This window comes from Nonomuraea antimicrobica (assembly GCF_039536965.1).
Lineage (GTDB): Bacteria > Actinomycetota > Actinomycetes > Streptosporangiales > Streptosporangiaceae > Nonomuraea > Nonomuraea antimicrobica.
Window position 1 is genome coordinate 13,268 of sequence record NZ_BAAAZP010000040.1, and the last position, 45,446, is coordinate 58,713.

Here is a 45,446-nt window from a genome sequence, read left to right on the forward strand (position 1 = left end):
GCCGAGCAGCGGCGCGCGGCAGCCGGGTCGCGCGCAGGGCCGCGCCCGACCCGATCACGCCCATCATGAGACCGACCGTGGAGGCCAGCTCGAACCCCAGCAGGTACGCGGGGCTCTCGCCGTCGTGCAGCCGGAACACGGTGCTGACCAGCACGAGCGCGCCGCCCACCGCGCAGGCCACGAGGAGCTTGCCCGCCTCGGCCGCCGAGTAGAGCGCCGCCGCCACCGGCAGGGCCAGCCCGATCGCCGGGTAGCCGGCCGCGTAGTAGGCGAGCAGGCCGACGGCCGTGGCCATCAGCGCCAGCACGGGGAAGCGCCGCCGTACGAGCATGAGCGCGCCCAGCCCGACCGCGAACACGTAGGCCACGAAGTCGGGGCTGCGGGCGCCGCCGAGGTCCATCGTGACGGCCACGGCGACGACGACCGACACGGCCACGCCCAGAGCCGCGTCGACGAGCACCCGGCGGTTCCCCACGGGGCAGAGGATAACCAGTGCGGCGGGCTGTTCACCATCGTCCGATGTTGATGACAGGTGTCGCTTTCAGCCGGTTAGCGTCCGCGGTCGCGGTGACTAGCGTGGCGCGCATGAGAACGCTTGGGGTCGCCATCCTGGGTCTCTTCGCCGGGCTGGCGGTGGGATTCCTGCTCTTCAACGATCTCGTGGCCAGGCTGTTCGTGTCCGACGGCACGGTACGGCCGCCGTGGACGTTCGTCCTGGGGTTCGGGCCGATGATCCTGGCTGTCATCGGAGCCGCGGTCGCGGTCGCGATCGACAACCGGCGAAGGGGGAGATCATGACGCTGTCCAGACGCCAGATGCTGCGCGCGGCGGCGGGCGGTCTGGTGCTGGCTCCGCTGGCCGGCTGCTCCGACGGCAGCCCCGTCGGCAGCGGCAACGGCGGCACGCCCGGGGGCATCCTCGACGGCCTGGCCGTCGGCGGCGGCGCCAACGTGGAGGCCGAGTCCAGCGCGGGCGCCCTGGTACGCAGCACCGCCCGCCTGCCACAGCCGTTCACCGTGCCGCTGCCGATCCCGCCGGTGCTGCGCCCCGCGGGCGGCGGCGGCGCCGACGACCGCTACGAGATCACCCAGCGGGCCGCCGAGGTGGAGATCCTGCCCGGCCTGCGTACGCAGGTGTGGGGCTACAACGGCATCTTCCCCGGCCCCACGATCGTCTCCAGGAGCGGCCGCCAGACCGTGGTCCGCCACCGCAACGAGCTGCCCGAGCCGGTCGTGGTGCACCTGCACGGCGGACGGACCCCGGCGGAGCACGACGGCTATCCCACCGACCTCATCGACCCGGGCGGCTCGTTCGACTACGTCTATCCGCTCGACCAGGCCGCGGCCACCCTCTGGTACCACGACCACCGCATGCAGTTCACCGGTCCGCAGGTGTACAAGGGGCTCGCCGGGTTCCACCTGGTGCAGGACGCCCAGGAGGACGCCCTGCCCCTGCCGAAGGGCGAGCGCGACGTCCCGCTGATGATCGTCGACCGGGCGTTCGCGGAGGACGGCTCGATGATCTACCCCGACGTGCACAGCGACTACATCAGCGGCGTGCTGGGTGACGTCGTCCTGGTCAACGGGGCGCCCTGGCCGCTCATGGAGGTGGACGCCGCCCGCTACCGCTTCCGGCTGCTCAACGCCTCGAACGCGCGCCGTTACCGGCTCGCCCTCGACCCAGCGCCGCCGAGCGGACCCGCGTTCGTACAGGTCGGCAGCGACCTGGGGCTGCTCAGCGCGCCGCTGCCGCACGACGAGCTGCAGATCGCCTCGGCCGAGCGGTTCGACGTGATCGTGGACTTCTCCCAGTATCCGGTCGGGCAGGAAGTGACGATGGTCAACCGGCTGGGCGACGGCGGCAGCGCGAACGTGATGCGGTTCAAGGTCGCGCGCCGGGCCGCCGACGACAGCAGCATCCCGGCCAGGCTGGTGGAGGTGCGGCCGCTGTCGCCGTCAGACGCCGTGGTGGAGCGCACGTTCACGTTCCAGCGGGGCAGCGTGCAGCACGAGGGCATGCCGATGTGGACGGTCAACGGCCAGGCGTTCACCCCCGACACCATCGCCGCCGACCCGGCGCTCGGCACGGTCGAACGCTGGCGGCTGCACGCGCTCAACGTCTACCACCCCATCCACATCCACCTCGCCCCCTTCCAGGTGCTCGAGCCCTCCCCGTACGCCACCGGCTGGAAGGACACCGTCGACCTGGCCAGCGGCGACCAGGTGGAGGTGCTGCTCAGGTTCGAGGGCTACCGCGGCAAGTACGTCTTCCACTGCCACAACCTGGAGCACGAGGACATGATGATGATGGCCAACTTCCAGGTCCGCTGACCCTTCTCCCGGCTCATCAATCGGTTCCCTCCCTCCGACAAAGACTTCGTGCAGACTCGGCCGACACGCCGGTAGATAACAGTCGTTCCGTTCCTTTGTGGGCACTTGTCCTGCATAGCTCGACATAACACGTGCGTGTGGGTTCGAGTCAGATTGCATGGGCCCAGTTCGGGGGAGGAACATGGACCGCTCGATCGGCGTCGTCGCCACCGCCACCCTGGCCGTGGTGGCCGTCCTGGCCGTCACGGTCAGACCCGCGTCCGCCGCGCCACGCCACTTGGACGACCTCACTCACCGGGGCACCCCGGTGGTCGAGTCCGCGCCCGCCGCGCCCCGACTGGACAACATCGCCCATCGGGGCGGCGCGGCCCACGCTCCTGAGAACACGATCGCGGCCTGCGCCCTGTCCAGGGAGCAGGGGGCCGACACGTGCGAGTTCGACGTCCAGCAGACCAAGGACCACCGTCTCGTCCTGATGCATGACGAGACGCTGGCCCGTACCACCGATGTGGAGCAGGTCTTCCCCAAGCGGTCGCCGTGGCGGGTCGCGGACTTCACGCTCGCGGAGATCCAGAGGCTGGACGCGGGCTCGTGGTTCTCCCCGCGCTTCCGCGGTGAGGGGGTGCCCACGCTCAAGCAGGTGCTGCAGGCGGTGCGCGGCTCCGGCACCGGGCTGCTGCTGGAGATCAAGCACCCGCCGCACAGCCCCGACATCGACCGCCGCGTGGCCACCGAGCTACGGGAGGAACGCGACCTGTGGCGGGGGCAGCGGCTGACCCTGCAGGCGTTCGGCTGGCAGTCGATGCGCGTCCTGCACAGCGTGCTGCCCGACGTGCCCGTCGCGCTGCTCGGCAAGCCCGAGGAGGGACGGCTGGCCGAACTCGCCCGCTACGCCGACGGCATCACGACCCCGCACGGCGGTCTCACCCCGGCGTACGTCAGGAAGATCCACGAGCACGGCATGCGGGTCTACACCTGGACGGCGGACAAGCCGGGCGTGATGCGCCGCCTGATGTCGTACGGGGTGGATGGCATCATGACCAACCGGCCCGACGTCCTCGACTCCGTCAGGTCGGCCTGACGGCGGATCGCGGCTCTCCCAGGGCGGCGAGGGGGCCGCGCGCGAGATCTCGGCGGCGCGAGCATTCGTGGAACTCGGGACGTGCGCGTGGGCTCTCGGTACGATCGGGCCGTTCCCCTGTGTGCCCATCTCCTGGAGTCCGGCGTGAGCGAGTTGATGCGCGTGCCGTTGAGCGACGGCGGTTGCTTCCTGGTGGAGGTGGCGGACGACGAGCCGGGGGTGCGGCGGGCGTCCCGGGCGGGCGACGTGGTGGACGCCGCGGTCGACTCGCTGAAGACGGCGCTGGAGCCGATCCGGCAGGCCGCCGAGTGCGCGCTGGAGACGTTCAGGAAGGCCGGGCCTCGCGCGGTCGAGATCGAGTTCGGCGTACGGCTGAACGCCGAGGCCGGGGCGGTCATCGCCAAGACCGGCACAGAGGGTCACCTGACCGTCAAGCTGAGCTGGGGCGAGAAGGACTGAGCGGGAAGTGAGGCCGTGGTCGGTCCGCGTCTTCCGCGACGGGAGGGTCCGCGGCGCGGGCGTGCTGCTCGACGACCGGCACGTTCTGACCTGCGCCCACGTGGTCGGCCCGGCACCGCGCCCGTTCGAGGTGGACTTCCCCGCCCTGGGCGGCGAGCGGCTGCGTGCCGAGGTGGTGCCGGACGGCTGGTTCCCCGTCGAGCCCGGCGGGGGCGGTGACCTCGCGGTCGCGCGCCTGTCCGGCCCCCTCCCGCCGGGCGCCGTTCCCGCGCCGCTGGTCAGGAAGACCGCCCCGGGCACCCCGGTACGGGTGTACGGCTACCCGCCCGGCGTCGACACGGGAATGTGGGCGAGCGCCCGCCTCGACGAGCCCGCCGGCCCGCGGGCGGAGTGGGTCCAGCTCGAAGCCGCGCAGGTCACCGGGCACCGGATCGAGCAGGGCTTCAGCGGCGCCGGGGTGGAGGCCGACGGCAGGGTCACCGGCATCGTGGTGGCCGAGGACCGCGACGCGGCGGCCAAGGTGGCGTGGATGTTGCCGCTGGCCACGGTGGCGGCGCGCTGGCCCCGGCTGGAGCCGCTGCTGCCCGGCCCGCTGGACCTCGACCCGGCCTTCGAGCAGCACTTCGAGCCGCGCAGCCGGGGCGTGCAGCGGGCCGGCCAGCCCGGCAGGTACTTCACCGGCCGCGTGACGGCGCTGAGCGAACTGTCCCGATGGCTCGCGGACGGCGGCGACACCACCTCCCGGGTGGTCACGGGCAGCCCGGGGTCGGGCAAGTCCGCGGTGTTGTCGCGGCTGGTCGTGTGCGCCGACCCGGCCCGCCGCGCCCTCCTCCCGGCCGCGGAACGGGGCAGGATCACGCCGGGCACCCTGCCGCCGCCCGGCTCGATCGACGCGGCGGTGCACGCGGCGGGCAGGACCACCGAGCAGGTGGCGGCGCGGATCGCCACGGCTCTCGACCTGACGGCACCGGCCGCCGGGCTGCCCGCCGCGCTGGCGGTGCTCGGCAGGGCGCTCGGCAGGCCGGTCACGATCGTCATCGACGCCCTGGACGAGGCGGCCTTCCGCGAGGATCTCGTGCTGACCCTGGTGCAGCCGCTGGTCGCCGAGAGGGTACGGCTGCTGCTCGGCTCGCGCCTGGATCTGCTGCCGCTGCTGCGCACCGGGATCGAGGCCCTCGACCTGGACGCGGCACCGTACTTCGAGGCCGGCGACGTCGCCGCGTACGTGGCCGCCTACCTGAGGGGTGCCGGGCCGTACCGGGACGACGGCCTGCCCGAGCTGATCGGCGCGCGGGTCGCTGCGACCGCCGCGGGCAACTTCCTCATCGCCCAGCTCATCGCCCTGGACCTGGCCTCGCGGCCCCGGCCGGTCGATCCGCGGCAGCGCGACTGGGACGCCTTCCCCTCCCGGGTGGGCGACGCCATGCGGGCCCACCTGCACCGTGTGGGAGCGTCGGCGCCCGGCGGACACCGATGGGTGACGGACCTGCTGGCGCCGCTGGCGTACGCGGAGGGCACCGACCTGGGCGACGAGCTGTGGGCCGAGCTCGCGACCGAGCTGGGCGGCGCCGACTACCGCAAGGGAGACCTGCGAAGGCTGCGCGCCGACACGGGCGCCGCCGCGCTGCTGACCGCCGCGGGGACGGGCTGGCGGCTCTTCCACCACGCGCTCGCCGAGCACCTGCGCGAGGAACTGGATCGCTCCGGCCTGCGCGCGGAGGAGGCGCATCGGGCCATCGCCGGCCGACTGCTCGCGCGGGTGCCGGGGGAGGGCGGGGAGCGGCGCTGGTGGGAGGCGCCGCCGTACGTGCTGCGGCACCTGGCGGGGCACGCGGTGGACGGCGGGCTGCTGGAGGACCTGGTGCAGGATCCGGGGTTCCTGCTCTGGGGCGACCAGGACCGGCAACTGCCGCTGCTCGGCAACGTGCACGGGGCTCGGGCCAGGGCCGCCGCGGAGGCGTACCAACTGGCCGCGCACGAGGTCGGCGCGCTCGACTCCGACGGTGGGGCGGCCACCGTCCTGCGGGTCTTCGCGCGGCTGCGGGGCGCGGACGAGCTGGCCGACCGGGTCAGCCGCCTCCGTCCTGAGGGCTGGGACGTGGCCTGGCGGCACTGGCGGCGCTCGTTCACCCACCGGGTGTTCCTCGGGCACCACGAGCGGGTGCAGGTGGTCGGTCTCGGCGTCGCGCGCGGGCGTACGGTCGTGGTCTCCGGGGACCGGAGCGGCGGGGTGCTGGTCCGGGACCTGGAGACGGGGGCGCTGCTGCACTCCCTCACCCACCGGCGGCGGGGGACGGGCCGTCCCGCCCGCCAGGTGCGGATCACGGCGCTGGCCGTGCGGGAGAACCTGGCCGCCGTCGGCGACAGCCTGGGCCGCCTGGAGCTGTGGGACCTGAACACCGGCCGGTCCGTGCGCGTCTTCCCGCCGGCCTACAGCGGGGTCGAGGGCATCGCCTTCTCCACGGACGGCTCTCTCCTCGTCACCGCGGGCTGGATCGACGGCGGGGCTGTGGTCAAGACGTGGGACACCGCCGGTGGTGCGGAGCTGCGGACGCTGCCGTGTCCCAGCAGGGCGGTCACCGACGTGGCCGTGATCGGGCCGGTGGACCGGGCGGCGAAGGGGGACGTGGTGGTGGGCGCGGGAGGCGACACCGACGAGGGCCCGCTGCACGCATGGGACCTGGAGACCGGGCGCTACCTGCGCCGATTCGGCGGCGTGCCGCGCCGCGACGAGAACGTCAGGTGCTGGCTGCGGTCCGGATCGTTGCAGGTGGCGGACGGGCTGGTGGTCGTGGCGGAGCGGGTGGAGGAAGACGCGGGATTCGTCCGCGTCTGGGATCCGATGTCCGGGGAACTCCTGCGGACCTTCCCCGAGACGCCGCTGCCCAAGCTCTGGTCGCTGGCCATCGGCCGACGGCACGACCGCCTGGTCGCCGTGACCGCCGGAGACCTGCACGGGGGCGTCCGGCTCTGGGACGCCCTGACCTGGCGGCCACTCGGCGACCTGGCGGGCCACACGTGCAAGGTGGAGGCGATCACGCTCGGCGAGCACCGCGGACGGCCCGTCGCGGTCACCGGCGACGGGCCGATCAACCCCGGCGACGCGGCCACGGTCAGGGTGTGGGACCTCGCCGACGAACCCGCCTCCGACGTGGCGGGCGTGTCCCGGGTACGGCCGAGCCGCGGCGCGCTGGTCACCGCGGAGGGCGAGGACCTCGTCGTCCGCGACGCCGGAACCGGCCGGGCGGTACGGCGGGTCGGCTGCCGGGCGGGTGAACTGGCCGTGCACGGGACGCTGGCGGTCACGCTGGACGACGGCGTCGTCAGGACGTGGGACCTGGAGACCGGGCGGCCGGGCCATCGGCTGGACGGAGGCGGTCAGCCGGTGCGCACGCTCGCGACGGGCGCACTCGGCGAGCGGGTGCTCGCGGCCGTCCTGAGCGCCGCCCGGCCCGGCGGCGACCGGGCGGAGGTGCACGTCTGGGACGCGACCACGGGCCGGCGCCTGCGCCGCTTCACCGGTGACGTCGGCATCTACGACGCGGTCGCGCTGGGCGCGTACCGCGGCAGGGGCCTGTTGATCACGGGCAGCGGCGGCTCGGACCGGGTGGTCCGGGTGCGCGACCTGGCCACCGGCCGGACGATCCACACCCTCGCCCGCAACGACAACTACATCAAGACGATCTCCGTCGAGGACCTCCTCGGCAGACCCGTGCTCGTCACCGGAGGCGGGAACGTCTGCCTCTGGGACCTCGCCGACGGCGCCCTGATCTCCGCCTTCGGCGACCACATGACGCTGATGACGCAGGTACGGCTCGGCGAGATCGACGGGCGGCCCGTCGCGGTGACCATCAGCATCGGCAGCGACCGCCGCATCGCCGTCTGGCGTCTTCCCGACGGGGAGCCCCTGGGGTCGTACACCGGGCAGGCGGGCTGGCTCGGCTCGGTGGACCTGGCCACCGTCCGTGGCCTCCCCACGGTGGTCGCCCCGGCCGACGACGGGTCGGTCCACCTATGGGAGCCGGTGGCGGGGACGGTCACCCGGCTGCCGTTCAACGCCAAGGTCCGGGACGTCCTCGTCACCGGCGGCGACCTCGTCGTGGCGACCGACACGGGCCTCGCCCGGCTGCACCACCTGGAACGGCCCGGGTCTCTGTGATCGTCGCCGCCGTTCCCGGCGCTCCGGCTGAGCGGGGATCCGGGTGCGCAGGCCCGGCGGGGCGTCCGTCAGACTGGTAGCGGTGTCGTCGTCCTCGTCCTCGTCCCTGATCTCGGTCACCGCGCTGCTGCCCGTGGCCGTCGTCGTGCTGGCCGCCCTGGGCGCGCTCGTGGCCTGGCTGGGCCGGCTGGGGCACGGCCGGGGCGTCGTGACGGCCTGCCTGCGGGCCGCGCTGCAACTGGGCGTCGTGTCCGTGGTGATCACCTGGGTCGTCGCCTACTCGATGGCGGTGGTGGGGTTCATCCTTCTCATGTTCGGCGTGGCCACGTTCACGGCGGGGCGGCGCGTCACCGGCACCCGTACGGGGTGGTGGTGGGCGGGTCTGCCGATCGCCGCGGGCACCGTTCCCGTGCTGGCCGTCCTGACGGGCACCCGGGTGATCTCCGTGACCGGCATAGTGATCATCCCGATCGCCGGGATCCTGCTGGGCGGCTGCCTGACGGCCACGGCGCTGGCGGGCCGGCGCGCGGTGGAGGAGCTGTTCCAGCGCAGGGGAGAGGTGGAGGCGGCGCTGTCACTCGGCTTCCTGCCCAGGGACGCGGCCATGGAGATCTGCCGCCCGGCCGCCGCCGGGGCACTGGTGCCGGCCCTCGACCAGACCAGGACCGTGGGGCTGGTCACGCTGCCGGGGGCGTTCGTGGGCGTGCTGCTCGGCGGGGCGAGCCCGATCGAGGCGGGCATCGTCCAGCTCGTGGTGCTGGTGGCGCTGCTGGCCGCCGAGGCGATCGCGATCGTGGTCACGGTCGAGCTGGTCGCGCGGGGCCGCTTCACTGCCTCCGGCGGTTCCGCGTAGGGTGGTGGTGCGCGCGCTCAGGGCGCCACCGGTCCGCGGAAAGGGCCAAGCCCACCTGATGTTCACCACGCGTTCCGGCTCGACCTCTTTTCCTGCCTGACCATGCGGACACCAGGCCGCACGGAAAGGAGGCCCGCGTGCCCATCCAACGCCTGCCCGACCACCCCAGCCTCGAACTGCTCCGCAAGCAGGCCAAGACCCTCCTGCGCCGCGTACGGGCTGACGTGCCCGAGTCCCGCGCCCTCGTCGCCGAGTTCCACCCCCGGCCGCCTCAGGTGTTCCGGCTGGCCGACGCGCAGCTCGTCACCGCCCGCCGGTACGGCTTCGCGAGCTGGCCCAGGCTGAAGGAGCATCTGGTCACCGTCGAGCGCTACACGCGCTCACCACACCTCGTCGAGCCGAGTCAGGAGCCGTGGGCGGAGTTTCTACGCCTGGCCTGCCTCAACTACGGCGCCGACGACCCCCGCAGGAGGCAGGAGGCCGGTCTGCTGCTGTCCCGGCATCCCCACCTGGCCACCGCGAACGCCCACACCATGGCCGCCACCGGCGCGGCCGACGCGCTCGCGGACCTCCTGGCCGCCGACCCGGGGGCGGCTCGGGCACAGGGCGGCCCCTTCGGCTGGGAGCCGCTGCTGTACCTGGCCTACGCCCGGCTCGACGGGCCCGGCCGGTACGTGGCGGCGGCCCGGCTGCTCCTCGACCACGGCGCCGATCCGGACGCCGGGTTCCTGTGGGACGGGCTGACCTCGCCGTTCACCGTGCTCACCGGCGCGTTCGGCGGCGGCGAGGGCGACCAGCCGCCGCACCCCGAGGCGATGGCGCTGGCCAGGCTGCTGCTGGAGGCCGGGGCCGACCCCAACGACGGCCAGGCCCTCTACAACCGCGGGCTCGGCGGCACGTTCTCCGACGACACCGCCCACCTCCGGCTGCTGCTGGAGTTCGGGCTGGGCCGAGGGGAGGGCGGCCCGTGGCACGCCCGGCTGGGCCCGGCCCTGCAGTCGCCACGGCAGCTCCTGCGCGACGAGCTGGCCACCGCCGCCCTGCGTGGCGGTCCACGGCGGGCACGGCTGCTCCTCGACCACGGGGCCGAGGTGAACGGGCTCGGCGGACACCCGGTGTACGGCGGACGCACCCCGTACGAGCTGGCCCTGCTGAACGGGCACACGGAGGTCGCCGAACTGCTCGCCGCAGCGGGTGGCTCAGCGGGTGGCTCAGCGGGTGGCTCAGTGGGTGGCTCAGTGGGTGGCTGAGTCGGCGTCGAGTGCGTGGAGCACGGTGGGGAGGTCGTCGGCGGCGAGCCGTTCCAGGCAGTCCGTGACGAGGTCGCGGAAGACCCGGTCGTCCCGGAGGTCGGCGCCGAAGATCTCCTCGACGGCCAGCAGGCGGCGCACGGTGGCGGCGGCGGTGCTGGAGAAGGAGGCCGTCTCGTCACCGCGCAGCCGGGCGGCCAGCGGGTCGTCCAGCTCGCGGCACGTGGTGACATGGCGCATCCATCCGGCGACGGCGAGCGCGATCCAGCGGGGTTCGCGGCCGGCGGCCAGCCGGTCGCGCGCCGGGTCCAGCAGGCGCTGCGGCAGCTTCTGCGAGCCGTCCGCCGCGATCTGCGCGACCCGGTGCCGCAGGCCGGGGTTGGCGAACCGGGCCAGCAACGACTCCTTGTACGCCGGCAGGTCGAACCCGTCCAGCCCGCCCAGGGTCGGCGTGAGGTCGTCGTCCATCAGCCGGCGCAGGAAGGCGGCGAACGCGGGATCGGCCACGGCCTCGGACACGTACGCCGCCCCCGACAGGTAGGCGATGGCCGAATGGCTGCCGTTGAGCAGGCGCAGCTTCATCCGCTCGTACGGCCGCACGTCGTCCACCAGCAGCGCGCCCGCCCGCTCCCAGGCCGGGCGGTCCCCGGCGAAGCGGTCCTCGATCACCCACTGCGTGAACGGCTCGGTGACGACCGCGCCCAGGTCGGTCACGCCGAGCCTGGCGGCCACGTCGTCCAGGTCGGCCGGCGTGGTCGCGGGCACGATCCGGTCCACCATGGTCGCGGGGAACGTGACGTTCTCCTCGACCCAGCGCAGCAGCGGCGGCTCGCACAGCTCCGCCACGAGCCGGGCCAGTGTCGCGCCGTTGTCGGGCAGGTTGTCGCAGGAGACGACGGTGAGCGGGCCCGCGTCGGCGGCGGCACGGGCGCGCAGCCCGGCGACCAGCCTCCCGACCACACCGGGCACAGGGCGACCGGGCGCCGCGCCGGGCACGGGTCGGCCGGGCACAGCGCCGGGCACAGCGCCGGGCCCAGACCAGGGCATCGTGTCGCGGCGGTACGCCTTCTCCGTGACGGTCAGCGTGACGACCGCGGTCTGCGGCGCGGCCAGCCGCGCGGCGAGGTCGTCACCGGGGACGAGCACCTCCCGCACGGATCCGACCACGCGCACCTCGTCGCCCGCGCGCACGCCGTACAGGCAGTCCTGCGGGCGGAGCCGGTCGGCCACGTCGGTGCTGCGCTGGCTGACCCCGCAGATGCCCCAGCGGTCGTCGCCGGTCGCCGCCATGGCCCGCTCGGTGTAGACGGCCTGGTGGGCCCGGTGGAAGGCACCGATGCCCAGGTGCACGACGCCGGTCAGGCGCGGGAGCGCCAGCGGGCGGGCGGCGGGTGCGACCCTGGACAGGGTGGCGCGGCTGAGCCTCACCAATGGTGCATGCTCCCGTCCATCAGCCGGTTGACCGGCAGGTACGCCGGTTCGTACGGGTATCGGGCGGCCAGCTCCTCGTCGATGTCGACGCCGAGACCCGGCTCCTCGCTCGGGTGGAGGTAACCGTCGGCGTAGTGGTAACCGTGCGGGAACACCTCGTCGGTGGCCTCGGTGTGCCGCATGTACTCCTGGATGCCGAAGTTCGGGACGGCGAGATCCAGGTGGAGCGCCGCGGACATGCAGACAGGGGACAGGTCGGTCGCGCCGTGCGAGCCGGTGCGCACGTGGTGCAGCGCGGCGAGGTCGAAGATCCGGCGCAGGTGGGTGATCCCGCCCGCGTGCACGACCGTGGCCCGGATGTAGTCGATGAGCTGCTCGCGGATGAGCTGCTCGCAGTCCCAGATCGAGTTGAACACCTCGCCGACCGCGATCGGCGTCGTGGTGTGCTGCCTGATCAGCCGGAACCCGTCCTGCAGCTCGGCGGGCACCGGGTCCTCCAGCCAGAACGGCGCGTACTCCTGCAACCGGGAGCCGAGCCCACCGGCCTCGATCGGGGTGAGCCGGTGGTGGACGTCGTGCAGGACGTGCAGGTCGAAGCCGAACCGGTCGCGTACGGCGGCGAACAGCTCGGGCACGACCCGCAGGTAGCGCTCGGTCGACCAGTTGGCCTCGCTCGGCAGCCGCGCGTCGGCGGGCTCGTAGAACATCTTGTCCTTGCCCACGCCGTAGGTCGCGGCGAGACCCGGGATGCCGCACTGCACGCGGACCGCCCGGTAGCCCAGGTCGACGTACTTGGCGACCTCGTCGAGCACCTCGGGGATCGTCTCGCCGTTGGCGTGGCCGTACACGGTGACGCCCTCGCGTGAGCGCCCGCCGAGCAACTGGTAGACGGGCAGCCCCGCGACCTTGCCCTTGATGTCCCACAGGGCGGTGTCGACGGCCGCGATCGCGGTCATCGTGACCGGGCCGCGCCGCCAGTACGCGCCGCGGTAGAGGTACTGCCAGGTGTCCTCGATGCGCGCGGGGTCGCGGCCGATGAGCAGCGGGCAGACGTGGTCGCGCAGGTAGGAGGCCACCGCCAGCTCCCTGCCGTTCAGCGTCGCGTCGCCGACGCCGGTGACGCCGTCGGAGGTGGTGATCTTCAGGGTGACGAAGTTCCGCCCGGGGCTGGTGACGATGACCTTGGCGTCGGTGATTCTCACTGGTATGCCTCCAGGTCGGCGAAGAGCGTGCAGTCCGGATGGGTACGCAGGACGGAGGCGGGGCAGCTCTCGTCGATCGGCCCGTCGAGCGCGGCGGCGAGCGCGGCCCGCTTGCTCGGTCCTGGCACCGTGGCGACCAGGGTACGGCCGGCCATCAGCGCGGGCACGGTCAGCGTGATCGCCCGTCGTGGCACGTCCGCGAGCGCGGCGAAGCATCCGTCGCTGACCTGTTGCCGGCGGCAGGCGTCGTCGAGCTCGACCACCTTGACCGCGAGGGGGTCGGCGAAGTCGGCCACCGGGGGGTCGTTGAACGCCAGGTGGCCGTTGTCGCCGATGCCCAGGCAGACCAGGTCGATCGGGCCGCGGCCGAGCAGTTCGGCGTAGCGGGCGCTCTCCGCCTCCGGGTCGTCGCCCGGCTCGATGACGTGCACCGCGCCGGGCCGTACGGTGTCCCAGAGCTCCTGGTGGAGGAAGCGGCCGAACCGCTCGGGCGCGTCCTGGGGCAGGCCGATGTACTCGTCCATGTGGAAGACGGTGACCCTGGACCAGTCGATCCCCTCGGCGGCGCGCAGCCCGGCCAGCGTCTCCCGCTGCGAGGGCGCGGCGGCGAAGACGGCCCTGGCCTCTCCGCGGGTGGCGAGCGCCGTGCGCAGCGCCGCCGCCGCGGCCCACGCCGCCGCGGCGCCGGACTCCGCCCTGTCGCTGAATACCCGGACGTCGAGGCGTCCGGCGACCCGCTCGATCACGGGGCCGGTGTTCGTGGCTGTCACGGCTGTTCTCCCTGAGCGCCGAGCCGGGGTAGCTCGACGATTTGCATGAGGTTCCTGGCGATGTGGTACGGGTCCTTGACCGGCAGGGCGACGACCTCGTCGAGCGGGGCCCCCGCCCGGTCCCTGATCTGGATCCACTCCTCGCCGTCCGCGCCGCCGGGGAACGTACGCAGCGTGTAGTCCCAGATTCGGTCGAACCAGCCGGCCGCCTCCCGGTCCGCGTAGCGCTCGGCCGCCAGCCGGGTGGTGTAGGCGGCCTCCGTGTGGGCCCACCACAGCTTCGTCGACCAGGTCCGCCTGACCAGGTCCTCGTACGGCCCGCCGTACGGCCGCCCGGAGACGTCGACGTAGCGGAACAGGCCGCCGTGCTCGTCGTCCCACCCGGCCTCGCACAGCGCGGAGACGGAGGCGAGCAGGTCACCGTGGTCGCCGGTCTCGCCGAGCAGCTCGCCGGCCTCCAGCGCCATCCAGATCCCCTCCAGCGCGTGGCCGGGGGTGCGGTGCCGGGCCAGGACCGTGTCACGCATGCCGGGATCGGCCACGAACGTCTCGGTGAACAGGCCGCTCTCCTCCCGGTGCGCGACCATGGCCCGGCGGGCGGCCCGCAGCTCGTCCGCGTACGGGTTCGCCTGATCCGCGGACGCCGCCTGGTGCGCGCGGGCCTGGTCGAGCCGGGCGTTGAGGACGATCATGCGCGCGCCGAACCCCGAGCAGCCGGGTGGCAGCGGGTACGGCGGCGTCGGCGGATCGCCCGCCGCCACGTCGTCCGCGACCCGCTGGACGATCAGGTCGATCGTGGGCAGGTGCTCGGGCGAGCCGGTGTGGCGGGTCAGCTCGGCCAGACCCATGGCGACGAAGGCGTCGGCGAAGACGCTGCGCTCCGCGGGCAGGGGCGCGCCCCGCTCGTCCATGACGTACGCGCACCGGCCGTCCGACTGCACGGCGTGGTCGAGGAGGAAGGCCGCGCCGCGCTCGGCGTGCCGTACGAGGGCGCCGGAGCCGTCGGGCAGGGTGAGCAGCCCGCGGTCGGCCAGCCGGGCGGCGCGGGCGAGCAGCCAGACGAATCGGCCCTGTGACCAGGTGAACTTGTCCGTCGACAGCCGACGCCGGCCCCTGTTGTCGAAGCAGGTGAAGAACCCGCCGTGCACGGTGTCGATGCCGTGCTCCAACCAGAACGGGAGGATGACGTCTTCGAGTTGCCTGCGGGCGATCTGGTCGGGCTGCTCGGAACCCATGCCGTCCTTTTCGTCGAGGGATGCGGGTGATGTCGGAGAAGGGAGGTCGTCTGAGACAATGAAAGCGATTGCATGATTCTGGCTTCGCTAGAGTACTCCGGTCAAGCCCGGTCGAGCCAATGCTGAGGAGCGCGGTGTGAGCAAGCCGACGATCTACTCCATCGCCCGGCGGTGCGGCGTCTCGGCCGCGACCGTGTCACGCGCGTTCAACCGGCCCGAGCTGGTCAGCGCGCCGGTCAGGGAGCAGATCATGGCCGTCGCCGCCGAGCTGGGCTACCAGCCCAGCTCCGCCGCGCGCGGCCTGGTCACGGGCCGGGCCGAGATGATCGGGCTGATCGTGCCCGACATCACCAACCCGTTCTTCCCGCAGCTCGTACGCGCGATCCAGCAGGCGGCGGAGCGGATGGGCAGCTCGGTCATGCTGGTCGACGCGGAGGAGAGCGCGGCGGCCGAGGTGCGGCACGTCGCCCAGCTCCGCAGCAGGGTGGACGGGGTGATCGTGGCCTCGCCGCGCTCGTCGTCGTCGGCGCTGCGCGAGGCCGCGAGAGGGCTCCCGTGCGTGCTGCTCAACCGGCCGCTGCGCGACCTGTCGTCGGTGATCTGCGACAACACCAGCGCGCTCTTCGACGCGGGCGACCATCTGTACAAGCACGGCCACCGGTCGTTCGCGCTGCTCGCCGGGCCGAGCGCGTCGTGGGCGGCGGCCCGCCGCGCGCAGGCGATCCGCAGGTGGGCGCGGGGGCGCGGGGTGGAGCTGACGGAGCTGGGCCCGTTCCGCGCGACGTTCAAGGGCGGCAGGCAGGCCGGCGCCGCGCTGCTCGGCACCGACGCCACCGCGGCCTTCGCCTTCGACGACCTCACCGCGTGCGGCGTGCTCGCCGAGCTGGCCGGGTGCGGCGTCTCCGTGCCCGGCGAGCGCAGCGTCGTGGGCTGCGACGACGTGCTGCTGGCCCGTACGGTGACGCCGAGCCTGACCACGGTGACCGCGCCGACGGGCGACCTCGGCGCCACCGCGGTCCAGGTGCTGAGCAGGCAGATCGAGGCCCCGGGCGGCGCGCCCGAGCACGTCAGGCTGCCGGGCGTGTTCGTCGCGCGTGACTCCACGGGGCCGCGGTCGGACTCTTGACCGGGATTCGGCCATGGTCTTAAATGCCTGCAATCGCTTACATCGGTCACGAGGAGCCTGCAGGTGCAAAACGGACGGCACATGTCGCTCATGCGGACGTACGCCGAGCAGGTCGTGGGCCTGATCGGCAGGATCGAAACCGAGGAGGCCGACTCCATCGGCGCGGCGGCCGTGCTCATCGCCGACCACATCACCCGGCACGGCGCGGACCGGCTGATCTACGTCTACGGCCCCGGCGGCCACTCGAACCTCGCCGCCCAGGAGGTGTTCTTCCGCGCCGGCGGCCTGGTCAACGTCAGCGCGATCCTCGACGAGGGCACGCTGCTGTCGGGTGGCGCGCTGCGCTCGATGGCGATCGAACGCACCCCCGGCTACGGCCGCGTCGTCATCGACGACAACGGGCTCGGCGAGGGAGACCTGCTCATCCTGGTCAACGCGTACGGCATCAACGCCGCGCTCATCGACGCCGCGCTGACCGCCCGCGAGCGCGGCGTCACCGTGATCGGCGTCTCCTCCAGGGAACACGCCGACCGGACCGCTCCCGGCCACCCGGCCAGGCACCCCACCAAGCGGAACCTGCACGACCTCGTCGACCTGCACATCGACACGAAGGTGCCGATCGGCGACGCCGTTCTGGAGATCGAGGGGGTTCCCGACCGGGTGGGTGCGATCTCGACGTTCGCCAACGCGTACACGCTCAACTGCCTCATGGCCGCGGCGATCGCCGAGCTGGCCGGGCGCGGCACCGTCCCCGAGATCTGGCGCAGCGGGAACGCGCCGGGCGGCGACGAGCGCAACGCGCTCTTCCTCGACCGCTTCCGTGGGCGGGTCCGGTGGCTGTGAACAGGGGCGGGGCGTCGCTGCTCGCCGGGGTCGCGGTCGCCGACATCACGCCGCCGGTCGGCGGGTCGCTCGCGGGGTACGCGGCGCGCGTCTCCGCCTCCACCGGGGTGCACGATCGGCTGCTGACCAGTGCCGTGGCGGTCTCCGACGGGACGACCACGTCCGTCGTGATCTCCGCCGACCTCATCGCGCTCGACCCGGACACCACCCGCCGGATCGCCCGTGACCTGCGGGAGCGTACGGGGATCCCGGAGGAGGGGGTGGCCGTGGCGGTGACGCACACGCACGCGGGCCCCGCGGTGACCAGGGGCGGGATCGGCGGCGTGGCCGACCCGCGCTACGTCGAGGACACCTGCTCGCGGATCGTCGGCGCAGCCGCCGCGGCGCTCGACGCGCTCGCACCCGCAGTGCTCCGCCGGGGCTGCGGATCCCTCCACGGCGTCGCCCACAACCGGCGCGGCGGGACCCTCACCGACCCGGCGGTCCCCGTCGTACGCCTGGAGCGCGCGGACGGCGAGCCCCTGGCCACCGTGTTCTCCCACGCCTGCCACCCGGTGACGCTCGGCCCCGACAACCTGCGGCTCACCGCCGACTGGCCCGGCTACGCGCGGCGGCACGTGGCGGCCGCGCTAGGCGGCGTCGCGGTGTTCCTCCAGGGCTGCTGCGGCCAGCTCAACACCGGCCACACCGCGCTCGACAGCCTGCGCGGCGCCGAGACGCGTCCTGGCCGGACCTTCGAGGCCGCTCAGCGCATCGGAACCCTGGTCGGCGAGGCCGCGCTCGCCGCCGTGCTCACCACCGGGACCGAGGCGGTGGCGGGCCCGGTGTCGGTGTCCGCCACGCGCGTCGAACTGCCGCTCGGAGACCCGCTCGCGCCGGACGAGCTGCGCGCGCTCGCCGTCGACCGCGATGGACCGTGGGCGGGGTGGGCGGTCGCCCAGCTCGCCGATCCAGGGCCGGAGTCGGTCGAGGTCCAGGTCGCCGTGCACCGGTGGGGCGGCGTGCCGCTGGTCTTCCTGCCCTGCGAGCCCTTCGTCGAGCTGGCGCTGGAACTGCGGGCCGCGCTCGGCGACCCCGGGCTGCTCGTCGCCGGTTACACCGGTGGCGTGCCCGGCTACCTGCCCTATCCGGAGACGCACTACGCCGCGGGCGGCTACGAGATCGACGAGGCCCACCGGGCGTACGGGCTGCGTGCCGCGTTCACGCCCGATGCCGGTCGCCGGGTGCTGGCCGCCGCCGGAACGCTCGCAGGGGAGGCCCCGTGACGATCGAGGGCAGGCTCGCGGACGGGCGTCCCGTACGCGTCGAGCTGGACGGGCCGCAGATCGCCGCGGTCACCGAGATTCCCGGCGCGCCCGACGTGCTCGTCCTCCCCGGACTGGTGGACCTCCAGGTCAACGGGTACTGCGGGCACGACTTCAACGCCGACGACCTCACGACCGGCGACGTCGCCGCACTCGTACGGGAGCTGTGGAAACGCGGCACCACGACGCTGTGCCCCACGATCATCACCGCGCCGGAAGACAAGATCACCAGGAACCTGCGCGTGATCGCGGCGGCGCGAGAGGCCGACCCGCTGGTCGGGCACGCCATCGCCGCCGTGCACGTGGAGGGGCCGTACCTGTCGCCCGAGGACGGCCCGCGGGGCGCGCACGACGCCGCCCACCTGCGCGATCCCGACCTCGCCGAGTTCGGCCGCTGGCAGGAGGCGAGCGGCGGGCTGGTGCGGATCGTCACGCTGGCTCCGGAACGGCCGGGCGCCCTCGACTACATCGCCGAACTCGCCCGGCGCGGCGTCATCGCCTCCATCGGGCACACCGCGGCGACGCCCGCCGAGATCGAGGCGGCCGTACGGGCGGGCGCGCGGCTCTCCACCCACCTGGGCAACGGCGCGCACGCGCTCATCCGGCGGCACCCCAACTACCTCTGGACCCAGCTCGCCGCGGACGCCCTCACCGCGACGTTCATCGCGGACGGGCACCACCTGCCCGCCGACACCTTCACCGCCATGCTCCGCGCCAAGGGGATCGGCCGCGCGTTGCTGGTCAGCGACTCCGTGGCGCTGGCCGGATGCGCCCCCGGCGACTACACGACCCCGGTCGGCGGCCGGATCACGGTGGGCGAGGACGGTCGGGTCACGCTGCCCGGCGGCGAGCTGCTGGCCGGGTCGGGCAGCTCGTTGATCGAGTGCGTCGCCTGGGCGGTCGCGCGTACCGAGGTCGAACTCGGCACCGCGGTGCGGCTGGCCGCGGCCAACCCGGCGCGTCTGCTCCGAACCGCCCGCGGTCGTCTCGAACCCGGCGCGCCCGCCGACCTGATCGTCACCACTCCCGACCTGTCCGTCCTGCGCACCTTCGTGAACGGTGTGCCCGTCCACGACGCCTGACCTCGTCCCGCTTCCGACTGCCGTCCCCCTTTTCCGCCTCTCTTCCTCCACTCCTCCGCGCCTCCATTCCTCCATTCCTCCATTCCGACTCTGACCTGCACAGCTCCCCACCCCCACGCTGGGAGATCTCATGGGTGTTCTCGACTGGCTAGTGATCTGCGGCTACTTCGTCGTGATGATCGTGATCGGCGTCTGGGCGAAGTCCCGCATCCGCGACGCCAAGGACTTCTTCACCGCCGGGGGCAAGATGCCCTGGTGGTTGTCCGGCATCTCCCACCACATGTCGGGTTACAGCTCGGCGGTCTTCGTCGGCTACGCGGCCATCGCCTACACCGCGGGTTTCACCCTGTACGTCTGGTGGGCGATCGGCATCACGTTCGCGATGGTGGTCGGGTCGTTCCTGTTCACGCCGCGCTGGCCCCGGCTGCGGCAGCGGCTCGGGATCATCTCGCCGCTGGAGTATCTCGCGACCCGCTACAACGTGCCCGCGCAGCAGGTGCTCGCGTGGAGCGGCACCGCGCTCAAGGTCTTCGACGTGGGCGCGAAGTGGGCGGCGACCGCGCTGCTGCTGCAGGTGTTCGCGGGCGTGCCGATCGCCTGGGGCGTGCTGCTCACCGGCGGCGTCACGCTGATCTACTCGACGATCGGCGGGCTGTGGGCCGACGCGCTCACCGACCTCGGCCAGTTCGTCATCCAGCTCGTCGCGGGGATCACGCTGTTCGTCGCCGTGCTCGCCCAGCTCGGCGGCCCGTCGGCGATCTGGACGCTGTGGGACCGGCTGCCCGAAGGCCACGGCCAGCCGTTCAACGACAAGTACACCGTGGGCTTCGTCCTGGTCTACCTGCTGATCAACACGCTTTCGTACAACGGCGGGACCTGGAACCTCGCCCAGCGCTTCATCGCGGCCCCGACGGGAGACTCGGCCAGGCGGGCCGCGCTGTTCTCGGCGGGCCTCTACCTCTTCTGGCCGCTCGTGCTGTTCTTCCCGATGTGGGCCGCGCCGGTCCTGCTGCCCAACCTGGCCGAGCCCGACCAGTCGTACGCGCTGCTGACCCAGCAATTGCTGCCCGGCGGGCTCATCGGCCTCGTGCTGGCCGGGATGTTCGCGCACACGATGGCGATGACGTCCTCCGACGCCAACGCGATCTCCTCGGTCGTGATCAGGGACATCATCCCCGCGGTCTGGAAGCGGGCGCACTGGATGTCGTCCGCGTCCGAGCTGCTGGCCGGGCGGGTGTCCACGTTCCTGTTCATCGCGCTGTCGATGGGCATCGCGCTCGGCGCGGACAGCTTCGGCGGCGTGCTCGGCCTGCTGATCCTCTGGTTCGGCGCGCTCGTCGGCCCGATCGCCATCCCGATGCTGCTCGGCATGCTGCCGATGTTCCGCCGCTGCGGTCCGGCCGCCGCGATCGGGTCGTGGGCGACAGGGCTCGTGGTCTTCGCCCTGCTCAAGTACGTCTTCCCCGGTCAGGGCCAGACCGTGGAGGTGGCCGCGCCCGTCCTGTCGGCGCTGGTGGTGTTCGTCGTCGTCGGGCTCGTCGCCCCGGTCCGCAACGCCGAGGCCGACGCGCTGATCGACTCCCTGAGCACCGAGCACCCGCAACCGCGGAACGACGAGACCGCGTCGGCCCCCACCGGGCACTGACCCTCGCTCCTGGGGCTGCGCTCAGGCGTAGCCCCAGGCCGTGGCGTACTTGGCGAGCTTGGGCGGCAGGTCGTCGGCGTCGTCGAAGACGCGGGCGGCCTGGATCTGGCCGGACTTGATGTTGTCGCTGCGGTCACCCAGGTTCGGCGTGAACTGGCCCTGGTGGTGCCTGCCGTATTCGAGCATCCCCTGCTCCCACTCCACCCCCAGGTACGTGCACACCTCGCGGGTGACGTGCTCGGGCCGCGCGGTCAGTTGCTCGTAGCGCACCGTCAGGCCGTCGAGGGCGCGGCGGGCCTTCTCTAGGGGCGCGAAGTACTTCAGCGCGGTCGCCTCCAGTGACTCCCGGGTGGCGGTGTTGTCCTTGCGGTTCTCCAGGGAGGAGACCACACCGCGCGGGTGGCGTACCAGGAAGATGAACCTGGCGTCGGGCCAGACGTATTTCAGCCGCTCCCAGACGAAGACGTTGCCGGGGGTCTTGTCGACCACGATGTCCTTGCCGCTGCGCAGCAGCTCCAGGTGCAGGATGCGGTCCCACACCACGTGCTCCAGCTCCACCCGGTCGAGCCCGAGCTCCTGCATGGACGCCTCGGAGAAGCCGGGGGTCAGCTCCACCCCGATGGTGCGCAGGTGCAGCTCGTGCGGCGCGCGGATCCGGGAGTGGCTGTTGAGCAGCATGCGCAGCAGCGTGGAGCCGGAGCGCACCGGGGAGATCACGAAGACGGGGGACTTCACCAGCCGCGGTGCGGCGGGAAAGGTGTAGTCGACGACCTGCGTACGCTTCGGAGGCCGCCGGACCCCGGCGCTCGCGGTGAACGCGGAGCCGTTCGTCTCCGGCCCCGCCGGTTGCCACGGTGGACGCAGCGCCTCGCGCAGAAGTCGTGCCCTTCGCTTGAAACCCTTTTGTACGACTCCCATGCGCGACTTTCTTACCCTTTCACCCCCGCGTCCCTATTCCCGATAAATGTAAATGGCAGGGGCCCCTGTGACATGATTCCACATTTGGCACCGAACATTACATATGAGAAAGCTGAGAATTTCCTCCAAAAAAGATGGGAGGAAATCTCTTCGCGCGCCACGACCTTCCCCGACTGAGGTGAGACGGTCGGTGCTCAGCCGGTTAACCTGCCAATAACCTGGTCGGAGCTAGCCTCCACGACATGAGCCCATGCTTCGGCAGTGGCGGCATCGCACGCCGGGCATCCCACCTCGCGATGTGGGCGGCGATCCTGCTGCTCCTGCTGGCGGCCGGCGAACTCGGCGAGCCCGCCCTGCCCTCCCCGCACATGCTGATACCCCTGCTGATCGGGCTGGTCGTGGCCGTGACCGGGCTGGTGCGCGAGCACCCGCCCGCCTCGCTCAACCGGGCCTCGCAGGCGCTGCTCGGCGTGCTCATGGGCACCTACCTGAACGTCCCCGCGCTGGGTCACGTGGCGGGGTCGATCGCGCCCTTCGTGGTGGCGACCCTGATGACGCTGCTCATCTGCCAGGGCGCGGCGTGGGCGATGACCCGGTTCGGCGGGGTCGACCGGGCCACGGCCACGCTCGGCATGATCGCCGGAGGGTCGGCCGCCGCCGTCGCGTCCGCAGAGGACCTCGACGCCGACGGCCGCCAGGTGGCCTTCATGCAGTATCTGCGGCTGGGCTTCGTGGTGGCCAGCGCGCCGCTGCTGCTGAGCCTGATCCTGCCACCACCGGCAGGGGGCGGCGGCGGGCCGGGCGCCGAGAGCCCGTGGCACGTGGTCGCGGGGACCGACCAGGTGAGGGGCCTGGCCGTGCTCGGGGCCGTCGCCGTGCTCGGTGTGCTGGTGGGCCGCCTCCTGAGGCTGCCCAGCGCGGCCCTGATGGGGCCGATGCTGGTGTCCGCCGCCGTTACCGTGACCGGTGTCGCGAGCGGGTTCGCCCCGCACGGGGTGCTCCGCGGGCTGCTGTTCACCATGATCGGTCTCGACGTGGGTCTCCGCTTCTCCCGCCGGGCCGTACGGAGCCTGCGCCGGATCCTGCCCGCCGCGCTCGCCTGCACGCTGGCCGTCAGCGCCACCTGCGGTGCGCTGGCCTGGGGGCTGTCCGCCCTCACCCGGATCCCGTTCGGCGACGCCTATCTCGCCACCACCCCCGGCGGGATCAACGCGGTTCTGGCGACCGCCTCGTCGACGCACGCGAACCTGCCGCTGATCTCCAGCGTGCAGAGCCTGCGGTTGTTCGAGATGGCCTTCCTGGCCCCGGTGCTGCTCCGCGCGACCTTCAGGGAGCGCCGCACCGAGGGCTCCGAGCGTGCCCGGGGCTCCGGGAGTAGGGCGCGTATCTGCGGGTAGCGGCGTTCTCGACCGACTGGTGGGGGTGCGATGGAGCAGTGGACCCGGCGTGAGGACCGGCGGCTCCTCACCGGTCACGGCCGTTACGTCGCCGACCTGGAGGTCCCCGGCTGCCTGGACGCGGCCTTCGTCAGGAGCGGCGTCGCCCACGGCATCGTGCGGGAGGTGGACTGCGCGGCCGCCCGGGAGGTGCCCGGCGTGGTCGGGGCCTGGTCGGCGGCGGATCTGTCCGGGCTGCCCGCCTGCGCGCACGCCGCCGCGCGGCTGCGGGATCTGCCGCCGGTGCCGCGCACCCTGCTCGCGAGGTTGTCCAGCGAAGAGGCGGTCGCCGGACGAGAATGGCCGGCGCTGGCGAAGGACCGTGTGCGGTACGCGGGGGAGGCCGTCGCGGTCGTCGTGGCAGCGGACCGCTACCGGGCCGAGGACGGGGCCGCCGAGGTCACCGTACGGATCGATCCGCTCCCCGCCGTGGTCACGCCCGCTCAGGCGGCCGACGACTCGGTCACCCTGTTCGACGGGCTCAGCAACACCGCGTTCACGGGCGAGGCGGGGGAGCCGATCGAGGAGACGGTGTGGCAGGAGGCGGACGCCGTGGTCGAGGCCCGCTACCGTCAGCAACTCCTGATGCCCGCGCCGATGGAGTGCCGGACCATCCTCGCCGTCCCGGAGGAGGACGGACGGCTGAGCGTGTGGTCGGGGCACCAGATGCCCTACCGGCTGCGGCGTGAGCTGGCGGCGCTGCTGGATCTGCCGGTGGACCGGATCCGCGTGGTGGTGCCCGACACCGGAGGCGCGTTCGGGTCCAAGAGCGCCACGTTCCCGGAGTTCGTCACGGTGGCCTACCTGGCGCTCACCCTCGGCCGGCCCGTCCGCTGGATCGAGGACCGCATGGAGTCGATGACGGCCGCCACCCGAGGGCGCGGCCAGGACCAGCGGATCCGGCTCGCCGCCGACGCCGACGGGCGCCTGCTCGCCTACGAGCTGCGGATCGACGCCGACGTGGGGGCCTACCCGCATCTCGGGGTCGGCCTGCCCATGCAGACCGCCTGGATGGCCACCGGCCCGTACACCACGCCGCGCGTCCACGCCACCGTACGTTCGGTGCTGACCAACACGATGGTGACCTACCCGTATCGCGGCGCCGGCCGGCCGGAGGCGACGATCGCGCTGGAGCGGTCGATGGACCTGCTGGCCCGCAGGCTCGGCCTCGACCCGGCGGAGCTGCGGCGGCGCAACCTCATCCCGGCAGGGAGCTTCCCGTACCGGACGCCCACCGGCCGGTGCTACGACAGCGGCGACTACGCGACCGCCCTCGACCTGGCCCTGACGACCATCGGTTACGACACGTGGCGGGAGGAGCAGGGACGCCGCAGAGCGGACCCCGACGCGCTGCCGCTCGGCATCGGCCTGTCCTGCTACGTGGAACGCTCGGGCGGGGAGCCGGGCGGGCTGCACGACTTCGCCGGTCTCGAAGCCCACGAGGACGGCACGATCACCGCCCGCTGCGGCGCCGCGCCCAGCGGACAGAGCCACGAGACGACCTTCCCCGCGCTCGTCGCCCGCACCCTCGGCGTCGAGGAGGCCCGCGTACACCTGGTCGAGGGCGACACCGACGCGCAGCCCGACGGCCTGGGCTCGTTCGCCAGCCGTTCCGCGCAGGTGGACGGGGCCGCCCTGCACCACGCCTGCGCGCTGCTCATCGGGCTGGCGCGCGAGCGGGCGGCGGAGCTGTGGCGGACGCCGGTGGAGGAGGTGGAGTGGTCCGACGGCACGCTCCGCCTCGCCAGGGACGGCTCGTCCGCCATGGAGCTGGCCGAACTGGTCAAGGGCACCGGGCCGCTGCGGGTCGACGACCGGTTCGAGTCGGGCATGGGCTTCCCGTTCGGCGCGCACGCCGCCGTGGTCGAGGTCGATCCGGAGCTGGGCGCCGTTCGCGTGTTGCGACTGGTGGCGGTGGACGACTGCGGGATCGCGCTCGACCCGGCCGTGGTGCGCGGGCAGGCGTTCGGCTCGGCCGTCCAGGGCATCGGCCAGGCCCTGTACGAGGGCATCCCGTACGGCGACGACGGCGTTCCCCTGCTGGCCGACGGCCTGCTCGACTATCTCCTGCCGACGGCCGCCGAGATCCCGCCCATCGAGGTCAAGGAGACCCGCACACCGAGCCCCGTCACCCCGCTGGGAGCCAAGGGCGCAGGCGAGTCGGGCTGCATCGGCACCCCCGCGGCGATCGTCAACGCCGTGGCCGACGCGCTCCAACCGGCCGACCCCGACCTGCTGCAGATGCCGCTCACCCCGGACGTCGTCTGGCGCGCGGCCCGCGCCCAGGAACACGGCGCCCAGGAACACGGCGCATCGAAAGCGGAGGAGGCCCGGTGAAACCCGCGGCCTTCGACTACGTCGCACCGCGTACGCTGCCCGAGACCCTGGAAGCCCTCGCCGACACCGAGCGCGACGTCCGCGTCCTCGCCGGCGGGCAGAGCCTGATCCTGGAGATGCACCTGCACCGCATTCGCCCCGATCTGGTGGTCGACATCAACGGCGTGGCCGGGCTCGACCGCCTGAGCCTGGACGACGGCACCGTAACCGTCGGCGCCCTGGTCCGCCACGGCTTCTTCGACTCCCCGCAGGCCGTCCCCGGCCCGCTCGGCCGGCTGTGCTCGCTGGCCGCCGGGAACATCGCCCACCCGCCGATCCGCGCCCGCGGCACGATGGCGGGCAGTCTGGCCTGGGCTCACCCGGCGTCGGAGTGGTGCGGCGTCGCCCTCGCGCTCGACGCGGCCGTGGAGGTGCGCAGCGCCGGCGGCACCCGGGAGATCGCGGCCCGTGACTACTTCCGCGGCCCGCTCCGGACCGCACGCGCCCGGGACGAGCTGATCACCTCCGTACGGCTCCCGCTGCTGAGCGACGACACCGGGGTCGGCTTCGTCGAGCACCGCCGTACGCACTTCTGCTTCGCCCAGGTAGCCGTGGCCGCCGCGCTGACCATGCGCGACGGGGTGATCGAGGAGGCCAGGATCGGGCTGGTCAACTGCGCCGACCGGCCGGTACGGGCGCACGCCGCCGAACAGGCGCTGGTCGGCGTCGAGCCGGGCTCGACCGGCACCGGCCTCCGCCTGCCCGACGGCCACCCGTTCGCCCGCGCGGGGCGGATCGCCGCGGAGCAGGACGCCGCGCCCCTGCCGGAGCCGTACGCCGACCTGGAGTACCGGCGCAACGCCATCGCCGTGCTGGTCGGCAGGACACTCCGGCAGGCGCTGGCGGACCACCGGGAGCACAACGGGGCCACGGGAGAACACCCATGAAGATCATCCTCACCGTGAACGGCGAACGGCACGCACTCGACGTGGAGCCCCGGCGCGTCCTCGCCGACGTCCTGCGGGAGGACTGCCGGCTCACCGGCACGCACCTCGGCTGCGAGCAGGGCGTCTGCGGCTCCTGCACGGTGCTGGTGGACGGCGAGGCCGTCCGCGCATGCCTCATGCTGGCCGTCCAGTGCGACGGCAGGTCGGTACGCACCGTCGAGGGCCTGTCCGCGCCCGACGGCGAGCCGCATCCGCTCCAGCGGGCCTTCTCCGCTGAGCACGCCCTGCAGTGCGGTTTCTGCACCGCGGGTTTCCTGATGGTGGCGGTGGGCGCCCTGGAGGCCGACCCCACGATCGCCGACGACCCGGAACGCATGGACGGTCTGGTCGAGTCCAACCTCTGCCGGTGCACCGGCTACGAACCCATCCGCCGCGCGATCATGCGCGCCGCCGCGGAGTACGCCTCACACGCCCGGCTGTGAACCCCCGGCCCTGCCCAAGCGGCCTGCTTACGCACTCCGGCCCGCGAGCTACCCGTGGTGGCACCCGCATGCCGTCTGAGCTGGCTGAACACGTTCATGCCCGGGCCGGAGAAGGGCCCAGAATCTTGGGGATTATCCTCTGAATCGGCACAGATTGGGTGGGGAGCTGCGCATCACTAAGTGTGTGTTCCACCTTTCTGTCAAATTTCCCGACATAGCGGTTGTAAGATCTGCGGAATACTGCATACTGCATACATGTCAAATAAGATCTTGAGTCGCCGGGTCATGTTAGGCGCCACCGGGCTGGCGGTCGGAGGGCTGCTCTTAGGCGGCGGGTCGGCACATGGCCTGACGCGGGTCCGCCGGGCCGCCACCCCCGACGAAGCCTGGGCCAAGCTCAGGGAGGGCAACCGGCGCTGGGCCGCCGACGCCGCGATCCACCCCCATCAGGACCTCGCCCGGCGGGCCGAGGTCGCGCAGAAGCAGGAGCCGTACGCGGTGATCGTCTCCTGCATCGACTCCCGCGTGGGTCCGGAGATCGTCTTCGACGCGGGGCTCGGTGACGTGTTCAGCGTGCGGAGCGCCGCCCAGACGATCGACCCGCTCGTGTCGGGAGCCGTCCAGTACGGGCCGGTCGAGCTGGCCACCCCCTTGATCGTGGTCCTCGGTCACCAGCGCTGCGGGGCCGTCACCGCCGCCGCGGAGGCACTGAGCGAGGGCACCACGCTTCCCGGCGATCTCCAGCGCATCGTGGAGGCTCTGCGTCCCGCCTACAAGAGCGCCCACGGCGACGTCGACAAGATGATCAGGATCAACACCACGCAGACCGTGGCCAAGCTGAAGGACGACAAGCTGCTCGCCCCTCGCATCGCCCGCGGCCAGCTCAAGATCGTGGGTGCCTACTACTCCCTCGACACCGGGCAGGTCACCCGCCTGGTCTGACAGCACTGGTCTGACGGCGCCAATGACAGCGCCAATCTGACACAGGCTATTCGCGGCGGGCGGCTTCACCGTCGCCCGCCAGCCCGGCCCGTCCACGGAAGCGCCGGGCGTCAGGACGACGTGCCCCGGTAGCCGGGCCTGGCCATTGTCGACCGGGGCAGCGGCCCGCGGCGCTGCTACGCGCCGGTGATCAGGCGTCGTTCCAGTTCGATGATGGGCATGAGGTTCTGCAGGTCGTAGTTGCACAGGACGATGGCCGCCCAGTCCATGTCGATGTAGAAGGACCAGCTCGTCGAGATGCCGCCCGCGCCGCCTCCGTGCGTGATGAGGCGCTGGTTGTTGTAGATGGGGGCGACCGGTCCGTACGCCTGGAAGCTCTCGCCGCGTACCAGGCTGCCGGAGGTGTCCTCCTTCAGGGGCTTGGCGGAGATCTTCCCGTTCACGAACAGCTCCGTGTAGGGCCGCGCGGTGAGCTTGCCTGCCTGCAGCGCGAGCGCGAAGCGGACCAGGTCGGGGGCGGTGGCGAAGCCGTTGCCGCCGCCGGTTCCCATCCAGCCGCGCGCCGAGTTGCTGCCCTGACCGGCCTCGCCGTAGACGGAGCCCTTGTCGAGGTTGCGGACGGCGTCCACGCGCGTGCCGTCCGCCTGGTACATGTACGGATGCGCGAGGCGCTCGTCGGTCAGCCACTGGCGGCGGTTGTAGTAGCCCGAGCTCTTCATGCCGGACGGAAGGAAGATGTTCTGGCGGACGTAGTCCTGGAACGACATGCCCGAGACCTTCGCTACGAGCTCACCGAGCAGGATGTAGCCCATGCTGCTGTACGCCTTCCTGGCGCCCGGGGTGAACTCCAGCTCGAACGTCTTCAGGTTCGTCCAGAACTCCGCCATCTGCTCCTCGTAGGAGTCGTGCACCTTCTCCGACGGCGGCTTCTCACCCGGCCGCCGGGCGTCGCCCAGCCCGCTGGTGTGCGTGAGGAGATGGTGCACGGTGATCTGCTGGGCCATCGGCGCAGGCAGGCCGTCGATGTACTTGCTCACCAGGTCGTAGAACTTGAGCTTGCCCCGCTGCACGAGCTGCACCACGGCCAGGCCGGTGAACGGCTTGGAGGCCGAGGCCAGGGGGTAGATGGTGTCGATCTTGTTCTGGACCTTCTTCTCCTTGTCCGCCCAGCCGTAGGCACGGGCCAGCACCTGACGCCCGCGGTGCGCGATCAGCACGGTGCCGGAGAACTCGTCCTTGTCCGCCAGCGCCTTGATGTGCCGGTCGAGCTCGCCTCCGGGACGCAGGTCCTTCGGGATCGCGCCGGTGCCGGACGTGGCGTTCGTGTCCGCCGCGGCGGTCCCCGACGCGGCCATGAGCCCACCGGCGGCCAGCGGGACCGCGCCCAGGAAACCGAGTGCGGAACGGCGTGAAGGGGTGTGCTCAGAGGAGGAATGCTGCATTGCCATGGGAATCCTTTCGCGAAAAGCGACCGGCGAGGGATTCAAGCAGGCGGCCCGTTTCCTCAGCGTTTCCATCCGCACACCCGGCGTCGTGCTCCGTCGAACGCGAAGATCCCCTCCGGCCCGCCGCCGTGAGCAGCGGGCGGGCCTGAGGGGATCAGGGCGCGGCGGTCACCCGGTCAGGCGCCGAGCGCGGTCACCCGGTCGAGCGCGGGCGGCGCGATCGTCTCGTTGGCCTGGAGGTAGGCGCGGAACGCCTCGTAGTCGCGCGAGTTGCGCACCGCGTCGGTGAACCCGGTCAGGGCGCTGAACCCGTCGGCCCCGATCAGCGTGTACGCGAGCGCGGCCACCCGGTAGGTCCGCCCGGTGTCCAGCGGGGCGCCGCCGATCTGCACGTTCGCGGGGTGGACCCGGTCGCCGACCTGCCGCGAGGCGTCGAAGGAGTAGCGGACGCCGGACGAGACGGCCAGCGGGCTGAACCGTACCGTGCCGTCGGCCTGCGTCTGCCACTGCTGCTCCAGCGCCTGTTCGAGCTGCCGGCCGGTGAGGGAGACGGTGAGCACCGGGTTGGCGTAGCCGTAGGCGGCCCATGCCTCCCCGAACAGGACGGTTCCGTCGGCGTCCGCCGCGTTCGTCCCCTTGGCGAAGCGCAGGTCGCCGCGCAGGCTGTTGGAGCCCTTCACCGGTGCCGTGGCCACGAGCGCCAGGTCGACGGGGCCGCGGTCGGCCCGTACGGCGTCGGCGTACTCCGCGTCGGCGAGGAGGTTGCCCAGCGTGCTCTCGCCGTCGGCGGCGCGGGTCCGGGTGATGTCACCGGTGATCTGGCCGACCGGACGCGCGTACGTCTGCGCGGCCCGGCCCTGCCAGTAGTCGACCAGCCGCACCATCGCGGGGTCGGGGGTGACGTCCCGGGTGACCGGGTGGTTCACCGAGGTGGTGGCGGAGCGGATGACGTCGCCCGTCCTCGGGTCGAGCTGGAGGTTCAGCTCGTTGATCAGACGCCCGTGGTTGGCCGCCTCCACCACCGGACGGGGGTTGCCGGCCGGGTCCGGGATCATGCAGTTGTTGAACAGCGCGTGCCAGTGGCCGGTGATGATCGCGTCGATGTCGGGGGACGCCTGCCTGGCGAAGTCGAACACCGGCCCCGAGGGGTTGCCGCACCGGTCGTAAACGTCTCCCGCGGACCCGCCCTCGTGCACGTTGGCCACGATGGCCTCGACACCCCTGCGCTTCAGCTCCGCCGCGTACTTGTTCGCGGTCTCCACCAGCGGCAGGTTGTCCAGCTCCGGCTGGTACGACGTGGACCCGGTGACCGTGGTCGGGGTGGTCAGGTTGATGAACCCGATCCGGACGCTCTTGCCGCCGGACACCTTCACCCGCTTGATGACGTACGGGTCGAAGATCGGCTTGGTGGAGCCCTTGCGGGTGATGTTGGCGGAGGAGAACGGGTAGTCCGCGCCGCTGAAGCGGCGGCCGGTGGAGTCGGTGAAGCAACTGTCCACGTCGACCTCGCCGAAGCAGCGGCCCTTGCCCATGCGGTCGCGCAGGAACTCCAAGGACCGGTCGAGCTCGTGGTTGCCGATCGCGGAGAACTCCACGCCGATCGCGTTGAGGAACTCGATGGTGGGCTCGTCCTGGTGGTAGGCCACCTCGGTGGGCCAGCCGCTGAAGTCGTCGCCGGTGGTGAAGGTGATCGAGTTCTGGTGGCCCTGCCGCAGGTTCTTCAGATGGGCGGCGATGTACGGGGCGCCTCCGACCACGATGGTCTTGCCCTCGGCGTCCTTCACCGTTCCGTTCGCGGTGTCGTTCATCGGCGTCAGGTAGCCGTGGAAGTCGGTGATGGACAGGAGCTGGACGTCCACGGGGCGCTGCGCGGCCGTGGCGGTGCCGGGCTGCAGGACTGTGATCGCCGACACGGCCAGGGCGGCCGAGACCGTCGCCCAGCGCCGGATGCTGCTGTACTGCATGGGTACCTTCACTTGCGTTCGCTTGTTGGCTGCGGCATTCGACCACCAGCAGGTGACGGCAGGCGGGCCGTTGATCGCCAGGAAGGTGAAGATCGGGAGAAGCCGGTCAATGACCGCCAAAGCGGACTAAGGTGACCGACTCCCTGTGGAGCGGCGTTCCTGCTTCATCGCGAACAAAAGCATCCAGGCGGGCGTCCAACTCTCCATGATCAGCGTGACACTCTCCCTGGTGCTTGCCCTGTCTCCCGCGACCGCGAGCGAGATCCCGAAGAACTTCCTGCTCACCGAGCCCGAGGCCCGACAGCGCCTGACCTCCGAGGAGGCGGCGGAAATGGGCTACGAGATCAGCGACAAGCTCACCAAGCCTCTTGAGCTGAACCCGTGCGTGCACCGCAAGGCCGTCGACCGCGGCCGGGCGGCGGCCCGTACGATCACCCGCTGGACCAGCGCCCCCAGCGGCTCCTCAGAACAGCTCGTCCTCTACAAGAACGCCCGCGCCGCCCACACGGCGTTCACCAGCCTGCTCGCCGAGGCCAAGAAGTGCGCGCGCAAGAGCGACCCCGCCTCGCCCAACCTGAAGATCCAGTGGCGGACGAGCAAGGCCAAGGTGGGGGACGAGGCCATCGGCATGGGCTTCCAGACCAAGCAGGACGGCGACGTGAACCAGACGATCACCGGCCTCGTCGCGCGCAAGGGCAGCGCGTTGATGATCTACACGACCACCGAGGGAGAATGGCGGCCCGGCGGGCTGACCAAGGACGCCAAGAAGATGGCCGCCAAGGTGTGCAAGCTGCGCGGCGTCTGCTGAACAGCCGGGTGACAGGTGTCGTCTACGCCAGGTGCTCGCGGGCGAGCCGGTCGAGCACCTCGCGCAGATCGAGCTCGCGGGCCAGGTCCAGTACGGCCCTGGCCATCACCGACTCCGGGCCCGTGCCGGTCATGACGAGCCCGACCAGGGGCTCGCGGGCCGCACGTTCCAGGCGGACCACCCGCATGCCCTCGGGCACGCCGAACATGTGCAGCCACGCGTGTGAGATCACGCTCGACCATCGATGCGTCGCCACGTGCGCGAACAGGGCGGAGACGGTGTCGGTCTCGATCGCCGGGACGGCCACCGCCCCGGCCGCGCGGAAGTTGGCGTCCAGGATGCGGCGGTTGCGCATCTCGGGGGTGAGCAGGCACAGCGGCAGCGCGGCGACCTCCGCCCAGCGCGCCACCGGCCGCTCGGCCAACTCCCCGTCGGACGGGGTGAGCAGCAGGTAGCGCTCGTCGTACAGCGGGCTGGTGCGCACGTCGCCCAGCTCCTGCTCGTCGTCGATGTACGTCATCGCCATGTCGATCTCGAAGTCGGCCAGCCGCCGCTTGATCTCCCTCGACGACAACGACGTCAGCACCACCCGTACGTGCGGATACCGCTCGCAGAAGGGCGTGGTCAGCAGCGGCGCGGCGGTCAGCGCGGTGGGAATCGCCCCCATGCGCAGCGTGCCCGACAGGCCCTCGCGCATCCTGGACAGGTCCTGACGCAGCGCGTCGGCGTCGGCGAGGATGCGGTGCGCCCACAGCACCACCCGCTCACCCTCCGGCGTCAACCCGGCGAAACGCTGCCCACGCCGCACCAGGGGCACGTCCAGCTCCCGCTCCAGCTTGCGGATCGCCGCCGACAGCGACGGCTGGGAGACATGGCAGGCCGCGGCGGCACGGGCGAAATGCCGTTCCCGGGCCAGAGCGACGAGGTACTCCAACTGACGCAACACCACGTCACAGAATGCCCGTTACGCACCCACTCCGTCCATCCCTGTCGCAGCAGGACGCGCCAGGCAGCGGAGGGTGGCGGGCGGAGAACGTACGGTGAAGCGCCCATGAATATCTTGATCATTCCCAAGGACTCTCGGCCGCCTCTGCTTGGATCGCCTCAAGCCGAAAACAGCAGAAAATTGCCTCTATGAGGGGGAGTGGCGCGTATGGCAGCGGCGGAGCCGCCTGACTTCGTCGATCAGTTCACCGCTCTGCGGGAGACGGCGGTGGCGGCGAACGGCCTGGTCGAGGTGGCGGTAGACGGCACCGGCGACCTGGTCGGGCTGAACCTCGACCCGAGGGCGATGCGGCTGTCCTCGGACGAGTTGGCGGCGGCGATCAGAGAGGCGTTCGGGAAGGCTCGCGCCGCCGCGCAGGAACGGGCCATGCGGGCCATCCCCGAGGCCCTGCGCCAGGAGACACCCGAGTTGACCGCCCTGCTCCAGGACGTCAAGTCCGATGCCCACGCCCGCATGGACGACATCCTCGTGGTCGCGAACGAGCTGACCGCGAGGCTCGACCGGCTGATGCAGCCGCGGTCGTGACCGGGCGGCCGGACGGGAATGGCGAAACACAGGAAATGGACGGAGTAAGGGTTCCACGATGAGCGCCACGGACAGGGAACTGCGGACCGTCTACGGCACCCGGCTGGATTCGGCCGGCCGATTGTCGGAGGCCGCCGACAATCTCGAACGCGCCCTCCAAGCCTCTCTCCACCGCGCTCTCAAAGCGGGCGCCGGCGAGCGCGACGACCTCAGCGAAGAGTTCGACGCGGAGTTCGCCGAGCTGCCCGGCCTGGCGCGGGACGCGTACGCCGCCACGGCCAGGCTCCTGCGCGAACGCTCGGACAAGCTCGGTCTGTCCGAGCAGACCTACGTGAGCGCCGAAGAGGCCAACCTGCAGTCCACCAGCCGCCGCGTCACCAGCGGGGAGGAGCGATGAGCTGGGAGTTCCCCGCCTCGCTGGAGTGGGTGCGCAGCCTCGTCGGGTCCGAGGCCGACTGGCCGGGCGACGAGATGACCCGCCTGGACGGGGCAGGCGGGTGGATGGACCAGGCCGCCGCGGGACAGGGCGCCCAGTCGCAGGCGGGGGCGGCTGTCGACGGTGTGCTGGCGTCCGGCAACACCGGCGAGGAGGTCAACGTCTTCCGGGACACCTATGGCCCCACCGAAGAGCGGATGAACGACGGCGCGGGGGCCAGCCTCCTGGCCGGCGGTGCGACGACCGTCCACGTGGTGTTCAAGGTCATGTGGAAGTGGATCGTCCTCATCGCCCTCATCGTGTTGCTGATCGACCTCATCCGCCTCATCCGCGCCTACGCCGTGAACCCGGGGCTGGGCGTGGCGCTCAGCAGGATGCGCGTCTTGGCGACGCGCCAGGGGCTCAGGAAGGCCAGGAACCAGGTCAAGAAGGCCATCTCCGGCGGAGCGGTCCACCCGCTCCAGACCGCGAAGGCGATTCTGCGGGCGCAGGCGGACTATCTGCTCAACGGGGTTCACAGGGTGCTCGGTGTGTTCGCGACGGGGCCGCTGACGATCCTCGATGCGACCGGGACCGAACGCCTCGACGCCTTCGACGACAACCCGAACGCGCAGAGGGACGCCGAGCGCGTGCTGGAGCAGACCCCCGAGGGCCGGGCGGCGCTCGCCTTCGCCAGGGAACACGGGATCACCACTCTCTGGCAGAGCGGCCCCGACAAGCGCTACATCAGCGCGTCCTCCTACAACCCGACCTACAACGTCATCCAGATCGGCGGAGCCGGCATCTCCAGACCCGAGGCTCTCGCGGCGGAGTTCGTCCGCCAGGTCCAGATCGCCGAGGACAGGTGGGACACGCAGTCGGCGTCCGGCTGGTTCTCGGCACGCGACAGCGAGGAGAAGGCGGCCAACGAGGCCGCCTATCGGATGGGCAGCCAACTCGGCTACGAGGAGGACGCCCGCAACGTCTATCTCCGGAACAACGACAACCCCGACGCGAACTACGGCGCCGATCGGTTGAAGTACACGAGGGAGTGGTACGAGGAGGACCAGCCGCGGACGAACCTCCTCGACTGGGCGCCGAGGACGCTCGACGGACTGTTCAACGGCGGTCCACTCGACCTGAAGCCCTGACCCCCTCGGCCGGTCGGCCGGACGTAGTGGTGATTTGTCCCCTGGTGTACGTCTCCACGGGCTCCGGCTTCCGCAACCCGGGGCGGCTCATCGTCGCGGGCATCGGCGTCTCGGCGATCGCGGTGGTCTTCATCCAGTACGTCGTGTTCGCCGTCGAGCGTGACAAGGCGACCGTGCTGACCGCGTACGTCAACGGCAGCCTGTCGGCCCGCTCCTGGGAGCACGCCGTGACCATCTGGATCGTCCTGTCGGCGGGGCCGTGGCGGTGGCCGGGCCGATCGCGTTCATCGCCCTGACCGCGCCGCAGATCGCCCGCCGCCTGACCCGCGGCACCGGCCCGCACCTGATGCTCTCCACGCTGACCGGCGCGCTGCTGCTGCTGCTGGACGAGCCGACGACGTTCCTCGACATCGCCCACCAGTACGACCTGCTGGAGCTCTGCCACGAGCTGCACCGCGAGGGCAGGACGATCGTGGCCGTGCTGCACGACCTCAACCAGGCCGCCCGCTTCGCGATGGTCATCCCGCACTGATCACACGGGCGATTCACCGTCGGGCAGGCGCTTGCGCGGTAATGCATGTGAGCCCTTCGTCCAAGTACAGGGTGTAAGAACTGAACGACGAAGGGAGCTGGGCCGTGCGGCTCAGACAGGCGGTCCCTACGGGCCCGCTAGCGGGGCCGGAGGCTTTCGAGGCCTTCTACCTGAGACATTACGACGCGGTGACGCGATTCCTCGCCCGGCGGGTCATCGACCCGCACGCGGTGGCGGATCTGACGGCGGAAGTGTTTCTGGCGGCGCTCCACTCACGCGACACCTACCGGCCGGGGCGGGGCAGCGAAACCGGTTGGCTGTACGGAGTGGCGCGCAATGTGCTGGCAGCCGAACGGCGGCGCAACGAGCGTGAGGCCCGCGCCATGGAGCGGGCCGCCGGCCACCGGGTTCTGGACAGCGACGACGTGGCCGAGCTGACCGACCGCATCGACGCCGAGGAGCCGGCCCGGCGGGCGCTGACGGCCATAGCCCACCTGCCCGAGGGCGAAAGCGCTCTGCTCGAACTGGTGGCGATCGACCAGTTGACGGTGGCCGAGGCGGCCGAGGCACTCGGCATCAAAGTGGGGACGGCCAGGGTCCGGCTCCACCGCGCCCGCCGAGCGTTACGGAACGTTCCCGGCGTGGCGACGGCTCTAGTTACGGAAGGACTGGGATGACGATGACGTTCAAGGACAAGCTGCTCGAAGAGCTGCGTGCTGAGGCCGCCAAGGTCACATGGGAACCCGTACCGACTCGCCGATCCCGCCGGCCCCTGCTGGCGGGAGCGGGGCTGGTCGTCGCGGCGGCCGCCGCGGCGGTGGTGGTGACCGCGACGCCGCTGCTGCCCAGTACCCCGGCGTTCGCGGTCGAGAAGAATCCCGACGGCACGGTCACCGTACGGATCCACGAGCTGATCAAGTCGGAGGAACTGGAGAGCAAGCTGGCCGAGGCGGGCATCCAGGCCGTGATCGACTACCTCCCCGATGGCCAGACCTGTCAGCTCGACCGAGGCGAAACCGTCCCCGCACCCGTGGACCCGCTGCAGGACACCGGGGAGTACGGGACGTTCCTGATCGACCCGAAGAGCCTGGAGCCGGATGAGACGCTCGTCGTCGTGATGCACTTCAACCAGAACGATCCGAGCAAGGGCTTCGGCGGAAGCACCGGAATCATCCGGGGACCGGTGACACCGTGTGTACCGACCCCGATGGACCACGAACGCAGGCCGGATGGCGGAGGGCCCGTGTCGTAGCCCCAACCGCGACCGGCAGACGAAGCCTGACCTGTTCGCTTGACAACGAGAAGGATGCGCTGACCATCCGTCGCTAGCCATTGCATAGGAAGCTTTCCTATTTAATACTGCGATCAATGCAGCGTATCGCCGGTGCGCATTGCCCCAACATGCCGCTGGTGCGCGGGACGCCACGCCCAGCCGACTCGGCAACTCACCCGTCCGGAGGTTCCCGTGACTCGTCGTGTCCTCGCCCTCCTCGCCACCGTGCTCTCCTGTCTCGGAGCGTTCTCCATCTCGGCCGCGCCCGCGCAGGCGGCGATCGTGGAGGTGGTCTACAGCCCGCTCTCCCTCGGTGACTACTGCGCCGCCAACGTCAACTCCACCTCCACCATCGGCTTCTACAACGGCAGCCTGGGCTGCTACCGCTGGGGTACCGGCGGCAGCCTGACCTACATCGGCAGCGGCAGCGCCTCGGCCGCGTGCGTGTACTTCAACCCCACCTACACCTACGTCGGCTACGCCCAGGGCGTCAGCCAGGCGCTGGTCTGCAGGTACTCGGTCTGACCCGGGTCCGGCGCCGTCCCTTCCCCGGGGCGGCGCCGGGTTCTTCTCGTCGCGGACAACGCCTACCGACGCGACAGCTCACTTCTTATGTCACCAGAACGTACCTAAACCGGCATACCGCTGCCGTCGAGCGGACATCTCGCCGGATCAGGATCGTGCGCGCATCGAAGATCTTCGAAAGGGACCGACATGCTCGCACGAGGTCGCGCCACCGTAGCCTCCTGCCTCTCCCGGAAGTCATGGTTCGTACCGTTCGCCGCCGTGGTCAGCGTGCTCACCGTCGCGCTGACGACGCTGACGGCCGCCGGCCCCGCGTCGGCGAGTGACGCCCGCGTCCGCGTCATGACCTACAACATCCGATACGCCTCCGACACGCCGCCCAACGCCTGGCCGGACCGGCTGCCGGTGATGAAGCGCCTCCTGCGCGAACACCGTCCGGACGTGCTCGGTGTCCAGGAGGCGCTGTGGCGCCAGATGCGGGACATCGAGGGCGCCTTCCCGGAGTACGACTGGATCGGGATGGGCCGGCAGGGCGGCACCCGGGACGAGTTCTCGGCGATCTTCTACCGCAAGGACCGTTTCGAGGTGCTCGACTTCGACCACTTCTGGCTGTCCGACACCCCGAACGTCATCGGGTCGGCCACCTGGGGCAACACCATCACCAGGATGGTGACGTGGGCGAAGTTCCGCGACCGGCGTACCGGCACGGAGTTCTACCACGTGAACACCCACTTCGACCACCAGTCGGAGAACGCCCGGGTGAAGAGCGCCGAACTGGCCCTCCAGCGGGTGCGCGGCTTCGAGGCCGGCCGGCCGGTCATCTTCACCGGCGACTTCAACACGGCCGCCGAGAAGTCGCAGTCGTTCACCATCCTGACCGGCGAGGACGCCTTCGCCGACACGTGGAAGACCGCGCAGCGCCGCGGCCCCGCATACAACACCTTCGGCGCCTGGAAGGCCCCGGTGCCCGACGGTGACCGGATCGACTGGATTCTGTCGCGTGGCAACGTCGAGACGCTCTGGGCGGAGATCGACCCCTTCGAGCAGAACGGCCAGTACCCGTCCGACCACTACCCCGTGATCGCCCACGTGAAGATCGGCGCGTAGGCACCGCCGCTGTGGCACGAGTCTTCTGCGCACCCCTGGCGGGGGCCGAGCCCTCGCCAGGGGTGTCGTCGCTCAGTGTCGTCGCTCAGCCGGAGAAGAGCGCGCTGTGCAGGTCGACGGGGTTGGCGGCGTCGTCGGTGGACACGCCGTACACGGCCGAGAAGGAGTTGCCGACCGAGACGAGGCCGGTGTAGTCACCGAGCAGGCGTCCCGCGCTGGTCAGCGGAACCTTCCTGGTGTCGAACGGTCCCTCGACGTGCTGCTCGCGCCACGACCCGGGCTGCGTGCAGTTGCTCGCGCAGGTGATCGCCCACAGGTCGGTGGGCAGGGTGGCCGGGTCGGGCGTGTTGTTGCGGAAGTCGTAGTACGTGATCGCCACGGTGCCGGACTTGGACGCGGCGATCACCGGCACGGCGGCCGAGCCGGTGGGCGTCTTGTCCACGCGGACCGGGCTGGACCAGGTCTTCCCGCCGTCCGCCGAGCGCGAGTAGGCGACGTGGAAGGTGCCGTCGGCGTCCTGGCTCGGCCAGACGGCGTTGACCACCTGGGAGTCGGGCTGCGCGGCCAGCAGCGGTAGGGCGGCGTTGCGTACCGGGTCACCCGAGTTGTCCGGGTCCGGGATGCGGGGGCCCACCGCCATCGGGGCCGGGACGTTCAGCGTCGGCTGCGACCAGGTGCGGCCGCCGTCGGTCGAGCGGATGACCTGGGTGGAGGCTTCGGTGCTGGTCTCGTGGTGCATGACGATCAGCAGCGTCCCGTCCGGGAGCGTCACCAGTTGGGTGCCGATGACGCCGCTGTTGGTGGGCACGTCGTACACCTTGCTCGTGGTCCACGTACGGCCGTCGTCGGTCGACTTCGCCAGGTAGACCGGCTGGACCCAGTTCTCCGTGGTCTCGGTCGACTGGTTGTCGATGCGGTCCCACACGGCGTAGACCACGCCGGGACGGTAGGGGTCGGCCGTCACCGACGGGCGGTCGTTGAAGAACTGCGGGTTGTCGTCCCGCCCCAGGGTGACCGGCTTGTCCCAGGTCCGGCCACCGTCAGCGGATCGGGACACCAGGATGGCCGTCACGTCACCGGCGCGGGACATCGACAGCGACGCGGCCACCGCCGCGCCCGACGGGGTGACCGTGACCCAGTGGTCGGTCGCGACGTCGTAGTCTCCGCCGTTGGCGGACGAGCCGCCGTTGCACCGGGAGAAGGCGGGCACGTTCTTGGACGGCTTCCAGGTCAGGCCGTAGTCGTCGGACACGGCGACGCCCGTGCCGTTGCTGCCGTACCGGCTCCAGCGGTCCTGCTGGAAAACGGTGACAAGGCGCTGCGGGCGCTTCGGGTCGCGCGCCACCATGGGCAGGACTTCGGTGTTCGGGTTGAGGGTGTAGCCCTCGGCCGGGGGAAGTCCGCAGTCCGGGGACAGCGGGCTGACACCCGAGACCGGCCGGACGATGGCGGATCCGGGGGGCGCGGTGTCGTCCGCGGCGGCGGGTTGCGCCACGGTGCAGGCGAGCAAGATGGCCGCTGGAACTAACAGCGTCTTGGAGCGTCGGATCACGAGCTCTTCCTCATCTTCGTCGTGGTTACGGGACGTCACCGCCTCGCGGAGGGGAGCACAGAATGCCCCAGAAGCCGGCGAACGCCGCAGGGAAGATTACAGCGGCAAGATCAGATCCGCCTGCTCCTTGATCGCAAACACCGCTGAAACTCCGTCCGACCTGCGCTTTCACCGCGCTCGCGACGCTGACGGGCCCTTCGACGAGCCGGCCGGTACGCAGTCAGCGCAAGCCTTCCACGACCCCCGCACCGTCACGCCGGCAGCGCGTAGGCCCCGGCGGCGATGTCCTCGAAGAGCGTCGGGCCCGTCGGCGTCCAGCCGAGCAACTCCTGCGTACGCGCGCTCGACCCGGTGATGTCCGTGCCGAAGAAGCGTCCGATCCAGCCGAAGTGGGCCTCGGCCTCCTCCGGCGCGACCGATACCGTTGGCAGCCCCAGGTGGCCGCCGATGGCGGCGGCGATGTCGCGGGACGGGAGGCCGCCCTCGGCCACCGCGTGCACCCGCGTACCCGCCGGGGCCTTCTCCAGCGCGAGCCGGACCAGCCGCCCGGCGTCGGAACGGTGCACGGCGGCCCAGCGGGTCGAGCCCTCCCCGATGTACCCGGCCGCCCCGCGCTCCTTCGCGATCCTGGTCAGCACCGCGACGAAGCCGTGGTCGCCCATTCCGTGCACGATCGGGAAGCGCAGCGCCACCGGATGCACTCCGCGGCCGGCGTACTCCAGGGCCAGGGTCTCGCTGCCGCCGCGCATCGAGTCGGCGCCGTGGTGCGGCGACGGGTCGTCCTCGGTCATCGGCCGCCCGGTAATGCCCGAGGCCAGCCCGGACGCGAGCAGGAAGGGCCGGCCGCTCCCCTCGACGGCGTCGAGCATCCGCTGGACGGCGGCCCGCTCGCTGCGGCCCGCGCCGGCGTAGTCGGAGAAGTCGTGCTTGAAGGCGAGATGAACGACGGCCTCGGCGGCGGCCACGGCCGCGGCCAGGCTGTCGAGGTCGTCGAGGTCGCCCCGGTGGGCGACCGCGCCCTTGGCCGCGATGGCGGCGGCCGCCTCGTCGGAACGGGCGAGGCCGACGACCTGGTGGCCGTGGGCGAGGAGTTCGTCGGTGACGGCCGAGCCGATCCAGCCGGAGGCACCGGTGATGAAAACGCGCATGGCGAAGCTACCTTTCAAAGTCATGTCAGTGACTGACATCAACGGTAGCATTGGATGTCAGCCACTGTCATCACTAGAATTCCGGGCATGGGCCGATGGGAGCCGGACGCAAAGGGACGGATGATCCGCGCCGCGATGGAGCTGTTCGCCGAGCGCGGGTTCGACGAGACCACCGCCGGCGACATCGCCGAGCGCGCGGGGGTGACCGAGCGCACCTTCTTCCGGCACTTCGCCGACAAGCGCGAGGTGCTCTTCGACGGCTCCAAGACCATGGAGCGGACGGCCCACGACGCGATCCTGGCCGCACCGGCCGATCATTCACCGCTCGACGCGGCGCTGGCCGGGGTGGTCGCGGGCGCCGGTCCCCTGGAGGACCGCCGCGACCACGCCGTACGCCGCTCCGCCATCGTCGCGGCCAACCCGAGCCTGCGGGAGCGCGAGCTGCTCAAGCTCGCGGCGCTGGCCGGCGCGATGACCGAGGCGCTGCGCGCGCGGGGGGTCGCCGAACTCGACGCCGGCCTCGCCGCGCACAGCGCAGTGGCGGTCTTCCAGGTCGCGTTCGTGCGCTGGGTCTCGGCGGACGAGCCGCCGGCCATCGCCGCCTGCATCGCGGAGGCCGCGGCGGCACTGCGCGCCCTGAAATAGGGCCGCCGGTAGCCGGGTGAGACTTCGGTCAGGCCCCCGGAGGGGCGTTCCAGGGCCGTTGCCCGGCCGGTGAGTGCGGCGCGCCGGGCGCGGACGGCGGCACGGGCGCGGGCCGCCGGGTCAGGAGCAGGACGAATCCGCTGACGGCGGCCGCAATCAGCGCCGCGCCCAGTGGAAGCACCGTGACGAGGTATCCCATCCGCCACGTCAGCATGGTCGTCAGCACTTCGTTGACGAGCGGGCCGAGAATCAGGGACAGGACGCCGAGACCCGCCAGGACCGCGACCACCGCGCTCCGGTGGCGGCCCGCCCGCCGCGCGAACACCACCGTCGCCCCTGCCACGCCACCGGCGCCGAGCCCGCTCAGCACCCGGCCGGCCCCGAAGAGCCCGACGCCGGGGGCCAAAGCGTCCAGCAACACACCGGCGGTCAACAAGGCGATGGCCGTCAGGCCCACCGTCGTCAGGAAGCGTCCGCCGAGGCCGACTCCCAGCGCCCCACCGACCGCCGCGCCGACCACGTACGTGACGAGAACCGTGAGCAGGATGGTCTGGCCGGACAGATGGAGGTTCATCTGCAGCGAGCCCCATGCCCTGGGCCCCAAGGGCATCGTCAGCAGATACAGACCCGTGAGCGCGGCGATCCCCGGGCCGATCAACGCCCAGACCGGTCGTTCCCCGCCCGGCAGAGCGGCGGTTCGTGGTGGTTGACCATCATGCATGGGGATCAGTTTGCATCGGCCTTGACTGTCCCGTCCATCCCGCTGCAAATCGCGGCCTTCCCCGCCGCCGCAGGTAGTGCCGATCTCAGAGGTACGTGAAGCCCGGTCAACCGAGGTAGCGTCCTGGACGGTGTTCAGGAAGTGACGCGAAAACCCGACACGGAGTTCTCGGAGTTCGTACGGCGGCGCGGGAAACATCACCTGCGTACCGCCGTGCTGCTCACGGGTGACTGGCACAGCGCGGAGGACCTGGTCCAGAGCTGCCTGCTGAAGCTCTACCGCGTGTGGCCCAGGCTGGACACCGGCACCGACCCCGACGCCTACCTGCGCAGGATCCTGGTCAACACGCACCGGTCGTGGTGGCAGGTGCGCTGGCGGCGCGAGGTACCGATCGCGAGCGCGCCCGACGTGCCGGACGAACAGGACGATCGCGCGGTGGCGATCGCCCTGCGCGCCGCGCTGCGGCGGCTGCCCGCGCGCCAGCGGCTGGCGCTGGTGCTGCGCTACTTCGAGGACCTGCCGGAAGCGCAGGTCGCCGAGCTGATGGGCTGCTCGGTCGGGAGCGTGAAGACGCACGCGCATCGCGGCATCCGCCGGTTGCGGGAGCTGCTCCCTGACGTCAACGAACTGCCGGCGCCGGCACGTGGGAAACGGTGAGGTGAGACGAATGGACAGAACAGAAGAGCAGATCGTACGCGCGCTGCTGGCACGGGCCAGCGCCGACCTTCCCCCCGAGCCCGACCTCATGGCCAAGGTCACGAGAGGCAGGCGGCCGATCCTCGTCCCGGCCCTGGTCTCGGGCCTGGCCGCGATGGTGGTGGCGGTCACGCTGGTGACCTCGCAGTTCGTCACGGCGCCGTCGGCGCAGGCGGCCGTGGTGGCGGCGGCGGAGCGTACCGCGACCGAGAGCTTCCGCAGCCACGTGGTGACGACGCAGGAGATCCCGGACGGCCGGCCGTATGAACGGGTCGTCGACGGCTTCTTCGACCCGGCCACCCGGTACGGCCACGCCCAGGTGCGCGAGCCGGCCTACGAGATGATCTTCATCGGCGACACGGTCTACCGCCGGCTCCCGGCCGACCTGCCGGAACAGATCCTGGCCGGGATCCCGGAGGGCAAGCAGTGGGTGGCCACCGACAAGGTGGAGGATCGGGGGCCGGTGCACGCCCTGGCCAAGCAGGGCTTCCCGGATCCGGCCGCCGCGTTGCGGCAGCTAGAGGCGGCCGACGAGGTGGTGGAGACGAGCCAGGGGCGCTACACGTTCGAGCTGCCCGTCGCCGAGGAGCTGGGCCAGGCGCTGACGGGCACGGTGGAGGTCGACGACGAGGGCCGCGTACGCAGGCTGGAGATCGTCGCGGGGCCCACGCGTACGACCCTGGAGTTCCGCGACCACGGCGCGCGGGAGCCGGAACGCGCGGCTCCTCCGGAAGCGGAGGTGCAGCGCCTGGGCGAGGCGATCAGGCCCGCGCAGGGGGCGACCGAACCCGCCGCGTCCCCGGCTTGACTCTCACATCGATGTGAGGGATCAGCGTGACCGCCCCCGGGCCGCTCGATCGAGCGGCCCGGATCCCTCTTCGACGCGGGAGAAGATCATGGCTGACGGGGAAGACCCCGTGGTGGCGGTGATCGGGACGAACCCTCGGGGCGCGGCCCTGGCCCGCGCCCTCGCGGCGGCGGGGAAGAACGTCATGGTCTGGGACGCGGCCGGTCCCGAGACCGGGGCGCCGCAGGGCACGTCGTGGGCCGGTTCGGCGCGGGCGGCCGTCGCCACCGCGTCGGTCGTCCTGCTCTGCGTGGACGACTACGGCGCTGTGCGGCGCGTACTCGGCCAGGCCGCGCCGTACGTCGCCGCCCGCGACGTGGTCAACGTGACCTCGGGCACGAGCGCCGAGGCGGAGGAGGTCGCGGCCTGGACACCGCCCTGCCGGAACTCGTCCGTTCCCTCACCGCCCGTGGCATCGACGCAGGTCACGGCAGGGACAGTTTCGCCAGCCTGATCGAGCTGATCCGGGAGCGGGCCCAACCCGGCTGACCGGCCGTGCCCGGCAGGGCTATCGTCCTTCGCCATGACTGAGTCCGCCTATCTGCACACCACCCGCGTGGCCTACGACACCGTCGCCGCCGACTACGCCGAGCTCCTCCGGGACGAGCTCGACACCAAGCCTTTCGACCGCGCCATGCTGGCGGCGTTCGCCGAACTCGTGCGGGCGCCGGGCGCCGGGGAGGTCGCCGACCTCGGCTGCGGCCCCGGCCGCGTCACCGCCCACCTGCGCTCGCTCGGCGTGCCCGCCTTCGGCATCGACCTGTCGCCGGAGATGGTCGCCGTCGCCCGCCGGAGCCATCCGGACCTGCGGTTCGAGGTGGGCTCGATGACCGGTTTGGAGCTGGCGGACGGGGCCGTCGGCGGCGCGGTCGCCTGGTACTCGACCGTGCACACCCCGCCGGAGCTGTTGCCGACGGTGTTCGCCGAGATCCATCGGGTGCTGGCGCCCGGCGGTCATCTGCTGATGGCGTTCAAGGTCGGTGACCAACGGCGCCACCTCGACCGGGGTTACGGTCACGAGCTGTCACTCGACGTCTACTGGAATCCCCCGGAGCAGATCGCCGAGTTGCTGGGCAAGGCCGGGCTCGTCATGGACGCCCAACTGATCCGCGAGCCCGACGAGAGCGAGCGGCCCCGCTCGGGCCGGCAGGCGTTCTTCCTGGCCCACAAGCCCGCCGAGTCCTGACCGCGCGGCCTCTCATACCTCCGCGCGGAGGCCGGGCCCGTGCGTACCCGAAGTACGCGCGGGCCCGGCCGGCAGGGCTACTCGCGGGC

General features: G+C 71.8%; 41 protein-coding genes and 3 pseudogenes. 32 read left to right on the forward strand and 12 right to left on the reverse strand.

Annotated elements, in window-relative coordinates; translation table 11 throughout:
* Positions 1-475 (reverse strand): annotated as a pseudogene (locus ABD844_RS11695) (sensor histidine kinase); the annotation flags it as partial.
* Between the two features lie 110 nt (positions 476-585).
* Between ABD844_RS11695 and ABD844_RS11700 the strand changes: the two are divergent.
* From ABD844_RS11700 to ABD844_RS11730, 7 genes are all read left to right on the forward strand, one after another.
* Positions 586-798: a DUF5957 family protein gene (locus tag ABD844_RS11700; RefSeq protein WP_344875934.1), complete on the forward strand. Its 213-nt coding sequence runs from the start codon at positions 586-588 to the stop codon at positions 796-798.
* Positions 795-2,330 carry a multicopper oxidase family protein gene (locus ABD844_RS11705; protein WP_344875936.1) on the forward strand — a complete coding sequence of 512 codons (1,536 nt, stop codon included), beginning with the start codon at positions 795-797 and terminating at the stop codon, positions 2,328-2,330. The genes ABD844_RS11700 and ABD844_RS11705 overlap by 4 nt, the downstream gene beginning before the upstream one ends.
* Before the next feature lie 181 nt (positions 2,331-2,511).
* Positions 2,512-3,411 carry a glycerophosphodiester phosphodiesterase gene (locus ABD844_RS11710; RefSeq protein WP_344875939.1) on the forward strand — a complete coding sequence of 300 codons (900 nt, stop codon included), beginning with the start codon at positions 2,512-2,514 and terminating at the stop codon, positions 3,409-3,411.
* Between the two features lie 144 nt (positions 3,412-3,555).
* On the forward strand, positions 3,556-3,870 hold the full coding sequence (locus ABD844_RS11715) for a CU044_2847 family protein (protein WP_344875941.1): 315 nt from the start codon (positions 3,556-3,558) through the stop codon (positions 3,868-3,870).
* Between the two features lie 7 nt (positions 3,871-3,877).
* Positions 3,878-8,029 (forward strand): trypsin-like peptidase domain-containing protein, encoded by a 4,152-nt coding sequence (locus ABD844_RS11720; protein WP_344875943.1) that lies wholly within the window; start codon positions 3,878-3,880, stop codon positions 8,027-8,029.
* Positions 8,030-8,111: 82 nt separating this feature from the next.
* On the forward strand, positions 8,112-8,882 hold the full coding sequence (locus tag ABD844_RS11725; protein WP_344875945.1) for an ABC transporter permease: 771 nt from the start codon (positions 8,112-8,114) through the stop codon (positions 8,880-8,882).
* 137 nt (positions 8,883-9,019) lie between these two features.
* Positions 9,020-10,132 carry an ankyrin repeat domain-containing protein gene (locus ABD844_RS11730; protein WP_344875947.1) on the forward strand — a complete coding sequence of 371 codons (1,113 nt, stop codon included), beginning with the start codon at positions 9,020-9,022 and terminating at the stop codon, positions 10,130-10,132.
* Here the strand turns inward: ABD844_RS11730 and ABD844_RS11735 are convergent.
* The 4 genes from ABD844_RS11735 to ABD844_RS11750 are packed head-to-tail and all read right to left on the reverse strand — an operon-like array spanning position 10,118 to position 14,770.
* Complete coding sequence (locus tag ABD844_RS11735) at positions 10,118-11,560, reverse strand: mannitol dehydrogenase family protein (protein ID WP_344876019.1); 1,443 nt, start codon at positions 11,558-11,560, stop codon at positions 10,118-10,120. The two genes, ABD844_RS11730 and ABD844_RS11735, sit on opposite strands and share 15 nt — an antisense overlap.
* Complete coding sequence (gene manD / locus ABD844_RS11740; RefSeq protein ID WP_344875950.1) at positions 11,557-12,765, reverse strand: D-mannonate dehydratase ManD; 1,209 nt, start codon at positions 12,763-12,765, stop codon at positions 11,557-11,559. Before manD ends, ABD844_RS11735 begins: the two co-directional genes overlap by 4 nt.
* Positions 12,762-13,535 (reverse strand): glucosamine-6-phosphate deaminase, encoded by a 774-nt coding sequence (locus ABD844_RS11745; protein WP_344875952.1) that lies wholly within the window; start codon positions 13,533-13,535, stop codon positions 12,762-12,764. Before ABD844_RS11745 ends, manD begins: the two co-directional genes overlap by 4 nt.
* Positions 13,532-14,770 (reverse strand): AGE family epimerase/isomerase, encoded by a 1,239-nt coding sequence (locus tag ABD844_RS11750; protein ID WP_344875954.1) that lies wholly within the window; start codon positions 14,768-14,770, stop codon positions 13,532-13,534. The genes ABD844_RS11745 and ABD844_RS11750 overlap by 4 nt, the downstream gene beginning before the upstream one ends.
* Positions 14,771-14,906: 136 nt before the next feature.
* Here ABD844_RS11750 and ABD844_RS11755 point away from each other — a divergent pair, with 136 nt between their 5' ends.
* The 5 genes from ABD844_RS11755 to ABD844_RS11775 all read left to right on the forward strand — a co-directional run bounded on the left by ABD844_RS11755 (position 14,907) and on the right by ABD844_RS11775 (position 20,770).
* Complete coding sequence (locus tag ABD844_RS11755; RefSeq protein WP_344875956.1) at positions 14,907-15,896, forward strand: LacI family DNA-binding transcriptional regulator; 990 nt, start codon at positions 14,907-14,909, stop codon at positions 15,894-15,896.
* Between the two features lie 63 nt (positions 15,897-15,959).
* Positions 15,960-16,739 (forward strand): sugar isomerase domain-containing protein, encoded by a 780-nt coding sequence (locus tag ABD844_RS11760; protein WP_344875958.1) that lies wholly within the window; start codon positions 15,960-15,962, stop codon positions 16,737-16,739.
* Positions 16,730-18,004, forward strand: coding sequence for a neutral/alkaline non-lysosomal ceramidase N-terminal domain-containing protein (locus ABD844_RS11765; RefSeq protein WP_344875960.1), 1,275 nt, complete (start codon positions 16,730-16,732; stop codon positions 18,002-18,004). Before ABD844_RS11760 ends, ABD844_RS11765 begins: the two co-directional genes overlap by 10 nt.
* Positions 18,001-19,125, forward strand: coding sequence for an N-acetylglucosamine-6-phosphate deacetylase (locus ABD844_RS11770; RefSeq protein ID WP_344875962.1), 1,125 nt, complete (start codon positions 18,001-18,003; stop codon positions 19,123-19,125). The genes ABD844_RS11765 and ABD844_RS11770 overlap by 4 nt, the downstream gene beginning before the upstream one ends.
* A 130-nt stretch (positions 19,126-19,255) precedes the next feature.
* Positions 19,256-20,770 (forward strand): sodium:solute symporter family protein, encoded by a 1,515-nt coding sequence (locus tag ABD844_RS11775; RefSeq protein ID WP_344875964.1) that lies wholly within the window; start codon positions 19,256-19,258, stop codon positions 20,768-20,770.
* A 21-nt stretch (positions 20,771-20,791) separates the two neighbouring features.
* Here ABD844_RS11775 and ABD844_RS11780 read toward each other — a convergent pair whose 3' ends face one another.
* Positions 20,792-21,688, reverse strand: coding sequence for a sulfotransferase family protein (locus ABD844_RS11780; protein WP_344875966.1), 897 nt, complete (start codon positions 21,686-21,688; stop codon positions 20,792-20,794).
* Positions 21,689-21,930: 242 nt separating this feature from the next.
* Here ABD844_RS11780 and ABD844_RS11785 point away from each other — a divergent pair, with 242 nt between their 5' ends.
* From ABD844_RS11785 to ABD844_RS11805, 5 genes are all read left to right on the forward strand, one after another.
* Positions 21,931-23,085, forward strand: a complete 1,155-nt coding sequence (locus ABD844_RS11785; protein ID WP_344875968.1) for an AbrB family transcriptional regulator — start codon at positions 21,931-21,933, stop codon at positions 23,083-23,085.
* A 30-nt stretch (positions 23,086-23,115) separates the two neighbouring features.
* On the forward strand, positions 23,116-25,461 hold the full coding sequence (locus tag ABD844_RS11790; protein WP_344875970.1) for a xanthine dehydrogenase family protein molybdopterin-binding subunit: 2,346 nt from the start codon (positions 23,116-23,118) through the stop codon (positions 25,459-25,461).
* Entirely contained in the window at positions 25,458-26,387 is a 930-nt protein-coding gene (locus ABD844_RS11795; RefSeq protein ID WP_344875972.1) for an FAD binding domain-containing protein, read from the forward strand. The genes ABD844_RS11790 and ABD844_RS11795 overlap by 4 nt, the downstream gene beginning before the upstream one ends.
* On the forward strand, positions 26,384-26,869 hold the full coding sequence (locus tag ABD844_RS11800; protein ID WP_344875974.1) for a (2Fe-2S)-binding protein: 486 nt from the start codon (positions 26,384-26,386) through the stop codon (positions 26,867-26,869). The genes ABD844_RS11795 and ABD844_RS11800 overlap by 4 nt, the downstream gene beginning before the upstream one ends.
* A 285-nt stretch (positions 26,870-27,154) precedes the next feature.
* On the forward strand, positions 27,155-27,811 hold the full coding sequence (locus tag ABD844_RS11805; protein ID WP_344875976.1) for a carbonic anhydrase: 657 nt from the start codon (positions 27,155-27,157) through the stop codon (positions 27,809-27,811).
* Between the two features lie 176 nt (positions 27,812-27,987).
* Here ABD844_RS11805 and ABD844_RS11810 read toward each other — a convergent pair whose 3' ends face one another.
* Positions 27,988-29,259 carry a serine hydrolase domain-containing protein gene (locus ABD844_RS11810; RefSeq protein ID WP_344875978.1) on the reverse strand — a complete coding sequence of 424 codons (1,272 nt, stop codon included), beginning with the start codon at positions 29,257-29,259 and terminating at the stop codon, positions 27,988-27,990.
* A gap of 173 nt (positions 29,260-29,432) precedes the next feature.
* Positions 29,433-31,220: a bifunctional metallophosphatase/5'-nucleotidase gene (locus ABD844_RS11815; RefSeq protein WP_344875980.1), complete on the reverse strand. Its 1,788-nt coding sequence runs from the start codon at positions 31,218-31,220 to the stop codon at positions 29,433-29,435.
* Between the two features lie 214 nt (positions 31,221-31,434).
* On the opposite strand from ABD844_RS11815, the gene ABD844_RS11820 reads away from it, so the two are divergent.
* Positions 31,435-32,028: a hypothetical protein gene (locus ABD844_RS11820; protein WP_344875982.1), complete on the forward strand. Its 594-nt coding sequence runs from the start codon at positions 31,435-31,437 to the stop codon at positions 32,026-32,028.
* 22 nt (positions 32,029-32,050) lie between these two features.
* On the opposite strand, the gene ABD844_RS11825 is transcribed toward ABD844_RS11820, so the two are convergent.
* Positions 32,051-32,974, reverse strand: coding sequence for a LysR family transcriptional regulator (locus ABD844_RS11825; RefSeq protein WP_344875984.1), 924 nt, complete (start codon positions 32,972-32,974; stop codon positions 32,051-32,053).
* Between the two features lie 207 nt (positions 32,975-33,181).
* Here ABD844_RS11825 and ABD844_RS11830 point away from each other — a divergent pair, with 207 nt between their 5' ends.
* From ABD844_RS11830 to ABD844_RS11865, 8 genes and pseudogenes are all read left to right on the forward strand, one after another.
* Positions 33,182-33,559 (forward strand): YbaB/EbfC family nucleoid-associated protein, encoded by a 378-nt coding sequence (locus ABD844_RS11830; RefSeq protein ID WP_344875986.1) that lies wholly within the window; start codon positions 33,182-33,184, stop codon positions 33,557-33,559.
* A 58-nt stretch (positions 33,560-33,617) separates the two neighbouring features.
* Positions 33,618-33,956 (forward strand): hypothetical protein, encoded by a 339-nt coding sequence (locus ABD844_RS11835; RefSeq protein WP_344875988.1) that lies wholly within the window; start codon positions 33,618-33,620, stop codon positions 33,954-33,956.
* Positions 33,953-35,125, forward strand: coding sequence for a hypothetical protein (locus tag ABD844_RS11840; protein ID WP_344875990.1), 1,173 nt, complete (start codon positions 33,953-33,955; stop codon positions 35,123-35,125). Before ABD844_RS11835 ends, ABD844_RS11840 begins: the two co-directional genes overlap by 4 nt.
* Positions 35,126-35,181: 56 nt before the next feature.
* Positions 35,182-35,657: pseudogene (locus ABD844_RS11845) on the forward strand (iron chelate uptake ABC transporter family permease subunit); the annotation flags it as partial.
* Positions 35,658-35,761: 104 nt separating this feature from the next.
* Positions 35,762-36,334, forward strand: coding sequence for an RNA polymerase sigma factor (locus tag ABD844_RS11850; RefSeq protein WP_344875992.1), 573 nt, complete (start codon positions 35,762-35,764; stop codon positions 36,332-36,334).
* Positions 36,331-36,909 carry a hypothetical protein gene (locus tag ABD844_RS11855; RefSeq protein ID WP_344875994.1) on the forward strand — a complete coding sequence of 193 codons (579 nt, stop codon included), beginning with the start codon at positions 36,331-36,333 and terminating at the stop codon, positions 36,907-36,909. The genes ABD844_RS11850 and ABD844_RS11855 overlap by 4 nt, the downstream gene beginning before the upstream one ends.
* Positions 36,910-37,122: 213 nt before the next feature.
* Positions 37,123-37,455, forward strand: a complete 333-nt coding sequence (locus ABD844_RS11860; protein WP_344875996.1) for a hypothetical protein — start codon at positions 37,123-37,125, stop codon at positions 37,453-37,455.
* 261 nt (positions 37,456-37,716) lie between these two features.
* Positions 37,717-38,562, forward strand: coding sequence for an endonuclease/exonuclease/phosphatase family protein (locus ABD844_RS11865; RefSeq protein WP_344875998.1), 846 nt, complete (start codon positions 37,717-37,719; stop codon positions 38,560-38,562).
* An 85-nt stretch (positions 38,563-38,647) separates the two neighbouring features.
* Here the strand turns inward: ABD844_RS11865 and ABD844_RS11870 are convergent, their stop codons facing one another.
* Together ABD844_RS11870 and ABD844_RS11875 are read right to left on the reverse strand one after the other, a co-directional pair.
* The gene (locus ABD844_RS11870; RefSeq protein WP_344876000.1) at positions 38,648-40,114 is read right to left on the reverse strand and encodes a sialidase family protein; all 1,467 of its coding nucleotides are present in this window, start codon (positions 40,112-40,114) and stop codon (positions 38,648-38,650) included.
* Between the two features lie 251 nt (positions 40,115-40,365).
* Positions 40,366-41,262, reverse strand: a complete 897-nt coding sequence (locus tag ABD844_RS11875; protein WP_344876002.1) for an SDR family oxidoreductase — start codon at positions 41,260-41,262, stop codon at positions 40,366-40,368.
* Positions 41,263-41,349: 87 nt separating this feature from the next.
* Between ABD844_RS11875 and ABD844_RS11880 the strand changes: the two genes are divergently transcribed.
* Positions 41,350-41,907 (forward strand): TetR/AcrR family transcriptional regulator, encoded by a 558-nt coding sequence (locus ABD844_RS11880; protein WP_344876004.1) that lies wholly within the window; start codon positions 41,350-41,352, stop codon positions 41,905-41,907.
* 28 nt (positions 41,908-41,935) lie between these two features.
* Here the strand turns inward: ABD844_RS11880 and ABD844_RS11885 are convergent, their stop codons facing one another.
* Positions 41,936-42,628, reverse strand: coding sequence for a hypothetical protein (locus tag ABD844_RS11885; RefSeq protein ID WP_344876007.1), 693 nt, complete (start codon positions 42,626-42,628; stop codon positions 41,936-41,938).
* A 141-nt stretch (positions 42,629-42,769) separates the two neighbouring features.
* Between ABD844_RS11885 and ABD844_RS11890 the strand changes: the two genes are divergently transcribed.
* The 5 genes and pseudogenes from ABD844_RS11890 to ABD844_RS11905 all read left to right on the forward strand — a co-directional run bounded on the left by ABD844_RS11890 (position 42,770) and on the right by ABD844_RS11905 (position 45,357).
* Positions 42,770-43,285: a SigE family RNA polymerase sigma factor gene (locus tag ABD844_RS11890; RefSeq protein WP_344876009.1), complete on the forward strand. Its 516-nt coding sequence runs from the start codon at positions 42,770-42,772 to the stop codon at positions 43,283-43,285.
* A gap of 10 nt (positions 43,286-43,295) precedes the next feature.
* Positions 43,296-44,132: a hypothetical protein gene (locus ABD844_RS11895; RefSeq protein ID WP_344876011.1), complete on the forward strand. Its 837-nt coding sequence runs from the start codon at positions 43,296-43,298 to the stop codon at positions 44,130-44,132.
* Between the two features lie 88 nt (positions 44,133-44,220).
* Positions 44,221-44,457, forward strand: a pseudogene (locus ABD844_RS53085) (NAD(P)-binding domain-containing protein); the annotation flags it as partial.
* On the forward strand, positions 44,367-44,660 hold the full coding sequence (locus ABD844_RS53090; RefSeq protein WP_425568545.1) for an imine reductase family protein: 294 nt from the start codon (positions 44,367-44,369) through the stop codon (positions 44,658-44,660). The pseudogene ABD844_RS53085 and the gene ABD844_RS53090, both read left to right, overlap by 91 nt.
* Positions 44,661-44,694: 34 nt before the next feature.
* On the forward strand, positions 44,695-45,357 hold the full coding sequence (locus ABD844_RS11905) for a class I SAM-dependent DNA methyltransferase (protein WP_344876015.1): 663 nt from the start codon (positions 44,695-44,697) through the stop codon (positions 45,355-45,357).
* Positions 45,358-45,446 lie beyond the last annotated feature (89 nt).

Bases quoted from the DNA above. Each gene is read 5' to 3' on its own strand.
- ABD844_RS11700 (WP_344875934.1), top strand. From the start codon at position 586: ATGAGAACGCTTGGGGTCGCCATCCTGGGTCTCTTCGCCGGGCTGGCG.
- ABD844_RS11705 (WP_344875936.1), top strand. From the start codon at position 795: ATGACGCTGTCCAGACGCCAGATGCTGCGCGCGGCGGCGGGCGGTCTG.
- ABD844_RS11710 (WP_344875939.1), top strand. From the start codon at position 2,512: ATGGACCGCTCGATCGGCGTCGTCGCCACCGCCACCCTGGCCGTGGTG.
- ABD844_RS11750 (WP_344875954.1), bottom strand. From the start codon at position 14,770: ATGGGTTCCGAGCAGCCCGACCAGATCGCCCGCAGGCAACTCGAAGAC.
- ABD844_RS11775 (WP_344875964.1), top strand. From the start codon at position 19,256: ATGGGTGTTCTCGACTGGCTAGTGATCTGCGGCTACTTCGTCGTGATG.
- ABD844_RS11780 (WP_344875966.1), bottom strand. From the start codon at position 21,688: ATGGGAGTCGTACAAAAGGGTTTCAAGCGAAGGGCACGACTTCTGCGC.
- ABD844_RS11785 (WP_344875968.1), top strand. From the start codon at position 21,931: ATGAGCCCATGCTTCGGCAGTGGCGGCATCGCACGCCGGGCATCCCAC.
- ABD844_RS11790 (WP_344875970.1), top strand. From the start codon at position 23,116: ATGGAGCAGTGGACCCGGCGTGAGGACCGGCGGCTCCTCACCGGTCAC.
- ABD844_RS11800 (WP_344875974.1), top strand. From the start codon at position 26,384: ATGAAGATCATCCTCACCGTGAACGGCGAACGGCACGCACTCGACGTG.
- ABD844_RS11805 (WP_344875976.1), top strand. From the start codon at position 27,155: ATGTTAGGCGCCACCGGGCTGGCGGTCGGAGGGCTGCTCTTAGGCGGC.
- ABD844_RS11810 (WP_344875978.1), bottom strand. From the start codon at position 29,259: ATGGCAATGCAGCATTCCTCCTCTGAGCACACCCCTTCACGCCGTTCC.
- ABD844_RS11815 (WP_344875980.1), bottom strand. From the start codon at position 31,220: ATGCAGTACAGCAGCATCCGGCGCTGGGCGACGGTCTCGGCCGCCCTG.
- ABD844_RS11830 (WP_344875986.1), top strand. From the start codon at position 33,182: ATGGCAGCGGCGGAGCCGCCTGACTTCGTCGATCAGTTCACCGCTCTG.
- ABD844_RS11835 (WP_344875988.1), top strand. From the start codon at position 33,618: ATGAGCGCCACGGACAGGGAACTGCGGACCGTCTACGGCACCCGGCTG.
- ABD844_RS11840 (WP_344875990.1), top strand. From the start codon at position 33,953: ATGAGCTGGGAGTTCCCCGCCTCGCTGGAGTGGGTGCGCAGCCTCGTC.
- ABD844_RS11855 (WP_344875994.1), top strand. From the start codon at position 36,331: ATGACGATGACGTTCAAGGACAAGCTGCTCGAAGAGCTGCGTGCTGAG.
- ABD844_RS11875 (WP_344876002.1), bottom strand. From the start codon at position 41,262: ATGCGCGTTTTCATCACCGGTGCCTCCGGCTGGATCGGCTCGGCCGTC.
- ABD844_RS11880 (WP_344876004.1), top strand. From the start codon at position 41,350: ATGGGCCGATGGGAGCCGGACGCAAAGGGACGGATGATCCGCGCCGCG.
- ABD844_RS11885 (WP_344876007.1), bottom strand. From the start codon at position 42,628: ATGCATGATGGTCAACCACCACGAACCGCCGCTCTGCCGGGCGGGGAA.
- ABD844_RS11895 (WP_344876011.1), top strand. From the start codon at position 43,296: ATGGACAGAACAGAAGAGCAGATCGTACGCGCGCTGCTGGCACGGGCC.
- ABD844_RS11905 (WP_344876015.1), top strand. From the start codon at position 44,695: ATGACTGAGTCCGCCTATCTGCACACCACCCGCGTGGCCTACGACACC.